Source organism: Bacteroides caecicola (genome assembly GCF_023337095.1).
GTDB lineage: Bacteria > Bacteroidota > Bacteroidia > Bacteroidales > Bacteroidaceae > Phocaeicola > Phocaeicola gallinarum.
On the sequence record NZ_JAMBLM010000002.1, the window covers coordinates 57,672 to 115,342 of the forward strand.

Below are 57,671 nucleotides of genomic sequence, written 5' to 3' on the forward strand. Positions count from 1 at the left end.
ATGGTTGTGTTTTCTTTACGGCTTACGACGGAACAGTGAACAAGCTCGATACGCTGACTCAAGCCGTTACGGGAAGCGTAGCCGTAGGTGCATATCCCGAAGCATTGACTTATGCCGACGGAAAACTTTTTGTCAACATCTCCAACTATAGCAAAGGAAACCAAGTGGCAGTGGTTGATGCGGCATCAATGACCAAACTGCAAGACATTACGGTAAAGCTAAATCCTTATACGCAGTGCATCACTGGAAACGACGGATACGTGTATGTAGTATCCAACGGAAATTATGCCGGTTCTGCATCAGTTCCCGAAGACCAATGGGTGTACCAGACCCTGCAACGCATCGACCCCAACACGTATGCGGTAGACAGCATCTGCAACGCTACATACATTGCCAACAAGGGAGACAAAATGTATATCCTTTATTCGGAATACTATCTTCCGGAAACAAAAAAATGTTTTGTTTATGACCTGAAAACAAACACCTCAACCACTTTGCCGATAGACCTTAACGACTTTACCAGTCCGGGCTTTATCGCAGTAGACCCTATCACGGAAGACATTTACATCGGCGACCAAGTATGGGGAGCTTTGAACACAGTTCATGTATACAGCAAAGACGGACAGGCAAAAACTCAGTTTGAAACCGGCATGTATACTACTAACATGCGTTTCGTAGCCGAATAAACCGAAGCGTATGAACCGAATTTTACTATCTGCCTATATAGTAACCATAGTCTTGCTTTGCTCTGCCTGCGGCGGAGGGAGCAAGACTTCTTCCGTTACAGCAGGAGGCGATACCTTGAAGCTGCGGTATGCCGAGAATCTGCGCATCGTAAATTACTCCGAATACACCGTGGCGGAAGTGCGTAACCCGTGGGACACACTGAAAACACTGCACACTTACATACTGACCGACAAGACGAAGCCTGTGCCCGAATCTGTACCGGAAGGCACTGTTGTGCGCGTGCCGCTGGAAAGGACATTGGTTTACTCGGTAGTCCACGGAAGTCTGCTTAACGAGTTGGGTGCGCTCGACAACATACGCGGCGTGTGCAACTCGGAGTATTTCAAACTGCCTGAAGTACAGGAACGTTGCCGCGAGGGTATCATCACCGACTGCGGAAACAGCATGAGTCCCGATATCGAACGCATCATCGAACTGAACCCCGACGGCATCCTGCTTTCGCCTTTCGAAAATAACGGAGGCTACGGACGAGTGGGGAAACTCAACATCCCCATCATCGAATGTGCCGATTACATGGAGACTTCGCCCTTAGGACGTGCGGAATGGATGCGCTTTTACGGAATGCTGACCGGAAAAGAGGCGAAGGCGGATTCGCTTTTCACGGCGGTAGAACGGGAGTATCTGAATGTGAAACGTCGGGCGGCGCAAGCCCAAAAGCATCCTACCGTGTTGAGCGACCTGCGCTACGGCTCGGCATGGTACATCGCGGGCGGAAACAGCACCACCGGAAAACTGTATGCCGATGCGGGTGCAAACTATATCTTCGCCGATTTACAGAACAGCGGCTCGGTTCCGCTGGCGTTTGAAGCGGTGTTCGACAAGGGAGGGGATGCCGACTACTGGTTTATCAAGTATAATCAGAAAACAGACAAAACATATCGGGAGCTGAAACAAGACTATGCCCCCTACGCTCGCTTCAAGGCTTTCAAAGAACGGCGTATCTACGGATGTAACACCGGGAGAATCCCGTATTATGAAGAATCGCCCTTCCACCCCGAAGAATTACTGAAAGATATTGTGAAAATACTGCATCCCGACTTATTGGAAGGTTACGAACCGAAATATTTTAGTAATTTAGCCGCCGATTGACAAATCGAACAATGAATAACAAGGGATACATATACGGAGGCGTACTCTGCGGAATCATTCTTATGTTGATGGCTGCCAACCTGTTGCTTGGGGCAGTAGACATCCCGGCGAGTGCCGTGGCAGACATTCTCTGCGGACGCGGGGCGGAAAAGGAAACGTGGAGTTTCATCGTGTGGGAGTCGCGCTTTCCGCAGTGTATCACCGCATTACTCTGTGGGGCGGCGCTCTCGGCGTCGGGACTGATGCTGCAAACGGTATTCAACAATCCGCTTGCCGACTCGTCTATCCTCGGCATCAGTTCGGGTGCCAGCTTGGGTGTGGCGTTAGTGATGCTCGCCGGAGGCGGAACCATTGCTACGGGGGCATTCACCCTTTCGGGATTCGTTTCGGTGATACTGGGTGCGTTTCTCGGAGCTGCGTGCATCCTCGGCATCATTCTTTTCCTGTCTACCGTGATAAAAAACAGTGTCATGCTGCTTATCGCAGGCATCATGATTGGCTATGTTTCTTCATCGCTCATCTCGCTGCTCAACTTTTTCGCCACGGCGGAAGGTGTACACTCATACACGATATGGGGACTCGGTAATTTCGGAGGCGTGTCGTTAGAGCAGTTGCCGGCTTTCTCGGCAATGGTCGTGGCGGGTCTCATCGTAGCCGTATTGCTTATCAAGCCGCTGAACGCCTTGCTGCTGGGTACTCGTTATGCAGAAAACTTGGGAGTCAACATCCGCCGCGTCCGTAACCTGCTGCTAATTGCTACGGGCTTGCTCACGGCGGTTACCACCTCGTTCTGCGGTCCGGTATCGTTTATCGGGCTTGCCGTGCCTCACATCGCCCGACTGATGTTGGGGACATCGAACCACAACTCCCTGCTGCCCGTCACCCTGCTTACCGGAAGCGCCGTTGCCCTGCTCTGTAATCTGGTTTGCATCTTGCCCGGCGAGGCGGGTATCATTCCGCTGAATGCCGTGACACCGATACTGGGAGCGCCGGTCATTATCTACGTCATTGTAAACCAACGCAAAATTCAATATTTCAACTGAGATGGAACAGCAGGCTATTGTCATCGAGGGGAAAGACCTCAGCATCGGGTATCGGAAGGGGAAGGTAACGAAGTACGTACACCGCCACTTGAATTTCGTATTGCGCCGGGGTGAGCTGACTTGCCTTTTGGGTGCCAACGGGACGGGAAAGTCGACGTTGCTGCGCACGCTGGCTGCTGCGCAACCGGCGTTGGGGGGTGAACTGAACCTGCTCGGCAGAAAGATAGGTGCATACACGGAACACGAACGCTCACGCACCATCGGAGTGGTACTGACCGACAAGACACAAGCCGGGGGACTGACCGTGTATGAACTGGTGGCACTGGGACGCCAGCCTCACACGGGATTCTTCGGACGGTTGCGGCAGACAGACAAAGACATCATCCGCCATGCCCTGCAAGCTGTGGGCATCACCGATAAGGCCAGCCAATACACAGCGGAGCTTTCCGACGGCGAGCGGCAGAAGGTAATGATAGCCAAAGCGTTGGTTCAAGAGTGTCCGCTCATCTTGCTCGACGAGCCTACCGCTTTCCTTGACGTGGTGAGCCGCATCGAAATCATGACCTTGCTTCACCGGCTTGCCGAAGAAGAGCAGAAAGCCATCCTGCTGTCTACCCACGACATCGAGCAGGCACTTGTACTTGCCGACCGCCTTTGGCTGCTCACTCCCGAAAACGGATTGGAGTGTGGCGTAACCGAGGACTTGATACTGAATAACCAGATGGATACACTCTTTGCCCGACAGAACAGCCGCATCCGTTTCGACCTGACGCATGGGGTGTTCTCTCCTACTGTCGGAGGGAAAAAATCCATTCGCTTGAATGCGGCAAACGAAGTGTTGGAACACTGGACACAAAACGCACTGAACCGTCGCAACTATTTCTGCCTGCCTGACGAAACTGCGTATGCTGCCCTGCCGCTTTTAACCGTGGTTTCTCCGCAGCGTATCGAACTGACTGTGGAGGGGCAGACCACCGTATTCCGCTCGTTCGACCAGCTCCTGCAAACGCTGTAAACCTCCCCTCACCAAATAAATTTTCTGTTTTTTTAGACGACAGAAACAAAAGCTTTTGTTACTTTTGCATAAAATGAGATTTTTATGATAAAAGTCATTCAAGTTAACGGAACAGAAAAACACCTCTACGAATTAGTCGCCCCCTTAGTCATGAACCCCAAAGTTCTTAACTATAACAATGACTACCCCTTTAAGACCGGAGAGAAATTTATCTGGTTTATCGCGCTTTCCGATGAAGAAGTCATTGGATTTATGCCCATGGAAGAAAGAGGGAAACAATGGATTATCAACAACTATTATATTAATCCCGAAGCTGAAGAAAAAGTTTTCAAAGCCCTGCTGAAAGCCATTGGCAAATTCAAGATGAAAGACAAAGAACTGACTGCCGTGGTGCAGAAACAACATAAAAACTATTTTAGCGACCAACATTTTGAAACGATAAAAGAATGGAAAATCTATATCAAAATGATATATACCAAAAAGAAAAAAGATGAACCAGAACAGCAGTAATCCCCTAAAAAAAAACGTATACGAACTGGCTCAGGAAAGATTGGATATCATCTTTAAAGAATTTGATAATGTGTATATTTCTTTCTCCGGCGGGAAAGACAGCGGAGTTTTACTTAATTTATGCATAGATTATATCCGTAAACATAATCTGAAAACCAAGCTGGGCGTGTTTCATTTGGACTACGAAATACAATATAAGATGACTATTGATTACGTAGACCGTATTTTAGAAGCCAACAAAGATATATTAGACGTATACCGTGTTTGCGTACCGTTTCGCGTGCGGACGTGTACTTCCATGTACCAGAAGTATTGGAGGCCGTGGGAAGAAAGCATGAGAAACCTGTGGGTACGACCGATGCCCAAAAACGTAATGACGGAAAAAGATTTTCCGTTCCTGAAAGAAAGAATGTGGGATTACGAATTCCAACTGAAGTTTGCTTCGTGGCTCCACAAAAAGAAAAAAGCAGTACGCACCGCCTGCTTGGTAGGCATCCGCACGCAGGAGAGTTACAACCGCTGGCGAACCATTTACGGCAGCAGCAAATCACAGCTTTACCACCATTATCAATGGAGTTACAAGATAGCCAACGATGTGTTTAATTTTTATCCGATATTCGACTGGAAAACTACGGATATATGGACGGCAAACGGACGGTTCGGATGGGATTACAACAAGTTGTATGACCTTTACTATCAGGCGGGGGTAAACATCGAGCGCCAGCGTGTGGCAAGCCCGTTCATCAGCGAGGCAATCGAAAGCCTTCACCTGTATAAATGCATCGACCCCGACACGTGGGGAAAAATGATAAGCCGCGTAAACGGGGTGAACTTTACAGGCATTTACGGAACGACATACGCCATGGGACGAAGTACCCTGAAGCTACCTCAAGGGCATACATGGGAATCGTACATGAAATTCTTGCTCTCTACCCTGCCCGAAGAAACGCGCCGCAACTACCTGAGCAAGTTGCACACCAGCATCAAGTTCTGGCGCACGAAAGGCGGATGCCTCAGCGACGAGACCATACAGAAACTCATCGACCTGAAGATTCCGATCGAAGTACGTAATACTTCGAATTACAAAACCACCAAAAGACCCGTGATGATGGAGTATCTGGACGATATCAATATTCCGGACTTCCGCGAAATTCCTACTTACAAACGCATGTGTCTTTGTATCCTGCGTAACGACCATGCCTGCAAGTATATGGGTTTTGCACTGACCAAGCAGGAAAGCAAAATGAAAGACTATATTCTGAAACAATATAAAGATATATGGACGTAAAAGAAGAAGATATAAAAAGTCCGGTATACAACGTACGCGCTGTACCGGTAGACAAAGTAGTGGCAAACGACTACAACCCCAACGTGGTGGCTCCTCCCGAAATGAAGTTGCTGGAGCTGTCTATCTGGGAAGACGGTTTTACAATGCCTTGCGTATGTTATTACGACAAAGACAACGATAAATATATCATCGTAGACGGATTTCACCGTTACACCGTACTGAAAACCTCGAAGCGCATCTACGAACGTGAAAAGGGATTACTGCCGGTAGTGGTTATCGACAAGGACTTATCGCACCGCATGGGGTCGACGATCCGGCACAACCGTGCCCGCGGTACGCACGACATCGGTTTGATGACCCACATCGTGGCTGAACTGACCCGCGCCGGCATGTCGGACGCATGGATCATGAAAAACATCGGCATGGACAAAGACGAACTGCTCCGCCTGAAGCAAGTATCCGGACTGGCTTCGCTATTCGCACACGCTGATTTCTCTATACCTGAACCCAAAGAAGAGATACCGGAGGATAACGACGACTAAAACAGAAAGGCACGCAACCATGAAGAAAATAGGATTACTGTCAGACACACATGCGTATTGGGACGAACGGTATTTGAAATATTTCAACGACTGTGATGAGATTTGGCACGCGGGCGACATCGGCTCAATAGACATCGTGGAACGCTTGCAGGCATTCCGCCCCTTGCGTGCCGTTTACGGAAACATCGACGGACAAGACATCCGCCGCCTTTTTCCTGAAACCGACCGCTTTACCGTTGAGGGTGCCGACGTGATAATGAAGCACATAGGAGGTTATCCCGGCAAATACGACCCTTCTATCCGGGGGACACTGCTGGTACATCCTCCCAAACTTTTCATAAGCGGACATTCACACATCCTGAAAGTAAAATACGACAAAACGCTGGGGATGCTCCACATTAATCCCGGAGCTGCCGGAAAATACGGATTCCACAAAGTACGCACTTTGGTACGTTTTAACATCGATGCAGGCACATTCAGTGACCTCGAAGTTATCGAATTAAGCGATTAAAACTAAAAAATTCTTGCTTCTTCCGAAAAACTTTACGAAATTTGCAGACCAAAAGAGAAATCCTACTATATGAAAACTTATTTAGTGACAGGAGCAGCAGGCTTCATTGGAGCCAATTACCTGAAATACATGTTGGCTAAATATGACAATATCAAGATAGTCGTACTCGACGCGCTGACTTATGCAGGCAATCTGGAAACAATAGCTAAAGACGTTGATAACGAACGCTGCTTTTTCATAAAAGGCAATATCTGCGACCACGACTTGGCAGACCGTCTCTTCAGCGAATACAAATTTGATTACATCGTAAACTTCGCTGCCGAGAGCCATGTAGACCGTAGCATAGAAACGCCACAATTATTTTTACAAACAAACATCTTAGGAACCCAAAACTTACTTGACGCTGCACGCCGGGCATGGGTTACAGGAAAAGATGAAAGCGGCTATCCTACGTGGAGAAAAGGCGTACGCTTTCACCAAGTGTCTACTGACGAGGTGTATGGCTCGTTAGGAGCGGAAGGCTTCTTTACTGAAGATACTCCCATTTGTCCGCACAGCCCGTACAGCGCATCGAAAGCAAGCGCTGACCTCATCGTCATGGCGTATCGCGATACGTATAAAATGCCGGTTACGATTACGCGCTGCTCTAACAACTACGGCCCGTATCACTTCCCCGAAAAATTAATACCGCTCATTATCAAAAATATTCTGGAAGGCAAACGGCTTCCGGTGTATGGAGACGGTTCTAACGTGCGCGACTGGCTGTACGTAGAAGACCACTGCAAGGCGATTGACCTCGTGGTAACAAAGGGAAAGGACGGCGAAATATATAACGTGGGCGGACACAATGAGAAGCAGAATATTGAAATCGTCAAACTGACTATCGCCACCATCCATCGGTTGATGACCGAATATCCGGAATACCGCAAGATATTGAAGAAAAAGGAGTTTAACGAAAACGGAGAAATCAACATCGACTGGATAAACGATTCGCTCATTTCGTTTGTAAAAGACCGTCTGGGGCACGACCAACGTTATGCCATCGATCCGACCAAGATTACAAACGAACTGGGTTGGTATCCTGAAACCAAGTTTGAGGACGGTATCGTGAAGACCATCGAATGGTATCTGAATAACCAAGCGTGGGTGAAGAACGTAACAAGTGGCGATTACCAGAATTACTACGAAAACATGTATAAAAACCGATAACGGCTAAGGATAAGAGCTGCCGACACTGGGTACATACACCATAAAAAGCGACCGGAATGAAGAAACAGAAATATTCATTCCGGTCGCTTTTTCATGATGCAGTACTTAAAACTGACGATGCTTATTTTCAACCATTTCCGGTATGGTCAGACAGTTAAGGAACTCTAACGGTTGAACCGGTTGGCGCTACGGGTAGAATCAGTCAATCCTACCGCATGGGATGCCCTACCCTAACCGAAGCGTTTTCGGGGATATGCTTAAAGCGCAAGACGGCGCAGGCGGATACGCAGATTAGCCAGCTCAGCATCGGCATGTGACGACGACGCATCGTGGCGCTTCACACGGATGGTGTGTTGCTTTCCGGTAAATGCCGCAGGAAGCGTAAGGTCTTGACGGTAAACCACTTGCTTTTCCGCCGGACGCAACAGATACGTCGCCTTGTCCTCAAAACGGTTATACGAGCGGAGCACGATGCGGTTATTGCCCTTTACAAGCTGAAGAACCAGCTTCTCTTTACGGAACTTGCAGCGGTAGGGATTAAGGTGTTTCATCACCAATTTGCCGTTCAAGAATACTTCAATGCCGTTTCCGGCACCTACTTCCATCACCACGCGCTGGGCACGAGTGGCATGTACGTCTTGCATGACGAAACATGACGACAGGATGTCGGCGTCAAATTCGTCTTGTTCCTTGTCTGTCGGCTCCCACTTGCCTCCCCGCACGGGCGGATTCTGCAAATCGGCAGTCAGTGTCGACGGAGAGTCAAACAGTCCGCTACCCTCCTTGCAAATGTAGCGCTGCCCCCATGTAAGTTCGGTGGCAGGAAACAGCCGCAACGCATCTACTTTTCCCTTATCGAGCGTCACTTCGTAATTCTTTCCGTCGATAGAGAGGTCGATTGTCTTACCCACCTCCTCATCGGTATAAACCAGCTCCAACTGTTTGAATACAATCTGTTCAAAATTCCAGCTGTACCCTATCGTGCTGCGGTAATTGCTGTAATAATCAAAACATGAGTAGCTGTAAGCCGGAGTAGCGTTTTGGGCGGTAAGCGACATGCTCCGCACCATACCTGCCGGCTGGGGTTCTACGTCGCGGTCAAACTCCAGACGCAATACGTGATATACCGAATCTTTGTATGCCGAAGCCGGTACGGTCAGTTCGATGTCGTCGCCGTATTGCAGGTAAGTAGCCATTTTGCCGTCGCCTTTTTTCAAGGTACATCCCGGCAAGTGGAGGTGTATTTTCCCGTCAGCCGGATACTCGCCCGTGGAGAAAAGATACAGATGATTTCCTTTCCGCGTCACGCTTCCCCACGCAAACGATTCGTTGAAAGGCGATGCTTCGGTATCGTAAAGGGCATATCCGTTACGCTCTAACCAACGTCCCATGCGCGTAAGCACCTCCACTTCAAAAGGAACCAGCGAGCCGTCGCCCCTCGGTCCGATATTCAGCAGAAAGTTTCCGCCGTGTGAAACCACGTTTATCAGACTTTTCAGTTTTTCACGCACTTTCTCTTTCACGTCTCCCCGCTTCTGCCACGAGCGGTAACTCCATGTCTCGTCAAACATCGAAGCCGCCGTCTGCCATGCGGTTTGCAGTGCCGATTCGGGATAAGCATTGTCGCCCATCACACAAAAATCGTACTGGTCGTTTCCCAAGCGTCCGCTTACCATGCAGTCGGGCTGCAATTCATGTACCAGTCGGTATAACTCACGGCTCTGTTCGGGCGTGTTCGAACCCATGTCAAACCACAGTTCAGAGATGTCTCCATAGTTGGTCAGCAGTTCGCGGAGCTGAGCCTTCGAAAACTCATGATGGGCAGGAGGTATGAAATCGGCATTATGTCCCGACATGGAAGAACCCGGAAAATGCCAGTCGATAAGCGAATAATACAAACCGAAACGAAGTCCCGCCCGACGACATGCTTCTGAAAGTTCACGAACAAAATCGCGGTGACAGGGAGTAGCATCTACGCTGTTATATCCGGTAGTCGAAGTACGAAACATACAGAACCCGTCGTGATGTTTCGAAGTAAACACGATGGAGCGCATCCCCGCCCGCTTTGCCAGTGCAGCAACAGAGTCGGCATTAAATTCCACGGGATTAAAACGCTCTGCCAGCGCCTCGTAGTCTTCCTTGTTTATCGGTGCAAATGCTTGGATTTGCTCGCTATACCCGCTCGTAACGGGCTGTCCGTTCCACACCCCTGCGGGCAACGAGTAAAGTCCGAAGTGAATAAACATCGAATACTTGCTTCCGTGCCACGTCCGAAAGGCTTCCGGCGATATCTGCGCTTGTACTGCCACAAGCAAAGACAAAGCGCATAGCGTGATAAAAAATCGTTTCATGGTGTCTGCTTTTGTTGCAAAGGTAATATAAAAAAAGTAAAGATATCGGACTAATTATAGAAATATAATGCAGAATATCGGCAGGCAGCATAAAGGTGTTCGAAAAAAAATTGTAAGTTTGCGATACATTCTAATTATAAACAACAAAACAGCACTATGAGAAAACTTATGTTTTTTGTAGCTGCCTTGCTGATATGCCACGTAGCACAAGCACAATATTTTTGCACCAGCGAGGGCAGCGAACTGCATTACGTGAATTACGATGAAGTGGGACAAAGCACTTCCAACGAAACAATCACAGTAAAAAACGTACAGCGTGAAGGAAACACTGTAAAGGCAAGTTACTACGACAAAATCGTTACCACGAAAGCCAAAAACAACACAAGCTACACGCTTTTTAACTGGAGCTACGACGGAACTGCAACGACGTGTACCGAGGACTTGATGTACGGACCTTATATTGCTTCCGATTCCGACCCTGCCAGATACAACGAAGCCGCACGGTTGGGATTGCTGGAGGACAAAAAATTCAAGGGTGACAATTCGTTTACTTTACTGAACGAAGCACAGGCGGGAACAGCGATACCCGACCGTCATTACCAGCTTATACAAAATATGCTGAAAAACGAAATAACCATATCCGGCGCATCGTATATGGGACGGGAACAGGTAAGCACCACGGCAGGAAAGTTCGACTGTGTGAAGATTTCGTATCTGAAACGTACCAAGATTGTTCTGAAATCAACCAACGTGCGTGTTACCGAGTGGTATGCCAAAGGTATCGGATTGGTGAAATCGGAAACGTACGATATGGAAGGTGCACTGAAAGCAAAAACCATGTTGGTTAAGAAGAATATCAAATAACGGAAGACAACATCCCCTTCCGACGCATTGCCGGAGAATGACAATTTAATCCATCAGAATATAAAAATAGTCCAATATAGGCGTGTAACAAGCGTATAACGCCTATTTTCGGATTATATTCGCATTGTTTAAGACTCTTATTGCACCCGAATAAGAGTCTTTTCTTTTGTTTTGCATAAAGGAAACACGAAGAACAACTCCTTAATTTTTTAACATGAAAAAGACATTTTTATTTATCGCATTCATTCTTACCTGCTGGACAGGAAATTTTGTTTACGGAAAAAATTTCACGGCAACATCGCCCGACAAACAGCTGAAGGTGGAAGTGACAGACGGAGGTGACTTGCTGACATACTCCGTATATCATAAAAACTCTCTTATAGTAAAAAACTGCGAGATAGGTTTAGTAGGACTTGACGAGCCTCTTATCGCCGGGACGGTGGCAAAAGTGGTTTCCGAAAAGTCGAAAAATGTTATTCAGGAAATAGAATCGCCTTTCTACCGCTTCAAGTCGTTTCGTACGGAATGTAACGAAATGAACTTGAAGCTGAAAGGAGATTGCGGCGTGGTGTTCAGGGTGTATAACGAGGGGGTGGCTTACCGCTTTTATACTACTGCCGGAAAGAATAAAGAAATTATCATTGCCGGCGAGACTGCCGAATTTAACTTTGCCGGAGATTATACAGCTTACCTGCCTTATACCACCAATGAAGAAAAACCGATGGCAATGGCTTTTCAGAATACTTACGAGGTAAAACCGCTGTCGGAAGCACGCAAACAGTTGGCGTTTCTGCCCGTAACGGTGGATTGCAACGGAGTGAAGGTTACGATTTTAGAGTCGGATTTGGAGGCTTATCCGGGCATGTTTGTCGAACCGACGGGCACGAACGGGCTGAAAGGGGTATTTGCTCCGTATCCGAAAAGTTATGATTATTATCCGTGGCGGAAGCAGAAGTACGTTACCGGGACAGAGAATTACATTGCCCGCGTACGGGGTACGCGCGACTATCCGTGGCGTATCTTGGCGGTGACGGAAAACGATACCGAGATGCCGGTCAACAACTTGGTGTATGCGCTGGCTTCGCCCAACCGCATCGGCGATTACAGCTGGGTGAAGCCCGGCAAGGTGGCTTGGGAGTGGTGGAACGACTGGAATCTGAAGGGTGTTCCGTTTGCTACGGGCATCAACATGGAAACGTATAAATATTATATCGACTTTGCATCGAAGCAGGGACTGGAGTACATCGTGATGGACGAAGGATGGTACGACCCGAAAAGTGGTGACATGCTGACTACCATCCCTGCCATCGACTTGCCCGAACTGGTGGCTTACGGCAAGAGCAAAGGCGTGGAAATCGTATTGTGGACGGTGTTCAACGTATTAGACGACCAGTTGGAGGCTGCCTGCAAGAAGTATTCGGAGATGGGTATCAAGGGATTCAAGGTGGACTTCCTTGACCGCGATGACCAGACTGCCGTGGAGATGGCTTACCGCATTGCCGAAAAAGCTGCCGAATATAAACTGATACTTGATTATCACGGCATCTACAAGCCTACGGGGATGAACCGCACGTATCCTAACGTGGTGAATTACGAAAGCGTATTCGGCATGGAAGAGGTGAAATGGGGCAAGGTAGAAAGAAACATGCCGCTTTACGATGTTACTTTCCCGTACATCCGCATGATGGCAGGACACGTAGATTATACGCCGGGTGCCATGCGCAACGCTACGAAACGCGACTTCCAGCCGATGTATTACACGCCCATGAGCATGGGTACACGTGCCCACCAGTTGGCTTCCTACATTGTTCACGATTCGCCTTTCACGATGCTGTGCGACGCACCTACCAATTACGCCAACGAACAGGAATGTACCGACTTCATCAGTTCACTCCCGGTAGAGGTTGACTCGACCTTCATCGCAGCGGGCAAACTGGGTGAATATATTGTTACCGTTAGAAAAAAAGATTTAAACTGGTATGTGGGAGGGTTGACCAATTGGGATGAGCGAACACTAACGGTCGCATTTTCGTTCCTCCCCGAAGGCATGACTTACCGCTGCACGCTGATAAAAGACGGCATCAATGCTTCGAAGCAGGCAGAAGATTACGTATGTCAGCAGATAAGCGTAACGCGCGACACCCGGCTGGATATTCATTTGGCTTCGGGCGGTGGGTTCGCTCTCAAGTTAGAACCTGAGTTTGTCAGCGATACGCATCCGACGGCAGTTCCGGCAGGAAAAAACATTCCGGATTTTTACAAGAAATATTTAGATGTAGACGGGCTGTACATCGTTTCATCAGACAAGGTGCGCGATGAAGCCTTACTGAAAGCATACGAGGTGGTATCACTGATGCTTGCCAAACGTCCGGACGTAAAGAAACACATGGCGGAGCGGGGCTGTCACGTCATGATATTGGGCGAAAAGGAAGAGGTATGCGACCTCCCGGAGTATGCTCACATCTGCGACACGCCCGAAAACATCGCTTTCTGGAACAAGCGTGCCCGCGGATTCGGGGGTGCACCCGAAGATACGCTGTCGGCAAGTTTCGGCGAGGAGAACGTACTGGCATTGCCGGGCGACCGTTACGAGGGCGAAAGCATCATGGTGCATGAGTTTTCTCACCTTATCCACACGGTGGGTATCGCCGAAGTAGAGCCGGACTTTAACGAACGCTTGGAAGCGTGCAGGCAGAATGCCATCCGCAAGGGGTTGTGGAAAGATACGTACTGCATCAGCAACAAGGAGGAGTATTTTGCCGAGTGTGTCCAGTCGTTTTTCAACTGCAACCGCTATGCCGAGCCGGCAGACGGGGTGCATAATGCCATGAACCGCCGCACGAAACTGAAAGCATACGACCCCGACATGTACCGGTTACTGAAAGAATATTTCTACGAACTTGATTTGCCTCTGTATAACGAGGTTTATCCTTAACTCTATTGATAAAACTTTACTATTATGAACAAACTGATATACACGCTTTTCCTGACGGGTAGTTTCCTCGCATCGCAGGCTCAGGAAATCCGATGGAACACGCCGGGAGCTGGTAATCCTTTCATCCCCGGCTATTTTGCCGACCCTACGGTGAAGAAGTTCGGCGACACGTATTATATCTATGCCACCACCGACGGCAGCGGAGCGGGATTCGGTCCTTCGCAACTGTGGTGTAGCAAGGATTTTGAGAACTGGACGCTCATGCCCATGAACTGGCCCGACAGCCATTGGATTTGGGCGCCGGACGTAATGCAGCATACCGACGGAACGTACCGCCTGTTTTACTGCCAGCCGTGCAACCTCTACGAAGGGGTGGCAGAAACGCCGCGCGGCCCGTGGAAAAACATTTTGGGCGAAAGCGAGGCAGTACTGGTTCCCGACCGTTTCGTGAAGAATGCCATCACGCTGGACGGACAGACGTTCGTCGACGACGATAGGTCGGTGTATCTTTACTGGGGTACGTGGGGCATTTACAAGGGATTCGGCTGCGGAGCCGGAAAGATGACTCCCGACCTGAAGGGATTCACCGAAACACGTCTGATTCCGAACACCGAGGTGACCGACTTTTTCGAAGCTCCTTTCGTGATGAAAAAAGACGGCGTATATTATTTTATGTATTCGTCCGACTCGTGTCACGACAGTACGTATCACGTACAGTATGCTACGGCTACTCATCCTTTAGGCCCTTACACGTATAAGGGTACGATTCTGAAAACTTCTGCCGACGGAACAATTCACGGACCGGGGCATCACAGCATACTGAAAGAGGGAAACGATTACTACATTGTATATCACCGCCACGATAACCCCCACTCTACACGCGGATTCCACCGTCAGGTATGTATCGACCGACTGACGTTTAACGCCGACGGAACGATTCAGCCCATCGAAGGAACGCACAGCGGCGTAGGGCGGTTTGCCAAGAGTGTGCTGACCTCGAAGAATCTGGCATTCGGAAAGCCCGTAAAGGCTTCTTCGTATTACGATGAGAACTTCCTTCCCGAATATGCCGTAGACGATAATAACGGAACGCTGTGGCGTCCGCTCACGATGGGTCAGGAATGGATTGAAATCGACTTGCAGCGTGAAGAAACCATCCGTACCGTTTGGACGCAATTCGAGTACGGCACGTCGTATTATCAGTATGTTATCGAAACATCGACCGACGGAAAACATTGGAGCATCTTTGCCGACCGACGTTCGAACTACTTGGCAGGCAGTCCGATGGTCGACTTTGGGGAAGTAAAGGCGCGTTACGTGCGTCTCACCACCACGGGCACACAGAAAAACGGATTTGCCGGTGCGCTGTGGAACATCAAGGTGTTCGGGGCTTATGAGACTTCTTCTCCGCAACTGTGGATGGGACTTTCGGGAGCCGACTGGAATGGTACGGAGTGGCGGAACGACGGCGGTATGTTGGGCGGTTCGTTCCAACTGAAAGCAGGACAGGTTAGCCTCCAACGCATCGACGGGCAGGAAGCTATCGTTCTGAGTCCGGGAAGCGTGTTGGAATATACGTCTCCGGTCCTGACGAAAGACCGCGAACACACTGCCAGCGTATGGAAACACGAAAACGGCAAATGGACATCGGTGAGTGCCGATGGTTACCTGACTACGGACGGAGTTCGCATCGAAGCAGGAACAGAGCCTCTGACGCTGACCAACTTCAGATATTATAACTGGAAACAGGAGGAAGCAGAAAAGCAGTATGACGCTACTACGGGATTAGTGCGTATAGAGCCTTCGGCACGCCACAAACAAGGATTGGTGGTTTCGGTCGATGCCAACGATTTTACCGCCGGCGATACCGTGATGTATATTCTCAACAAGGGAATGGAGGGAGTATTCGAATCGCAGAACGAGCCTGTCGTGGTAGAAGAGATGCAAGGCAAGAAAGCCTTCCGTTTCGACGGCAAGCAGTATTTCCGTTCCGGATTCCCGCTTCCCGCCACGCTGCGCGACAATGCGCCTTATACGCTCGAAGCATGGATACTGAATCCGGAAGTGGCAGAAAACGAATGTGTGGCAGACTTTACGAGCAGTCACGATGAATTAGAGAAAATCATGCTTATCAGCGGAACAGAACCCCGCTGCGGCATAGTGAACCACTACGGATGGTATGAAGACGTAGGATTCAAGGAGGCTGCCGCAAACGCCGGACAATGGCTGCACGTGTATGTATGTTTCGACGGACGAACGGAATGTGTCTATGTAAACGGAAAACTTATCAGCAGTAAAGACATCCAGTTATTGATAAAACCGATACAATTTGTAACTTTGGGACGAAATGCAGAAGGCGAATGGGCTTTCAGCGGTTATCTGCATTCGCTCAAGTTGTGGGATGAATACATTCCTTATAAGAAAGAACATTAATTATTATAATCCATTTAACCATGAAGAAACTAATGATTTCAGCTTTGCTCTTCTCGATAACGTTCGGAGGAGTATATGCACAAAAGAAAACCACAGCTCACGGTTATCCCATCGACCCCGTGCCTTTTACTTCGGTAAAGGTTACCGACTCGTTTTGGGGACAACGGTTGAAAGCGAGCCGCGAAACCACTATCCCGCTGGCGTTCAGCAAGTGTGAGGAGACGGGACGTTATAAAAACTTCGAAATGGCTGCTCATCCCAGCGAATCGAACAAAGTGACCGGATATTCGTTCGACGATACAGATGTATATAAAACCATCGAAGGAGCGAGCTATCTGCTCCAGACTTATCCTGACAAGAAGTTGCAGAAATACATCGACAGTGTATTGGTTATCGTAGCCGCCGCACAGGAACCGGACGGTTATCTGTATACGGCACGTACCATGAACCCGAAGCATCCGCACGAATGGGCAGGCAGCAAACGCTGGGAAAAGGTGGAGGAACTGAGCCACGAATTTTATAACCTCGGACACATGGTTGAGGGTGCCATCGCGCATTATCAGGCTACCGGAAAGCGTAATTTCCTTGATATTGCCATCCGTTATGCCGACTGTGTGTGCCGTGAAATCGGCGACGGACCGAACCAAGTGGTACGTGTTCCCGGACATCAGATTGCTGAAATGGCATTGGCTAAACTCTATCTTGTAACCGGTGATGAGAAATACTTGAAACAGGCCAAGTTCTTCCTCGACAAACGCGGATATACTTCACGCCGCGATGAGTATAGCCAAGCTCACAAACCGGTTGTCGAACAAGATGAAGCGGTAGGTCATGCCGTACGCGCCGCTTACATGTATGCCGGAATGGCAGACGTGGCTGCACTGACGGGAGATACGTCGTACGTACATGCCATCGACCGCATCTGGGATAACATCGTAGGCAAAAAGTTGTATATAACGGGCGGTATCGGAGCGACCAGCAACGGTGAAGCGTTTGGTGCCAACTACGAACTGCCTAACATGTCGGCTTACTGTGAAACGTGTGCTGCCATCGGAAACGTGTATGTAAACTACCGCCTGTTCCTGCTTCACGGCGATTCGAAGTATTACGATGTACTGGAGCGTACGCTGTATAACGGATTGATTTCGGGCGTGTCGCTCGACGGTGGCGGATTCTTCTACCCCAACCCGCTGGAGTCAATGGGCCAGCATCAGCGCCAGCCGTGGTTCGGATGCGCCTGCTGTCCGTCTAACATCTGCCGTTTCATTCCTTCACTGCCGGGATACGTGTATGCAGTTAAAGACAAAAATGTATATGTAAACCTGTTTATGGCAAACGAGGCTACGCTCGAAGTAAACGGAAAGAAGGTGTCGCTGAAACAAACCACATCGTATCCGTGGAACGGCGACATCGCTATCCAAGTAGACCGTAACGCTGCCGGACAGTTCGCCATGAAGATTCGTATTCCGGGATGGGTGCAGAATCAGGTGGTGCCAAGCGACCTTTATACGTACACCGACGGGTTGCGTCCGAAGTATTCGGTTAAGGTGAACGGCGAGGAAGTGAAAGCCGATTTGCAACAGGGTTATTTCACCATCGACCGCAAATGGAAGAAAGGCGACAAGGTAGAGGTGCATTTCGATATGGAAACCCGTACGGTGAAAGCCAATAACAAGGTGGAAGCCGACCGTGGACGCATCTCGGTAGAAAGAGGTCCGATAGTTTACTGTGCCGAATGGCCTGATAACGATTTCGATGTGTTGAGCGTACTGATGAACCGCACACCGAAATTTGAGGTAGTCAGCAAGCCCGACCTGCTTTACGGAATCAACCAAATCAAGACGCAAGCCCAGACACTGGAGTACGACGATAACGGACGCCTCGTAGCGAAAGACCATACGCTGACACTTATCCCGTATTATGCTTGGGCGCACCGGGGAGCGGGAAACATGGCAGTATGGTTGCCCAACGAGGTAAGCGCTACGCGCCCCACGGCTATTCCTACATTGGCTTCGAAGAGCAAGGTAGACGCTTCACATAAGGTATCGTCATTGTCATCCATTACCGACGGACTGGTTCCGAAAGATGAAAACGACCGTACCATTCCTTACTATCACTGGTGGCCCAAAGAAGGCACTACGGAATGGATTTCCTACGAATTCCCTGAAGAGATGACCGTTTCAAGTGCTACCGTTTACTGGTACGACGATGCTCCGTGGGGAGGATGCCGTGTTCCGAAGGCTTGGAAGATTTACTATAAAGATGCTTCGGGCAACTGGACGCCGGTAGATAATCTGAACGAGTATGGCGTACGGAAGGGTAATCCGAACACCGTTGACTTTGAACCTGTAAAAACGAAAGCGGTGAAATTAGAGGTGGTTCAACCTGAAAAGAACTCTTCCGGACTTTATGAATGGGAAGTGAAATAAATAAATGATTCGTATTATGTTGCCGATGATACAGATGAGCGAAAATACTCTTTGTATCATCGATATTCTTTAGTAAAACAGCATGAAACATATCGCATCAATCGGAATTGCCCTTCTTACCGGGGGCATGGCACTGGCGCAGGGCACGGTGGAGGATTACAACCGTGCATACGAGCTGCGCGAAAAGTACAATTCGAAACATGTATTTTACAGCAATGTGAATCCGCAGTGGATAGATGGTACAAACCTGTTCTGGTATGTGCGCAATACGCCCGAAGGAAATGAATACGTAAAGGTAGATGCCGGCAAACAGAAACGAACGGCTCTGTTCGACCAGCAGAAGCTATCGGCTGCCCTCGAAAGCAGTACGGGGAAAGACATCGACCCGATGCAACTGCCTATCCAGCGTTGCCACGTTACGCCGGGGGCGGACACCCTGCGCTTTGTGTATGAGGGCAAGCGCTGGTGTTTCGACATCCGCCGGAATCGCCTGACGGACGAGGGACAGCTCCCAGCTCCGGGACGTCAGCGTCACTGGATGGAGGTAGACGACGAGAAGGGCGGAGCGCCGGTTACATCGCCCGACGGCAAGTATGTGGCTTTCATTAAAAACGATAACATCTGCGTGCGCGAAGTGGCTACCGGAAAAGAAACGCAGTTGAGTCAAGACGGAACGCCGGGCAATTATTATTCATCGTACATTCAGTGGTCGCCCGACTCGAAGCTGGTGGCTGCTTTCCGCATCCGTCCTGCCCAAAAGCGTTACGTATATTATGTGGAATCTTCGCCCGCCGATCAGCTTCAACCGAAATTACATAAGCAAGAGTATGCAAAGCCGGGTGATGAGCTGGCATTTAAAGTGCCTTGCATCTATGGCGTGGAGAATGGCAAACGGCTGATTCCGTCGACCGATTTATTCAGTCATCAGTATGAAATCTATGCGTTGCAGTGGAACAGCGACAGCAAGGGAATTACTTTCGAATATAACGAACGCGGACATAAGGTTTACCGCGTACTCGAAGTCTCTGCCGAGGATGGCAGCGTGCGCCCGCTCATCGAAGAGAAAGAAGAGAAATATGTAAACTATCCGCGCATTTTCCGCCATTTTTTGGCAGACGGCAAACGTATCATCTGGTCGAGCGAACGGGATAATTACAACCACTTGTACATGTACGACCGTGCCACGGCTCGCCCCACGCATCAGATTACGAAGGGGGAATGGTATGTGCGCGAGGTGCAATACGTGGATGAGGAAAACCAACAGATTTACTTCTCGGCTAACGGGATGAACAAGGATGAAGACCCGTACTTGATTCATTATTACCGCATCGGGTTCGACGGCAAGGGACTGACGGCGCTCACTCCGGAGGAGGGAATGCACAAGGCTTGGTATTCATCGGACTATAAATACTTGGTGGATGTTTACTCGAAAGTAGACCAAGCGCCCGTTGCCGTGGTTCGCAGTGCTGCCGACGGGAAAATAGTCATGCCCTTAGAGAAGGCAGACATCGCACAACTGACTGCCAACGGATGGAAGGCTCCGGAGGTGTTTACAGCCAAAGGGCGTGACGGAAAAACCGACATGTGGGGCATCATTTACCGCCCGTCGAACTTCGACCCTGCAAAGAAGTATCCGGTTATCGAATATATTTATTCAGGTCCGGGCGACCAATATGTTCCGAAAACGTTTTCTTCGTATAACTGGTGGATGACGTCGCTCGCCGAACTGGGCTTTATCGTGGTTCAGGTAGACGGCATGACTACTTCGTTCCGCTCGAAAGAGTTTGAAGAGGTATGTTACAAGAACCTGAAGGATGCCGGACTGCCCGACCATATCGCATGGATAAAGGCTGCCGCCCAAAAGTATCCGTATATGGATATCGACCGCGTAGGTATCTTCGGATGCTCGGCAGGTGGACAAGAATCGACTACTGCCGTACTGCTTCATCCGGAGTTCTATAAGGCTGCTTACTCGGCTTGCGGCTGCCACGATAACCGTATGGATAAAATCTGGTGGAACGAGTTGTGGATGGGTTATCCGGTAGACGACTCGTATAAGGAATGTTCGAATGTGGAAAATGCGCACTTGCTCCAGCGTCCGCTCATGTTAGTGGTAGGCGAGATGGATGATAACGTTGACCCGGCTTCGACCATGCAGGTGGTCAACGCGCTTATCAAGGCGAACAAAGATTTTGAACTGGTGGTTATCCCCGGTGCACACCACACGATGGGTGAAGATTTCGGCGAACACAAACGTTATGATTTCTTCGTGCGGAATCTGATGGGAGTTAATCCGCCTGCATGGAGCGAGGTGAATACCGGAACCCGTTAGTGTTCCGCTTTCTCCTCTCCCACAAGGAAACGGCAAGCCCGCGTCATGCGCCGGATTTCTCCGGACAGGCATGACGCGGGCTTGTTATTTTATCGCACCCGGCAGACTATTATAATTTTACTTTCTTTGATACCGATTTCGATTCGTTGTGCAGGCGGTCGAGCGCAGTAACTACGTAACGGTATTTCGTCCGCCCGTCTTCATACGGCAGTTTATAATATGTATCGCGCGTAACGGCTACGATATGCGAAGGGTCGTTCAGGTTGACCTTCTCTTTCCGGTCGAAGCGGTAAACCACGTACTGTACGGCGCGGTCCATCTCGGTCTTTGCTTTCGGAGCCGTCCAGAACAAGATGTATCCGTCTTCCGTCCAAACGGGTTTTACCTTACGCACCTTACCGGGAGCTTTATCGTCGATAAAAGGTGAGGTGGGAGGCAAAGCCGGATATTTATGATACTTGTTTACAAGCATATCGCGGTAGCGTCCTTTATTCTCGACCACGGCTGCAGCATACCACAGGCAACTGCCGCTTATGGTGGGCAGCGAACGCTGGAGGCTGAACTTTGCGGGAATCTGGCTCTGTGAAGGATTCTGAAGGTCGGCAGCCGCAACGGTACGCCCTACGTCCTGACCGATGTACAGCGGACGGGCTGCGGCGTTTTTCGCCCACCAGCGCACCAGCGTATCGTAATCGGCAGCGGCATGTCCTATTTCCCAATATACCTGCGGAATGTTATAGTCTACCCAACCGTTGTTTACCCACAGCAGCACGTCAGCATACAGGTCATCGTAATTCTGAAGTCCGCGCGTACGGCTTCCGTTCGGGTCGCTTTTCTGATTGCGGTAGATGCCGAAAGGCGACACACCGAATTTTACCCACGGCTTTACCTCGCGCACAGCCTCGTGTAATTCTTTTATCAGGATATTCACATTATCGCGCCGCCAGTCGTCACGGTGGATAAAACCGCGTCCGTATGCCGCAAAGCTCAAATCGTCGGGAAACGACTCGCCGGGCACGGGATAGGGATAGAAATAATCGTCCATGTGGATGGCATCGATGTCGTAACGGTTCACGATGTCGCGCACTATCTTACAGATGTAGTGACGGGATTCGGGAAGTCCGGGGTCGAAATAAAGCTGACCTCCGTAGCTTACGAACCATTCGGGATGCTTCTTATAAGGATGCAGGGGCGAGAGGGCGGTAGTTCCTTTCGTCTTGGCACGATAAGGATTTATCCACGCATGAAGCTCCATCCCGCGTTTATGACACTCTTCCACCATAAACGCAAGCGGGTCCCATGCAGGCGAAGGGGCTTTACCCTGCACGCCGGTAAGGAAACGGCTCCACGGCTCGTAGGGCGAACGGTAGAGGGCATCCGCCTCGGCACGCACCTGAAATATCACGGCATTGATGCCTGCCTGACGCAGGTTATCGAGCTGGGAGATAAGCATTTTTTGCATTTTCTCCGTAGGCATCCCCTGAAACTGTCCGTTTACACACTGAATCCATGCTCCGCGAAATTCCCGCTTGGGGTATCGCTCGGAAGCACGGGAGACCGTCACACCAAGAAAAATAAAAAGTATGAATGAGAGTAATACTTTCGTTTTCATCATGAATAGGTTTAAAAATCTGTTTTTAGTTTATATATAACGGCAAAGATAGGGAAAAAACCAAAGCAGCTACCGATTTATCTGTAAAAAAGGAAATATCGGCACGACTATACCCAAAAAACAAAGCGGGTTACCACAACGATATCCGTCAGTGGTAACCCGCAACTATGGAGATTATTATTATAAATTTCAGAAACAGTTTCTAAACGCTCTAATCTTTAAGCCCATGCGGTTCGGTGTAAATCACCGTAATTTGCAGCGGGTTGTCGTCCGAACCCTTAAACAGACGTGCCGAATTGACTTCAAGGTCGTGAGACGAAATACCAATCACTTTGTTCTGAGAGTCCTTTTCTACCTGAACGGGAACGAGCAACAGTTTATCCCACCCTTCGGGACGTTCATCAGAGTTTCTCATTTCGGCAAAGATGTAGCTAATCAAACGGTTCAGCGATGAGAACGAATAAGAGTTGGTAGTGCTGTTATAAGTAGCAAGGAAAGAAGTACGGTTGTCGTACGAGTGGTTTCCTTCGAAGAACTCCTTCAAATCGTTCTTGCGCAACAGCAACAAGTATTGGGGCGTTCCCATTTCGATGCCGTTTTCACGGTTTTCGATGGTGTTACGATACTTTGTCAAGGTGAGCGACACAGAGTTCAGCGTATCCGTCTTCAAGTCGTCATACATCTGCTCCAAAGGCAGTGTAATCTCCGTCCACAGTCCGGCAGGCGTTTTCAGGTAAGTATCTTTCGTCTTGTTGGCATCCGTCACAAAGTCATCCAGCTTTTCATCGTTATTCAGGCGGGTGCTCATGAAAATTTCTTTCGTAGCCGCGAAAGCATAATACGAACTAACCGTTGAGTCTTGGTCTTGTGAACCTTTGATGGTATAATCGAAATACGTGCGCAGCCAGATGTCCTGAATGTAAAGCACGCTTCCCTCTCCGCTTGTATTGTGGACGTAGAATCCTTTCAGCACGTTGTTGATAAACGTATTGGCATCCTTAAAATATTCGCGATGGTTTACATACATATCCTGAAGATACTCGCTGAAAGTCATGTCCGTTCCCGGCACTTTGGTCTTGTCCAAATCGATAACCACGCTCGGATAATAAGTCTTTTGTCCGCTTGAGTTCGTGGCATTACGGATTGAGTCGCTTACCGACTTGTCATAAGCTGCATAATCTTTCTCGCCGATAACCTGAGTCTGCGCGTACTGATAAGGGTCGTACGTTGTGTAATAAATATCCGCATCATTACCGTCGTCGTTGATTTCCACATCGTCTTTCAGCAGGTTTATCCCCACCTTCATCGGTGCGAGCGAATCGCCGTAATAGCTCATATAATACAATTCGAGCTGGGTTGAGGTGATTTTCTGGAATGTCGACGGATAAGCAAAATCCTCCGGACAGTTTACCTGCGTGATGAAATCGGCGGTAAATTCGCCAAAATCAGGGTCGGTAATCTTACCCAGATAAGCACTGCTCGTACGTGAATAAACACCTCTCCCGTCTGATATGTCCGACACCTTCACCGTTTTGGTTTCCACGTTATACGTAGTGGCGTATGCCTTTATCTGGTCTTCATCAGCCACAAAGTCACCAATACCCGTTGTACTGTCGTCGCAGCTATATAGAGTGGCGGTAAGTCCGATTATCGCCAAGAACTTGAATTTCATGTTATATTTCTTTAGTTGAATTATTATTTTGCAGCAGCTTCCCACACTTGGTCGTAGAACGCATCGCAAGCATCGGCATACGCATCGCCAGCCTGATAATCCAGCACAGGGATGTTTAAGCTACGCGCGTAATCCATCACCTGCGGGTTTACGTTTTCGCTGTTCTGTATCACCCCGTCTGAATAAGCCACTGCCAGTTTACACAGTTCGTCATAGTTTACCGGCGTCTTTATCATATTCACGTCTTCCGGCGTAACTCCCTTCAGCAGAAGCTGCTGCGTAAAGTTGGCATCCAAGTCAGACTTGAATCCGTCGCCGTAAACCGAGAATATCACTTTCGAATCTCTGAACGAGGGTTCTTCGTTATACGCTTTCTTAATATATAAAGGAACCATCGCGCTTATCCAGCCGTGGCAATGGATGATGTCCGGACACCAGCGCAATTTCTTTACCGTCTCCAATACGCCCCGTGCGTAGAATATCGCCCGTTCGCCGTTGTCGTCGTAATCATTGCCATCCTCGTCCGTAGTCATCTGGCGATGAGAAAAATAATCGTCATTATCAATGAAATAAACTTGCCGGCGGGCTGCCTGTATGGATGCTACCTTAATAATCAGGGGATGGTCTGTGTCGTCGATAATCAGGTTCATCCCTGAGAGGCGGATAACCTCGTGAAGCTGGTTACGGCGTTCGTTAATATTTCCCCACTTAGGCATGAAGGTTCTGATTTCTCTGCCTTTATCTTGAATAGCCTGCGGCAAATCACGACCGATTACAGACAATTCGCTGTCCGGTACGTAAGGAGTAATTTCTTGTGTAATGAATAAAACTTTCTTCGCGCTCATTTTTAATTAGTTGTTGCTCTTATATATAAACTCGTGCAAAGATATAAAAAAAATGGACGCGAACCCCCATTTGCGTCTGCGAATAAATGTTTATAGTTTGTTAATATATTATGATACAGGGTTTTATGTATCACAATTTTATCGCGATAAACCCCTCGTTCCATGCGGTAAAACATACGAAAACTTCCGCATGTGTCTCACTGCGGTAGCCGTAGCGTCAGAAGCTGGCAAAAAAGAAATTTCGGCACCTGCAAGGTTATCGTAACAAAATAATACTTAACTTTGCGCCGCTTTAAAATTAAAACGGTTAAAAACCAAAAAGATAATGAAGTTAATTCAAACTATTAAGGAGTTGCGTGCCGAGTTGGACGGGCTTCGTAAAGCAGGAAAAACCATCGGACTGGTTCCTACGATGGGGGCTTTACATGCAGGTCATGCTTCGCTGGTGAAACGTGCCGTTGCAGAAAACGATGTAGTAGTGGTGAGCGATTTCGTTAATCCTACCCAGTTTAACGACCAAAACGATTTGTTGAAATATCCGCGTACGCTGGATGCCGACTGTGCCTTGCTTGAGGCGTGCGGAGCGGCTTACGTGTTTGCTCCTTCGGTGGAGGAGATTTATCCCGAGCCGGACACACGCCGGTTCAGCTACGCGCCGTTAGACACGGTGATGGAAGGCAAGTACCGCCCGGGACACTTCAACGGGGTGTGCCAGATAGTAAGCAAGCTGTTCCTTATCGTTGAACCTACACGTGCTTACTTCGGCGAAAAAGACTTCCAGCAGCTTGCCATCATCCGCGAAATGGTGCGCCGCTATCCGTTTGCGATAGAAATCGTGGGTTGCCCCATCGTGCGCGAGGCAGACGGGCTGGCGCTGAGCAGCCGTAACACGCGACTGAACGCGGAGCAGCGCCAACAGGCTTTGCAGATTTCGAAAACGCTGTTCGACAGCAAGGAATATGCCCGGACACACACACTGGAGGAAACGCGCCGCTACGTGGAAAACCGCATCGACAACGCCGAAGGGCTGCGACTGGAGTATTTCGAAGTGGTAGACGGCAACACGCTGCAAACCGTAACGCAATGGGAAGACAGTGCGTACATAGTAGGTTGCATTACCGTCTTCTGCGGTGAAGTCCGATTGATTGACAATATAAAATACAAGGAGTAAAGCGATATGATGATAGAGGTGCTGAAATCGAAAATCCACTGTGTGACTGTAACCGAGGCGAACCTGAACTATATGGGCAGCATCACCATCGACGAGGACTTGATGGACGCTGCAAACATGATTGCGGGCGAAAAAGTGCAGATTGTAGACAACAACAATGGCGAACGGTTTGAAACTTACATCATCAAGGGCGAACGTGGTTCGGGCTGCATTTGCCTCAACGGTGCGGCGGCACGCAAGGTGCAGGTGGGCGACGTGGTAATCATCATGTCATACGCGCTGATGGACTTTGAGGAGGCGAAAAGCTTCAAACCGTCAGTAATATTTCCCGACACCGAAACCAACCGGTTGCTCTGAGTAGGAGGCTGTAATATCCAAAGAAATACTCGTAGGGGCGTATGCGATACGACAAACCGACCTATTTCAAACATCCGAGCACAGGTCATGCAGCCGGAGTCATCGGCTGATTCAAACCATCGGCTTTAAAACCATGACAGAAAGCTCCGCCGAGCGTCTGCCCTTCCCTATCGGGAGCAAGACACCGGGCGGAGCTTTTTCGTCTCTCCCCGCTTCCGCCACGGACGGAAACCCGCTCTGAACAAAATCTTCTTTTCAGCATATTTCTTTACCGATACTTTCTTTTTTCGAGAATTAACCCTACTTTTGTCAGTGAAAAACTAATAACTGATAGACTAATGAAAGTAGGATTATTTATTCCCTGCTACATCAATGCCGTTTATCCGCAAGTAGGCGTTGCTTCTTATAAATTACTGAAAAGTCTGGGCGTAAACGTTGACTACCCCTTAGACCAGACCTGCTGCGGACAACCGATGGCTAACGCAGGATTTGAAGACGAATCCGTAAAACTGGCGAAACGATTCGACCATCTGTTCGAACAATACGATTACATCGTAGGCCCTTCGGCAAGCTGCGTGGTTTTCGTACGCGATAATTATGGACGCCTTTTAAGCAATGAGCAACATCGCTGCCAGAGCGAAGGAAAAATTTACGACATCTGCGAGTTTATCCATGACGTGATAAAGCCCGCGTCGCTGCCTGCATCGTTTCCACACAAGGTAAGTATACAAAACAGTTGCCACGGCGTGAGGCTGATGCACCTTTCATCGCCCAGCGAACTCAACATCCCGTATTACAACAAGCTGCGCGACTTGCTGTCGCTGGTAAAAGACATCGAAATAGTTGAACCGGAACGCCCTGACGAGTGCTGCGGCTTCGGCGGTATGTTTGCCGTAGAAGAACATGCCGTTTCGGGACAGATGGGACGCGACAAAGTAAACCGCCACATTGCCACGGGAGCCGAATACATAGCGGGTGCCGACAGCTCGTGCCTCATGCACCAGAGTGGCATCATCGCACGCGAAAATCTCCCGATAAAGACCATACACGTTGTTGAAATATTAGCTTCAGGACTATGAGTACGAAACATTCAAAAGCAGCCGAAGAGTTCCAAGCCAACAAGGGCTTGGCGGCATGGCACGACGAAACGCTGTGGATGGTGCGTGCCAAACGTGACAAGATGAGCAAGCAGCTTCCTGAATGGGAGCACCTGCGAGACATGGCTTGTGCCATCAAGATGTACAGCAACAGTCACCTTGACCAACTGCTCACCGAGTTTGAGAAAAATGCGCAGGCAAACGGGGCGCATGTCTACTGGGCTAAAGATGCGACGGAGTATTGTTCCATCGTGTATAACATCCTGAAGGGGCATAACGTGAAGCATTTCATCAAGAGCAAATCGATGCTGGCGGAGGAGTGCGGACTGAATGAGTTTCTGGAAGAAAAGGGCGTAGAGGTAGTGGAAAGCGACCTCGGCGAACGTATTCTCCAACTGATGCACAAGAAGCCGAGCCACATCGTCATGCCTGCCATTCATATAAAGAAAGAAGAGATAGGCGAACTGTTTGTGCGCGAAATGAATACCGAACCGGGAAACAATGACCAGACGTATCTGACGCACGCCGCACGCAAGAACCTGCGCCACAAGTTTATCGAGGCGGAGGCTGCCATGACGGGGGCCAACTTTGCCGTGGCATCGACGGGTGAGTGTGTGGTATGTACGAACGAGGGCAACGCCGACATGGGTACTTCGCAACCGAAGCTCCAGATTACGGCGTTCGGAATGGAAAAGATTGTGCCCGACCGCGATTCGCTGGGCGTATTCACCCGTCTGCTGGCTCGTTCCGGCACGGGGCAACCCATTACCACTTACACGTCGCACTACCGCAAGCCGCGTCCGGGAGGAGAGTTGCACATCATCATCGTTGACAATGGACGCAGCCGCATCCTTGCCGAACAAGATCATATCAAAACGCTGAACTGCCTGCGTTGCGGGGCGTGTATGAACACCTGTCCGGTGTATCGCCGCAGCGGGGGATACTCGTACACGTACTTTATCCCCGGCCCTATCGGTATTAACTTGGGGATGCTGAAAGCTCCTTTGCATTATTACGACAATGTTTCGGCTTGTTCGCTCTGCCACTCTTGCCAGAACGTATGTCCGGCTAAAGTGGACTTGGCAGACCAAATCTACCGCTGGAGGCAGAAGTTAGACTCATTAGGCGTGGCAAGTTCGGCGAAGAAAAACATGTCGGGCGGCATGAAGTTCCTGATGGAGCGTCCGGAGTTGTTCAACTTCGCTCTGAAAAACGCGCCGATAGTAAACGCCATGCCTCGCTGGATGCTGTATAACAGCTTGAACGACTGGGGAAAGGAACACGAAATGCCCCGCTTTGCCAAAGAGAGCTTTAACGATATGTGGAAGAAAAACAAAGTGAAGTAAACCATGAGCAGCAGAGAAGATATATTACAGAGCATCCGCCGGAACACGCGGGTGCGCTATGAGAAGCCTGACTATGCGCCGTTAGAGGAAGAAGCTACGCGGTATCCCGACTTGGAGGCTCGCTTCAAGGAAATCATGACGCAGGTGGGCGGACAGGCTGTCACGCTGAAAAAAGGAGATGACATCAACCAAGTAATCAAGAGTTTATATCCTGAAGCACGGCGCATCGCATCGACCGTCGACGAGGTAACGACCTCTGATGGGAAGAAGCTGGCTATCACCTGCGCCACTTTCCATCCGGACGACGTGGAGACTCCGGGCGAGCTGGACGGAACCGACCTTGCCATCATCGACGGACGCATCGGTGTGGGCGAAAACGGTGCGGTATGGATTCAGCAGGACGTAGAGCAGCGTGCCATTTATTTCATATCCGAAGCGTTGGTGATTCTGCTCGACCGCCGCAACCTCGTAAGCAACATGCACGAGGCTTACAAGCGCATCGACACAGGCGAATACGGTTACGGGGTATTTATCTCAGGTCCGTCGAAAACTGCCGACATCGAACAGGCATTGGTGATGGGAGCGCACGGAGCGCGCAGCGTCACAGTGATTTTGGTGTAAGGAGGCAGGATACATACAGATACAAAATTCCCTTGCAGATGCGTTGAACTGCAAGGGAATTTTATTATACCAATGAAATAATGTAAAAGTAAACCACGGCAGCGGGAATCGCCATGAGGGAACTGTCAAAGCGGTCGAGCATTCCGCCGTGTCCGGGAAGTATATTACCGGAGTCTTTGATGCCCAGCGTGCGTTTCAGCAACGATTCGGTCAAATCTCCCCATGTACCGAAAACCACGATAACCAATCCTAAACCTACCCATACGCCGAGACTCAGGAAGGGGAAGAAATGTGCCATCACGAATGCGGCTATCACGCAGAACACTGCTCCGCCTATCGAGCCTTCCCATGATTTCTTTGGCGAAATACGCTCGAACAGACGGTGTTTACCAAACAACACGCCCGTACAGTAAGCACCCGTATCGTTCACCCAGTTGAAGATGAAGATAGACAGCGGAAGTATCGGATTATACTCCGATGCGCTACCGGTTACGTTGGTATGAAAAGCCAGCACGTTAAGCAGCGCAAACGGCAGGGCGATGTACATCTGGCTCATCATGGTGTACGCCCAGTTATGCAGCGGATTCTTACGCTTCAGATAAAGCTCGCTCACCAGCAGGTAAATGACGAGAAACAAGTAGGGTATCAACACCGACGAATCGCCGGGCGCCACGCCGAGGTAAGCGAATCCAAAAAACAAAAACACGCCTGCCAGCATACAGATAGGTTTGTTGATTATCACCTCGCCGCTTTTGCCGACAATGCTTCCGAATTCCCAGATTGTCAGTGCAGAGATAAGGGCGAACAGGATGGTAAACGGAATGGGACCTCCCAAGATACATCCTACCAGCACCGCAACGAAAACTATTCCCGTTATTGTTCTTTGGATGAAATTATTTTTCACTTTCGTCTGTATTTATGGTTACTTTTTCATGTCGTTTTCACCGCCTTCTTGCGTATTCTCAGGCGCTTCTTCTTTCGTGTCTCCATCCGACGGCTGCGAAGGTTCGGGCAATGCCTCCGGCTTCGAGTCTGCTGCCTCTAACGCCATGATTTCTTCCGAACGAGACGCCCACGGACGTTTACCGAATATACGTTCTACGTCTTCGGCAAAAATGACTTCTTTTTCTATCAGCAACTGTGCCAACTGGTTATGTCCCTCCTGATGTTCTCTCAGCAAGGCTTTCGCACGGGCATATTGCTCGTTTATCAGCATCTGCACCTCTTGGTCTATCACCTCGGCAGTATGTTCGCTATACGGCCTGTTGAAAGCGTATTCGTCGTTATTATAATAACACAAGTTGGGCAGGCGGTCGCTCATGCCGGCGTAGGCTATCATGCCGTATGCCTGCTTGGTAACACGCTCCAAGTCGTTCATGGCACCGGTAGAGATGTGTCCGATGAATACCTCTTCGGCAGCACGTCCTCCCAGTGTGGCACACATTTCGTCCAACATCTGTTCTTTGGTGGTAATCTGGCGTTCTTCGGGCAGATACCATGCTGCGCCGAGCGCACGGCCGCGCGGAACGATGGTTACCTTAATCAGCGGATTGGCATGTTCCAAGAACCAAGATATCGTAGCGTGACCGGCTTCGTGGAGTGCTATCGCACGCTTTTCGTCGGCTGTCATCACTTTGGTTTTCTTCTCTAACCCGCCCACGATACGGTCGACCGCAGCCAGAAAATCTTCTTTTCCTACGGCACTTTTCTGATGACGTGCCGCAATTAGGGCAGCCTCGTTACATACGTTGGCTATATCTGCACCGCTGAATCCCGGTGTCTGCCGTGCCAGCAGGTCAACATCAACGGTACTATCCAACTTCAGCGGACGGAGATGTACGCCAAACACCTCTTTGCGTTCGTTCAAGTCGGGCAAATCAACATAAATCTGACGGTCGAAACGTCCGGCGCGCAGCAATGCCTTGTCCAAGATGTCGACACGGTTGGTAGCCGCCAGAATAATCACCCCGCTGTTCGAGCCGAAACCGTCCATTTCGGTAAGAAGCTGGTTCAGCGTGTTTTCGCGTTCGTCGTTACCACCCATGCTGGGGTTCTTTCCACGCGCACGCCCCACGGCATCTATCTCGTCGATAAAGATGATACAGGGCGACTTTTCTTTCGCCTGACGGAAGAGGTCACGGACGCGCGAAGCTCCCACACCTACGAACATTTCTACGAAGTCGGAACCCGAAATCGAGAAGAAAGGCACATCCGCCTCGCCTGCCACCGCCTTCGCCAGCAAGGTTTTACCCGTTCCCGGAGGGCCGATAAGCAACGCTCCCTTAGGGATTTTTCCACCCAGTTCGGTATATTTCTGAGGCTGTTTCAAGAAGTCGACGATTTCCTGTACCTCCTGCTTGGCGGCAGCCTGACCAGCCACGTCTTTAAACGTAATCCGGTTAGCTCCTTTTTCAAAGAGCTGTGCTTTGCTCCGTCCTACGTTAAACACATTTCCGGGCGAGCCTGCACCTCCTCCTCCACCCATGCGGCGCATGAGGAAGAACCACAGCCCGATGAAAAACACAATCGGCATGATGTTCCAGAAGATGGCACCGAGGTAATCACCCTTCTTGTCATAGTTAATATCGCCCGTAAAGTTGCCTTTGGCGGTCTGTTCGTCCAAAAACTTGTCTAATGTTTCTATCGAGCCTACCTGTACTTTTACGGCAGGGCTGCGTCCCACCTTCGAGGCATCTTTCTGAAACACATCGACGATATGTTCCGGCTTGATATACATTTCCACCGTATTGTTATCGTAAGCAACGATTTTGCTTGCATACCCCTTGCTCACCATTTCCTTAAACTCAGTATAAGAAACCTCTTTGCTCATACTGCCTCCGTCGCTGGAGAAATAAAGGAATGCGAAAACCAGCGCTATCACCACATACAGCCACGTCAAGTTAGGGCGCGGCACGTTGATTTTCGGTTTGTTCGGGTTGTTATCAGAGTTGTTAGGAGTTTGATTCATAGTTTGTTCTTCAAAATAAAATTAATCAATATCAGGGATTGACGTGAGTTTCGCATCCGCCCACAAATGTTCCAAATTATAAAATTCGCGCATTTCGGGCAAGAATACATGAACCATCACGTCGCTGTAATCCATCGCTACCCACTGGGCGTTCCGTGTTCCTTCTACTGCAGAAACCTTGTCTCCCGTTTCTTTTCTCACGTATTCCTTCACCGAATCGGTAATGGCAAGAACCTGAGCAGGAGAATTCCCTTGACATATTACAAAATATTTACAAATCGTATCTTCAATGCCGGTTAAGTCTGCTATGATTATTTTTTTCCCTTTCTTTTCCTGAATGCCTTCCGTTATTTTTTTTACCAGTGTATTCGTTTCGTTCATTCTTCTTAAATCTTAAATAAAATTGAAATCGTTAGTGGGGCAAAGATACTTGCTTTTCTGCATTTCACGAAAGAAAGCCGATGTTTTCTCGCTCTTTTTGTATTTTTTAGATGCTTTTATTAGAAAAATACTGCCTTTGCAAAGTTTTTAAACGGTTTTTTCGCATAAAAAAGCCGAAAAACCTTTGTTTGTTCCAAAAAAGTTGTACCTTTGCACCGTCATTTCAAAAAGATGACACGCTGACATGATTTTGGGCTATGGTGTAATGGTAACACAACAGATTCTGGTCCTGTTTTTCTTGGTTCGAGTCCGAGTAGCCCAACTTCATTTATGGCGACAGAAGTTTTCACGGAGAAAATACTGCCGACCGTTAGTTTGGGCTATGGTGTAATGGTAACACAACAGATTCTGGTCCTGTTTTTCTTGGTTCGAGTCCGAGTAGCCCAACTTCTTTATTTCCCCTATGTTTTTTATTTGTTATTGGTGCGAGCAGGAGCGTATACTCCCCCTTGCCCCCATAACTGTATCTGTACGTTAATAGTCTTGACCAGTATTGTATTTACAATTTCTATTTCTTATACTTCATCAGCATAATAACCGGATTAGATTCCTCATCCAGCGTAGAGGCAATTTCTTTCAGCTCACCTTTCAGCCCGTTATCCGTATATGCCTCCACAAGCCCGTCTGCCGCCAAAGCCTGATAGGTAGCAACCTCCCCATTCCCGACATTGCTCGTCAAGTCCACCTCCTGCTTCCCGGTATAGTCGGCGTTGATAACCACTGGTTTAAATAAGGCATCTTCTTGCTTGTCATACATCAGATCCGCAACAGGGAATCCCCGTCCACTCGCAACATCGAACTTCTTTTCCATTGTCCGGATAAAACAATAACGCTCTGTTACGGGGCCCATGGTAATCAGCACCTCAGGTTCGCCCGAAGATTGCTTCACAAGAAAAGGAGTCAACCGGTTATTTTCAGGCTGATAACTGTACACCGTATCGGAAGAGGTTTCTACAAGAAGCCAGCTATCCCGACACGGAATCAGCAAGCGCACTGATGCCACGGCTACAACATCCCCTTGCTGCACATAAGGAGCGTTTACTGTCTTGAAAGGTATGGGAATCCCCCGCGTAATACTGCCGTCTTGCTTCGATATGACCGCGTGATAAAATTCCTTATCCTTCTCTTCCCCGTCTTTATAATATACAGACATATCATAACAAATAAGATTGTCTTTGTCGTAATTGAATACATCCATATAAGTAGCACCTCCTACGGGTTTGAAACTCCGTTTGAAATTGCCGGACAAATCATACACCAATATCTTTTGCGAAGAGTTGACAAACATTTCCTCGTTATCCTCGTCCAGAACAGCACTGACAATGAAAGGGTATTCTTCACCCCCTTGTCCTTTTCTGTTTATCTTTCTTATCCCTTTGCCCGTTGCCCTGTCGAAAACATAAATATCCCCATCGTTGGCGTAGTTTTTCACCAAGATGTACTTATCGCCTATTGCCATTACAGCACCTTGAGTCACAAATTCATCGTTCGTTTCCAGCGGGATATATTCCACGTCCATAAACTCCTGAAGGGTCACTTCCTTTTCCGGATAATCAGCTTTCACATCCACGGTAAGGAGCGTATCGGTCTTATCGGCCTGTTTGCATCCCGTCGTTCCCAGTCCCAATAAAAGAAATGGGCAAAGCACCGAAATAATTGCTTTTTTCATAAGACATAATGGTTTTAATTAATAATAGATTCCACTCCTTATTTATAGCAGAACTCGTAGAGGGACATTTCCGTCCCTGCTTATAAAACCGCAACCGCCTTACGTATATTATCCAAAATTGCAGATAATCTGCTGTCACGGCGTGCCACCTGCATATTATAAGCAGACTGCATGTTTATCCACAGACAGGCAGGAGTTCCTGTAGCCGCCTCAATTTTCAGTGCGTATTCGGTCGTTATAGGACGTTTACCGTTTATCACTTCGTTAAGGACAGAGTAAGAAACACCGATGATATCGGCAAACTTTCTTTGCGACATCCCACGCGCCTCCAATTCGTCTCTAAGAATTTCACCGGGATGTATAGGCACTGACGGTTGCAATTCGTGCGGAGCATAAATTTTTCTTGCTGTTTCCATAATCTCAGTTATTTATAGTGATTACTAATATCTAACAAACGGCACACGGTTACTATTTGCTCTCCCATAATATCTCGAACAGTAAATTCAAGACGGTATTTACGATTTATCCGAACAGATGAAATACCTTTTTTATCACCTTGCAAAACCTCATAATTCAAAGAATTGTAACGAAACAAATCATTAACAGTGTTTGCCGACAACAATACAAAAACCACCTTTTGATAACCTTTTATTACCTCTGGCTGATAGCGGTATTTCTTATCATTCGTCTTTCCTTCCGTATAAAGCTCTCGCAAATAGTCCTTATCAAATTCTATATACATACTCAGTCCGTTATACATGCAAAGGTAGTTTTTTTTCAGATATTCGCAAATAATCGAACATTCAAAAAAAATACCTGCATTAAAAACACAAAGAAACGCTACGGCTTGCGTCCTGCAATCCTACCGCTTAAGCCATCCGATTCTATTCGTAGGACTCGTCCGTCTAAGCGGTAGAATTTTTCCGGTCGGGAGGATGGGTTGGAAACAGATTGGAAAATAGGGTTGAAAGAGAGGCGGGCACCGGGTGCGAAGCGCGCGTTTATCTTAAATTTAACAACCTAACATTTAAAACATGTTATAAAACACAGTTTTAGGGCGGAAATATTTGCAACGTTGGCGGAAGTGCGTATCTTTGCACTGTGTTTTTCATAGTATTAGATTTAAGGTTAACAAAGGTTGGAGTACAGCGGTACTCCTTTTTTTATGCCCATACGTTTGGAATCCTAACCGTCCGGTAAGAAATTCACGCCCCACCATAACAAATGAAAGGCTGCTTCAAATCATCTTTGAAACAGCCTTCCACCGATAAAAATCCATGCCACATCTGCACCGGATTTCTTTTGTTCCAGTGATTCCGCTGCGATTCGAACGCAGGACCCACGCCTTAGAAGGGCGTTGCTCTATCCAGCTGAGCTACGGAACCATCCCTGTAATTTGTAAAGCTTTCAGTGATTCCGCTGCGATTCGAACGCAGGACCCACGCCTTAGAAGGGCGTTGCTCTATCCAGCTGAGCTACGGAACCATCCTCAATTTGCGGTGCAAAGGTAGACTTTTCTTTTGAATCTTACAAATTTATCACCCGTTTTTTCGATAATCGGCTGTATTCACCGAATTTGTATTATCTTTAAAGCCCAATTTTCACATAAAAAGAACAACGTATGAAAACTATGAAAATGCTTGCCGCACTTTGCGGCTGCTGCCTGATGATGACTGCACAGGCACAACAGGCTATGTATGACTTGGTATGGGAGGACAACTTCAGCGGGCGGACCTTCGACGAACAGTGCTGGAGCAAGATTCCACGGGGAGGAGCGGACTGGAACCGGCACATGTCGGATGCCGACTTCCTCTACGAAGTAAAAGACGGGAATTTAGTGCTGCACGGCACGGTCAACAACGGCAAGGTGCCGCAAGACACGGCTCGCTTCATCACGGGCGGACTCTTTACCAAAGGGAAGGTAAACATCGGGTACGGGAAAGTGGAAGTCTGTGCCAAATTAGGACGCGCACAGGGGGCTTGGCCTGCCATCTGGATGCTGCCCGAAACGGGAAAATGGCCTAATGGCGGAGAGATTGACATCATGGAGCACCTCAACCACGACAGCATCGCTTACCAGACCGTACATTCGTATTACACGCACATATTAAAGGAGAAGAACAACCCGCCGCACGGAGGTACCGGAACGATAGACCGCGACGGTTATAATACCTATGGTGTGGAAATTCTGCCCGACAGCCTCGTGTTTTCCATCAACGGACAAAGAACATTCGTTTACCCGCGCATCGAGACAGACAAAGAGGGGCAGTATCCTTTCGGCACGCCCTATTACCTGCTGATAGACATGCAGATAGAGGGTTCATGGGTAGGAAAGGCAAACCCCGAAGAACTTCCGGTGGAGATGATGGTAGACTGGGTGAAGATCTATAAGCTCAGGGAAGAATAACGGAAGCCTCCGGAGGTCTCTCGTCAGGAGTACCGCCGGGGAAAACGGAGCAGGATGCTGAGCAGCGCCACCACGCCCAGCAGCATGGGGTAATACAGGTAACCGATGATGCTGAGAGGCGACAGTCCGGTAAGTCCGGCAGCTATCAGCATCTGTGCGCCGTAAGGGATAACGCCCTGCACCACACACGAGAAGATGTCGAGGATGCTGGCGCTCTTGCGTTTGTCGATGCGGTACTGCTCGGCAATATTGCTTGCCAGCGGGCCTACGGTAATGATGGCTATCGTGTTATTTGCCGTACATACGTTTGCCAAGCTCACCAGCGCAGCGATGCTCAGCTCGGCTCCACGCTTTCCGCGGATGTGTTTCGTCAGCACGTTCAAAATGTAATCCACCCCGCCGTTGAAGCGAATCAGCTCCAGCAGTCCGCCCGCCATCAGGGTGATGATAATCAGTTCGCCCATGCCGATAATCCCCTCTCCCATCGAGCCGAACCACCCAAACACATCGAAACTGCCGTAACACATCCCCACGATGCCGGTCGACACGATGCCCAGCAGCAACACCAGCGTAACGTTGACACCCGCTATCGCCGTAGCCAGCACGATGAGGTAAGGAATCACTTTGCCCCACGCTATCTCTTGCACTTCGTATGCCGACTCGATACCCGACCCGCACACAATGTAGTAGACGAACACGATGAGGGCGGCAGGCAGGGCGATGAGCAGGTTGACACGAAACTTGTCGCGCATCACGCATCCCTGCGTGCGGGTGGCGGCGATGGTGGTATCGGATATAAACGACAGATTATCGCCAAAGAACGCCCCTCCTATCACCAACGCGGTAACGAGGGGAAGCATCCCGGGGTCGGTTTTTTCGGCGATGCCTGCCGCCACAGGCACCAGCGTAACGATGGTTCCCACCGACGTACCGATAGAGAGCGAGATGAAGCACGAAGCGAGGAACACTCCGGCAAGCAGCAGATTATCGGGCAGGAGGTAAAGAGCGAGGTTGACCGTAGCATCAATGGCTCCCATCGTTTCTGCCGACTTAGCGAATGCTCCCGCAAGGATGAATATCCAAATCATGAGCATGATGTTCTTGTTAGCCGCTCCCGTAGAGTATTGCAGGATGCGGTCGTTCAGGCTCAGTCCCTTCGTAATGGCAACGGCATAGACCGACGCTACCAAGAAGGCGATGGTGATAGGCACTTTATAGAAATCGTCGATAATGAGCGAAGTAACCAAATAGAGGCACAGAAACACCACAAGCGGACTGAGCGCCCATGCGCTGGGCTTGTTGACGATGGGGGTCAATTTATTCGGGTTCATAAATAGTTTAGTGATTGGAAATGCAAAATTAGGGAAAATCCGCGAGATAACCGCAAGGAATATACAGATTTGCGTAATATCATTTGATGATTAATCTGTTAGGAGATGTCAAGCCTAAAAAGTAACATTGAATATATTGGAGAATGGGAAGCATTATATAATCCTAAATTCAATTATACCGTATTCGGTACAATTAGAAGAACACAAAAGATTGAAAAGAGACTAAAAAATCTTTCACAGCAAATTGTAACAGGAGAACCGTTTTTATTTATTACCCGATGAAAGTATAGATTTAATAGCCTCCACGCGTCCGTCATATTCTTTATTATTCTACATTAAGTTATTTACAAAATATTGTAGTGCTTTTATTCAATCCATTTTGTAATACAGATTTCATATCTTCTTGGTCAATTACAAAACAACGGCATGTCTTTGCACGAGCCGTATCAATAGTTTCATATTGTGGCATTTGCAAATATTTGTACAAACGACATATTTTCCCCACACCATTATAACTATCAACATAATTCTTACATAAGATACAATTAGGTATCTTAAATTTTTGAAAGCCAATATATCTAACTTGTTCATATATACCAAATGAGACAGAGGTATGAACGCAGATTTCAAGCAAAGACGAAGCCTTAGATTTTGCCAATCTTTTACAATTACATTCCTCTTGGAAACATCGCATTTTTCCTGACTTATACAAAATGTACCTGAGAAAGCTTATATTATTACTTATATGACTATTTTTATAATCCTTATTCTTGAACCCATAAAATTTAATATTTGAGAAACTCCGTTCCATGTTTCCATAATAGCTGCCATAATAGCTATCGGATTCAACTATACCATTCTCAGCCAATCGTAAAATATCATCTTCTGACTCTATACATATTTCTATAATCTTATTACCACTATGTAACTTTTCCAAATCACTTGCATGGGTTACAAAAAACTCCAAATAAATAGGACTTCTTTTAGGATTTGTTGAAGAAAATATTTTCAAATCAGAACGACGATTTACATTATCGTATGACACCTCTTGCTCGCAAGAATCATAAAACAGCTTTATGTTAAATCGCTGTTTTTTACTTTCGCAACATTCACTATACCTTAGAAATTTACATTCTTCGAAGTTCGTACAAAATGACTTATACTCAAATTCTATCCAAAACTCAGATTTTGATAAAAATGCTTCTCGTATCTTTTCTTTTGCAAGAACATGAAGCATTGATTCAAACGCATAATCACACTCCGTCCCCGATTGGTGTGCGAAATGGTGCATTCGTTTTGTACCTTGATTTTTAGCTATTAAAGGTTCTTTACAGGCAGGACAAAAACAACCACATTTATTTCCCACAGGCACATTATCAACATCAATAAGTTGCCCTGTTCCATTTAAAGCATAAATAAGACGGTATGCGAGATGTCTTTGCATATTACTATATATAAATCAAGTAGGCTTATATTTTATTGCTTATCTCCAAATACCTTTCTCAGCTTTTTACTAATTGCACTAAGGGCAACATTCTGCCCTTTAGATATAATAACTCGTACTCCTTCACTTTTTAGGACTACAACCATATTGTTCGTTTCATAATCATAAAAAGTAATTGTTATCGATGTAAGACCACTCCATGTATCGGTTGAAACATGAATATTCGGAGATAACACAGGTTCTCCAATCGCTATTTTTGCAAGCCCTTCTTGTGCCGAAACTACTTTTAATCTTGTATCAGCTATTTCATTTTGAACAGCCATTACAATGTCATCAAGTTCTCTATCTCCTGTCGATTCACTTCCAAAAACAACATATGAATATTTTGACACATCAATATCATGAGAAACAACAACTTTACTGGTTGTGCAGGCTTGTAATATGATTACAAAGGTAGTTAAAAACAATAGATTCAGCGTTTTCATATCTTATAGTCTTAGATTGGTTTAAACTTATAAAGCACAAGAATTCAGCACATTTATATTCAAATTATCAGTTATTTATACAAAACAAGAAAGGCGATTATACTTTGTTTGCGGTATACTAATTAACCATGTTAAAAATATTTTCAAACCTATTTGCATATTCCATTTAACCAATACTTCGTATATCCAATATTTCTTTTATTCAATTTGTCTCTGCATTTTCTTGTTTGACTATTACAAATATATAAAATTTTATTTGTAAATTCTCGAATTAAGTAGTCTTTTTTCTGAAAGAATTATCGGATAACTAAAACAAAATAGACCACAGCGATATAAACGATTACTATCTCATTACCCAAAAATAAAATGACTCGAAATAACTACTATCCCAACGAAATACATAAATATGGAAAGTAGATAAGATTTTGTACGAACGTGTGCAAAATTTTCAAAACCTTAAATTCCCAATAAAATTTTATCAGATAATCACGTTAGGTTTCCGATAGTCGCTTTCTCTATGCTTCTCCCTCTCCCAACATCCCCACCCCAAAACAAAAAAAACCACTACCGCTAACATCCCCCAACCCATGCGGATGCACTTACCAACTCTACCCGCAGGATTCATCAACTTTACCGTTAGCGTTTTTCAAGTCCCGGACAGCCCCGCTGCTAAATCGAGCAAAACCTTCGCCTTCTGCCAATGCGTGAGTAAAGGATATTAACACAGTGAATCTATATGCCCTTTGGTCCGGAGCGAGAAGCTACTCGAAGTGTATTTTTATTTTCTACTGATAATCAACTTTTTAGTAAAAGATGTTTTAGGAGTGGGACACGTTAACACTTTTTACGCGCCACTTAATATCTTACATATCAATCAAATAGATAGAACAGCGTGACACAAATAAGCCACCAACCGTGACACCTCTCTATATATTATATAAAGAAAGAAATAATAAGCAAGATAAGTTTTACGGAGAAAACTTCCACAATACATTTGTTTGGATGAAAAAATATTGACAAGCCAACTATCGGGTTTACGTCAGATAGTCCAGCTCCTTTTTCATGCTTACCAGTTCCTCGCGGATTCGCTTCAGCCGTTCCACGATTTCGGCATTATTCATCGCCGCATCCTTGTTTTGCTTCAAGCGCTGTTTGGCACCCGCAAGCGTCATGCCTTTCTCTTTTACCAAGTGATAGACCAGCCGCACGTTTTCGATGTCTTCTTTGCGGTACTGGCGGATGTTCCCGCCTGCCTTGCGGGGCGCGATGAAGGGAAACTCTTTTTCCCAATAGCGGAGGAGCGACTCGGCTACACCGAACATCTTCGCCACTTCGCCGATGGAGTAGTATAATTTCAGTTCTTTTTCCGGACGTAATGCCATAATGCTGCAATGTTTTTGTTTCAGGGTTAAAGATTAATCGTACACTTTGCCGTGATTTGCCGCCATTTCCACCATGCGGTCGTACTCGTCGGCGGTGAGGTCCATGAAGTAGTAGTTCACGGGATTTACCACCTGTCCCTTTACGTGAACTTCGTAATGGAGGTGCGGCCCGGTGCTTTTTCCGGTGCTCCCCACCTCGCCGATGGTTTCTCCGCGCTTCACCTGCTGCCCTACCTTCACGCTGATTTTGTTCAGATGAGCATATCGGGTGGTATAACCAAACCCGTGGTCTATCACGATACATTTGCCATACAGTCCGTCCCATCCCGCCTGCACCACTTTCCCGTTTCCGGTTACGTAGACGGGCGTACCCACGTTTGCCGAGAAGTCCATCCCGGAGTGGAACTTCAGCGTCTTGTATATCGGGTCGATGCGCATCCCGTAGCCCGACGCCGTTTGCTTCAGGTTCTTGTTCGCCACGGGCTGAATGGCGGGGATGCAGGTCAGCATCTCGTCGTGCTGCTTACAGAGGTCGACCACCTCGTCGAACGATTTCGACTGCACGTAAATCTGCCTTGCCAGCAAGTCCATCTTCTGCGTGGTGTTTACCACCAGCTCGGCATTCGCCATGTCCGTCAGCTCCTCGTAACGGTTTGTTTCGCCGTAGCTCGCCGTCCGCAGCCCGTCGGCCACGGGGTCTGCCTGCATGATAAACCGGTAAAGGTTATCGTCGCGCTGCTGCAAGCGTTTCATTACTTCGAGCGCCTCGTTCAGCCGGTGTGAGAGGATGTTATACTGTGCCTGAAGGCGTGCGTTCTCGGTGCGGAGGTCTTTCTCGGAGGGCGACCCGAAGATGAACAGCAGCAACAGGAAACTGCCTGCCCCCAGACCGATACCGAGCATCAGGCGGCGCACATAGCTCAGCATCCGCTGTCGGATGGTGGGGTATATACGGTCGTAAGTACGGGTTTTAGGGTTGTAGATATAATAAACTTTACGCATTCAAATCTGATTTTGAAAAAAATAAGAGACCAAACTCCAAGTTTTTGCGTCAAACATACGGACAAAAATAATAAAACCGATTATCTTTGCAAACCGATTTTGAGAATATTAACTACAAGTACTTTATAGACGATATGTTAACAGCTAATGAAATCCGCGACTCGTTTGTTAAGTTTTTCGAGTCGAAAGGACATCAGATTGTGCCTTCGGCACCGATGGTCATCAAGGATGACCCTACGCTGATGTTTACCAATGCAGGCATGAACCAGTTTAAAGACATCATACTGGGCAACCATCCGGCGAAATACAAGCGTGTTACCGACTCGCAGAAGTGTCTTCGCGTAAGCGGAAAACACAACGACTTGGAGGAAGTGGGACACGATACTTACCATCATACGATGTTCGAGATGTTAGGCAACTGGTCATTCGGCGACTATTTCAAGAAAGAAGCCATCAGTTGGGCATGGGAGTTCTTGGTAGACGTGCTGAAGATAGACCCTGCCAACCTCTATGCCACCGTGTTCGAAGGCAGTCCTGCCGAAGGGCTGGAGCGTGACAACGAGGCGGCTTCGTACTGGGAACAGTTCATGCCCGCCGACCACATCATCAACGGAAACAAGCATGACAACTTCTGGGAGATGGGCGACACGGGTCCGTGCGGTCCTTGCTCGGAAATCCATATCGACCTGCGTCCGGAAGAAGAGCGCGCCAAAGTGCCGGGTCGTGAGCTGGTGAACCATGACCATCCGCAGGTTATCGAAATCTGGAACCTCGTGTTCATGCAGTATAACCGCAAGGCGGACGGAAGCCTCGAACCCCTGCCGGCTAAGGTTATCGACACGGGTATGGGATTCGAACGTCTGTGCATGGCTATGCAGGGCAAACGCTCGAACTATGACACCGACGTGTTCCAGCCCATCATCAAGGTAATCGGCGACTTGGCGGGAACTACTTACGGCAAGGACGAAAAAACGGACGTGGCAATGCGTGTAGTGGCAGACCACGTGCGTACCATCGCTTTCTCTATCACCGACGGCCAGCTCCCCTCGAATGCCAAAGCGGGCTACGTAATCCGCCGCATCCTGCGCCGCGCCGTGCGTTACGCTTACACGTTCTTGGGTCAGAAGCAGGCGTTCATCTACAAGTTAGTGCCTGTGTTGGTAGAAAACATGGGCGGGGCTTATCCCGAACTGAAAGCGCAGCAAACGCTCATCGAAAAGGTTATCAAGGAGGAAGAAGAAACCTTCTTGCGCACGCTGGAGACGGGTATCCGCCTGCTTGACAAGATGATGGCAGACGCGAAAGCAGCCGGAAAGACGGAAATCAGCGGCGTGGATGCCTTTACGCTGTATGACACGTTCGGCTTCCCCTTCGACCTCACCGAACTGATTCTCCGCGAAAACGGACTGACTGCCGATGTGAAGGGCTTCGAGGTGGAAATGAAGAAACAGAAAGAGCGCGCACGTAACGCTGCCGCCGTTGAAACGGGCGACTGGGTGACGCTGAAAGAGGGCGAAACCACGTTCGTGGGCTACGACTATACGGAGTATGAAACCTCCATCCTGCGCTACCGTCAGGTGAAGCAGAAGAACCAGACGCTGTATCAAATCGTGCTGAGCGAAACACCGTTCTACGCCGAAAGCGGAGGTCAGGTAGGCGATACGGGGGTGCTGGTCAACGAATTTGAAAGCATCGACATCATCGACACGAAGAAAGAAAACAACCTGCCGATACACATTGCCAAGAAACTGCCCGAACACCTCGATGCACCGATGATGGCTTGTGTGGATACGGAGAAGCGTGCCGCGTGTGCAGCCAACCACTCTTGTACCCACCTGCTTGACGAGGCTTTGCGTCAGGTACTGGGTACGCACGTAGAACAGAAAGGTTCGCTCGTTACACCGGACAGCCTGCGCTTCGACTTCTCTCACTTCCAGAAAGTAACGCCGGAACAGCTCCGCGAGGTGGAACACTTGGTGAACGCCAAAATCCGTGAAGACATCCCGCTGACGGAATACCGCAACCTGCCCATCGAAAAGGCTCGCGAGTTAGGAGCCATCGCCCTCTTCGGCGAAAAATACGGCGACGAAGTGCGCGTGGTTCAGTTTGGTTCGTCTATCGAGTTCTGCGGCGGTACACACGTATCGGCAACCGGAAAAATCGGTATGGTGAAGATTCTGTCGGAAAGTTCGGTAGCAGCCGGGGTTCGACGCATCGAAGCCATCACCGGAGCAAAGGTGGAAGAGATGTTCGATGCCGTACAGGATACCATCGCCGACCTGAAGGCGCTGTTTAACAACGCTCCCGACCTGAAAGCTGCCATCGCCAAGTACATCGACGAAAACGCCGGACTGAAGAAGCAGATGGAAGCATTCATGAAGGAAAAAGAAGCTGCGGTGAAAGCTAAGCTGATAGAGTCGGCAAAAGAAATCCACGGCGTGAAGGTTATCAAAGCCGTACTGCCCATGCCGGCAGACGCGGTGAAGAACATCGCTTTCCAACTGAAAGGTCAGATAACGGAAAACCTGTTTGTGGTAATCGGCAGCGTGCACGATGACAAACCGCTGCTTACGGTAACCATGAGCGACGACCAAGTGAAGGCAGGACTGAACGCCGGACAATTAGTGCGCGAGGCTGCAAAACTGATTCAGGGCGGCGGAGGCGGACAGCCTCACTTTGCTACGGCGGGAGGCAAGAACCCCGACGGACTGAGCGCAGCGGTAGACAAGGTGGTGGAGCTTGCAGGGTTCTAAAAGAAAAAAACGCAGGAAAAAGATTTGGATATTCCAAACTTTTGACCCACCTTTGCAGCGACCTGACAGATAAATGCGTTTTGTAATCCTCATCGGAGGGCAAAATAAAATGCCGGATAAGATGACTGGGTAAAACCAATCAACTTATCCGGCTTTTTTCATGTAAACATAAACACAAATTTGAGTATGAAAGAACTGGATTTGACACAGGGAAGCGTTCCGAAGGTGCTGCTGCGGTTCGCGATGCCTTTTCTTATCGCCAACGTGCTTCAGGCGCTGTATGGCGGTGCAGACTTATTCGTGGTGGGACAGTATGACGATGCTGCCAGCGTAGCGGGCGTCGCCATCGGCAGCCAAGTGATGCAGACCATTACGGGTATCATCCTCGGGCTGACCACGGGGACTACCATCCTGATAGCGATGGGAACGGGGGCGAAAGACGACCGGAAGGTGGCTGCCACCATCGGCACGTCGGTTTATTTCTTCACGGTGACGGGGATTATACTTACCCTTGTGATGGTATTGTTCCACCGTCCCATCGCCGCACTGATGCACACGCCGGAGGAAGCGATGGCAGACACGCTTCATTACATCCTGATTTGCTCGGCGGGGATTCCGTTCATCATGGGCTATAACGTGGTATGCGGTATCCTGCGCGGACTGGGCGACTCGAAGTCGCCGCTCTACTTCGTGGGTCTGGCGTGTATAATCAATATCGGTGCCGACTTCCTCCTCGTGGGCGGATTCGGGATGCGTGCAGCAGGAGCCGCCATCGCCACGGTGCTCTCGCAGGGCATCAGTTTCCTTACCGCGCTGTGGTTTCTTCACCGCCGGGGATTCCATTTCGAGTTTACCCGCCGCGACATCCGTTTCCACAAAGACCTCTCACGGCGCATCGTTACGCTCGGCGCACCCATCGCCCTTCAAGATGCGCTTATCAACGTATCGTTTCTGATAATCACCGTCATCGTCAACCAGATGGGTGTCATCGCTTCGGCTTCGCTGGGCGTGGTAGAGAAAATCATCATCTTCGCCATGCTTCCGCCCACGGCTATGGCTGCGGCAGTGGCCACCATGACAGCTCAAAACTACGGTGCGGGACTGATTCAGCGCATGAGCCGCTGCCTGTATTCCGGCATCGGCATCTCACTGGTATTCGGCGTGTCGGTATGCGTGTACTCACAGTTCCTGCCCGAAACGCTGACAGGCATTTTCACGAACGACCCCGCCGTGATAGAAATGGCAGCCGGATACCTGCGCGGATACAGCATCGACTGCGTGATGGTGAGCTTCGTGTTCTGCATCAACTCTTACTTCAGCGGGCAGGGCAACTCGTGGTTCCCCATGATACACAGCATGATTGCCACCTTCCTGTTCCGTATCCCCCTCTCCTACCTGTGCGGACAGCTCGACCCTACCGACTTGGTACTGATGGGATACGCCCCGCCGCTCTCCACTTTGGTGTCGCTGCTGATCTGTTTCTGGTACTTGAAACGGAACAAACGGAAACTGCAAAACCGGATGCTCACCCAAGCATAAAAAAACGTTTTGCGCCCATAAACAAGCCAAGAATGTATTTTTTCGCAAAATATTCGGCAAATATTTTTGTGTTTCCAAGCAATCCATTATATTTGTGTACAATTTTAGTGTAGTAATGACGGAAGAAGACAAGAAGCTATTAAACACTTTCGAAGGAAAACTGCGGCATTTACTCTTGCTTTACGAAGAAGTAAAAAAAGAAAATGCCTCGCTTCGGGAACTTCTTGCAGAAAAAGACAACGAAATTCTGCGCATGGAAAATAGCCGGAAAGAATTGGAAGAAAAGTACACTAACTTGAAAATGGCGCGCATAATCAGTATCAACGACAGTGAACTCCGCGATACGAAACAACGGTTGGCGCGCTTGGTGCGTGAAGTCGATAAATGTATCGCCATGTTGAACGAATAGCAAAAAACGATACGGATATGGACGATAAACAGAATATAAGTTTGTGGGTAGGCAATCAACTGTTTGAACTAATCGTCCCACTTGAGGACGAAAAGTTATACCGCGATGCTGCCAAACTAATAAAAGATAAACTAAACAGATACCGCCGGGAATACCCGAGCTTTACTACCGACCGGATTTGGGCTATGTCGATGCTTGAACTGTCGTTTCAGTACGTGATGGTGAAAGACCGCAACGATACGCAGCCTTTTATTGACAAAATAAAAGAACTGACAACCGACATCGACCAGTGCATCGGGACAGGGGAATAGGTAGCTGTTTAGCAAATAGAAACACGAAGAGACTCACGCACAGACCTCAGAGCCGGAATATCGGCATACGAGGTTTGTGCGTTTTTATTTATATATTATTAAAACAGTAACGAGATGACAGTTATATTAGTGGTTGTGGCCTTTCTCGTAGGAGGGGCTCTTTCATATTGTTTTTTCAAGTATGGCTTGAAATCAAAATATGATTCGATTATTAAAGAGGCGGAGAACGAAGCGGAAGTAATCAAGAAAAACAAACTTTTGGAGGTGAAGGAGAAATTCCTGAACAAGAAAGCTGACTTGGAGAAGGAAGTGGCTGCACGAAACCAAAAGATTCAGCAGGCGGAAAACAAACTGAAACAACGCGAAATGATGTTGAACCAGAAAAATGAGGAGTTACAGCGCAAACGGAATGAAACGGAAGCTATCCGCGAAAATCTTGAAGCGCAGATGACTATCATCGAAAAGAAAAAGGAGGAACTGGACGAACTTCAGTCGCAGGAACGCACGAAGCTGGAAACGCTTTCGGGATTATCGGCCGAAGAAGCCAAAGAGCGTTTGGTGGAATCGCTGAAAGAGGAGGCTAAAACGCAGGCGCAGTCGTACATCAACGACATCATGGACGATGCCAAACTGACTGCCAACCGCGAGGCGAAACGCATCGTGATTCAGTCTATCCAGCGTGTAGCCGCTGAAACAGCCATCGAAAACTCGGTGACGGTATTCCACATCGAATCGGACGAAATCAAAGGACGCATCATCGGACGCGAAGGACGTAACATCCGCGCATTGGAGGCTGCTACGGGAGTGGAAATCGTAGTAGACGATACGCCCGAAGCAATCGTTCTCTCGGCATTCGACCCGGTTCGCCGCGAAATCGCCCGCTTGGCGCTTCACCAATTAGTTACCGACGGACGTATCCACCCGGCACGCATCGAGGAGGTGGTTGCCAAAGTACGCAAGCAGGTGGAAGACGAAATCATCGAAACCGGAAAGCGCACTACCATCGACTTGGGTATCCACGGATTGCATCCTGAACTTATCCGTATCATCGGTAAAATGAAATATCGCTCATCGTACGGACAGAATCTGTTGCAGCACGCACGCGAAACCGCCAACTTGTGTGCGGTCATGGCATCTGAACTGGGACTGAATCCGAAGAAAGCCAAACGTGCGGGATTACTCCACGATATTGGTAAAGTGCCCGACGAAGAACCGGAATTGCCACACGCACTGCTGGGTATGAAGCTCGCCGAGAAGTACAAGGAAAAACCGGATATCTGCAACGCTATCGGTGCTCACCACGATGAAATAGAAATGACCAGCCTGCTGGCTCCTATCGTTCAGGTGTGTGATGCCATCTCAGGAGCACGTCCGGGCGCACGCCGCGAAATCGTAGAAGCGTACATCAAGCGTTTGAACGACCTTGAACAGTTGGCTATGTCGTATCCAGGGGTTACCAAGACGTATGCTATTCAGGCAGGCCGCGAACTCCGCGTAATCGTAGGTGCAGATAAGATTGACGACAAGCAAACAGAAAACTTGTCTGCCGAAATCGCTAAGAAGATTCAAGACGAAATGACTTATCCGGGACAGGTTAAGATTACGGTAATCCGCGAAACACGCGCCGTAAGTTTTGCCAAGTAACTCAGTCCTGCTGATTTCCAATACAGAAAGAGAGGAAGAACAGACGAATGTTTCCGATACGGATGGCGCTGTTCTCCCTCTCTTTTTATGTGTATACCCTTTGAAGCGGATGCCCGAAGCGGGTATTATCTTACGATTTGTCCGTCTACCAAGTGAATCGTACGGTCGGTTTGTGCAGCCAAGCCCTCATCGTGGGTCACGATAACGAACGTCTGTCCCAACTTGTCACGCAGGTCGAAGAACAGGCGGTGAAGTTCTTCTTTGTTCTGAGTGTCGAGGCTCCCCGAAGGTTCGTCGGCCAGAACCACCGACGGGTGGTTTATCAGCGCACGCGCCACCGCCACCCTTTGTTTCTCACCGCCCGACAATTCGGCAGGTTTGTGGGCAGCCCGCTCAGAAAGTCCGAGCATGTCCAGCATCTCTTGCGCCTGCTTGCGAGCCGTACCCGCCGACACGCCTTGAATCAATGCGGGAATCGTGACATTTTCAAGTGCGGTAAACTCCGGCAGCAACTGATGAAACTGAAAAACGAAACCGATTTCTTTGTTTCGGAATGCCGAAAGTTTTTTCTCGCCCAAGCGGTTGACCTCTACCCCGTTCAGCCGGATACTTCCGCTGTCGGGCTTATCAAGCGTACCCATTATCTGAAGCAGGGTGGTTTTTCCCGCTCCGCTGGGACCAACGATGCTCACTACTTCGCCCCGCTCAATGGTGAGGTCTATCCCCCGCAACACTTGGAGCGAACCGAAACTCTTGGTTATACCCTGTAATTCTATCATCTGTTTTATAGCTTTCTGATTACGTATTCTGCCAAATAACACCCGAATACGGCAGGCATGTAGCTTACTGTTCCGGCTGTAGACTTTTTGTTGCGCTCGTCGTCGACAAGTATTACGGCGTTGGCATCTGCCTGTTCGGTGCTGAACACCACGGGCAACTTCCGCTTCATCCCCATCTTCTGCAGACGTTTCCTCACCGCCTTGCTCAGTCCGCAATGGTAAGTGTCCCACAGGTCGGCAAAGCATACCTGCGTGATGTCTTTTTTCGCCCCTGCCCCCATGCTGCTCACTATCTTCATTCCACGCTGCAAAGCATGGTAGATAAGGTAACATTTCGGGGCTACGGTATCAATGGCATCGACTATGAAGTCGGGTTTCGCACTGTCTAACAGTTCCGGTATCGCCTCATCTTTCAGGTAAACCGGAAGCACGGTAAGCTCCAGTTCGGGATTGATGTCACGGAAACGCTCGGCAAGTACCTCGGCTTTCAACCGTCCCAGCACCGAATGGGTTGCCGGAAGCTGACGGTTGATGTTACTGGGCTGTACCGTATCGGCATCTACGATGGTCATGCGCCCCACTCCTGCCCGGCAAATCATCTCGGCAGCGTATGCTCCCACACCTCCCAGTCCTACCACCAGCACATGTGCCCGGCGCAGGCGTTCGGTTTTATCCGTGCCCAGCAACAATTCGGTACGCTGCTGCCACGCTCTTTTATCGTCACTCATGAATCTTTCTTAAACCATTTATAAAACCAGTTGCCCACCCGGTCATAATACTGTGTTTCCGCCCATCCGCGCGGGTCGGCAAAGCTCAACGCCTCGCTCGGATCGCCTTTCTGGTCGGGGTAAAGCAACATGATACTATTATTATTAAAGTATTTGGAAATCTGCATCGGAAGACGTTCGAAAGCCGAATCGTAAGAGATGGAACCACGACGCGAGCTGACGACAACCAACAGATGGTCATAGTTCACCTGTCCGGTGATAATCAGCAAGTCATCCCAATCCTCCAATTCCTGATACTGCGTCAATACGTCTTTATGTTTCTTCTGGATGTACCCTTTGATGTAGCCCAGCGTCTGCGGGTGGGCAAAGAAGTGTAACCGGCACCCCAGCTGACTGCTCATGCGGCAGAGGTGGACTATCCATTTTACGAACCCATGTTCGAATTCGGCTTTGGGCGGAACCGCCACGATGATACGGCGAAGCGTGTTCACCGGAATAAGAAAGCGAACAATCATCACCTGCAAGTAAGTACCTTTCAGCAGATTCTCGGTCAGATTTCCGAAAAAGGAGTCGACGATACTTGCTTTATGATGCAGCCCGATGATGATGCTCGTAGCTTCGTTTTCTTTCGCCGTGTGTAAGATACCCGTGGTAATATTCAAGTCGAAGCGGCTCACCGTTTTCAGCATGACATTTGCCGAGGCAGCAATTTGCGCCGCCCGCTCCAAGCTGCGCCTTCCCTTCATCTCCTGCTTCACCGAGTCGTTATTATCGTTTATCACGTTAAGAGCCACAAGGTTATTTATCTGCTTTTCATCGCGCACCACCATCGCCAGCCCCATCAGGCGGTCTAACGTTTCGGGGTTTGCCACCGGGATAAGGAAACGTTCCTTTTCCTGTCCTTTTTCCTCATTCAGCTCGGCATCACTCATCGCCACGCGCTTCGCCGCATGTTCGGTTATAAACGAGCTGACTACACACGTTACCAATATGAGAAGAATGGTTCCGTTCAGTACATCTTCGTTCAGCAACCGCTCGCCGTTGGGCTGGATAATGTTATATCCCACCATCACCGCTGCCAGCGTAGCCGCCGCCTGCGCATTGCTTAAACCGAACATCAGTTCACGCTCTAAAGCCTTCATTCCGTAGATTTTCTGTGTAACCCATGAGGCAATCCACTTGCCCAGCAGCGCCACCACAATCATCACACCCGCCACCTTTATCGAGTCGATATGCCCGAACAGCACGTTGACGTTAATCAGCATCCCCACACCTATCAGGAAATAAGGGATAAACAGCGCATTGCCCACAAACTCCAGATGACTCATGAGCGGAGACACGTGAGGAATAAGGCGGTTCAGCACCAGTCCGGCGAGGAACGCTCCCAAGATGCCCTCCATACCGATAAGTTCCATCAGTCCCGCACCTAAGAACACCATTGCCAGCACAAAGATGAACTGCACCACATTATCGGTGTAACGGCGGAAAAACCAGCGTCCGATGCGCGGAAATGTGTACATTATCACCACACTGAGTACCACTACCTTGACCACCAGCCATACCCAGAACATCTCCGAAATACCTTTTTCGTTGAACATGCCTGCTATGACCGCCAGCACCAGCAGCGTCAGCGTATCCGTTACCGCCGTACCTCCCACGGCAATGCTCACCGCCCTGTTCCGGTTAATGCCGTACCGAATCACTATCGGATAGGCTATCAGCGTATGCGAGGCATACATACTTGCCAGCAATACCGAAGTAATCAGCCCGTAGTCAAGCAGATGAAGATTCGTCCAGATACCGATGCCCAACGGAAAAATAAAGGCAAGCAAGCCCAGTACCGTCGCTTTCATACGGATGCTCTTAAAGTCCTCCATGTTCATCTCAAGTCCGGCAAGAAACATGATATAATACAATCCCACTTTGCCGAAAAGTTCGAAACTGCTGTCGCGTGCAAGAATATTAAACCCATGCTCTCCCACAACCAGCCCGGCCAAAATCATGCCGATGATGTGCGGTATGCGCAAACGCTCTAACAGGATAGGAGCAAACAGAATTATCACCAAAACCAGAAAGAAAATCCACGTGGGGTCAGTTATCGGAAATGCAATATCAAAATTTATCCATTCGAACCATTCCTTCATAAAATGCGTATAGTTTAATCCGTTTTTAGGAACAAAAATACGAAAAATCTTCAATACCTCCCGATTATTATTTCAAAATGTTTTATTTTTGCAGCAGAAACCTTGACGAAGGAGACACAAAGACACGAAACGACAAACGTGATGCGTTGGCGTACTCCTCGCGGTAGAACAAACAAACGATAACCATTATTTTTAAAGACAACGAAAATGAAAGTAGCAATTGTTGGTGCGAGCGGAGCCGTAGGACAAGAGTTCCTGCGCGTGCTCGATGAGAGAAACTTCCCGATAGACGAGTTGGTATTGTTCGGTTCTTCACGCAGCGCCGGACGAAAATACACTTTCCGAGGAAAAGAAATCGAAGTAAAACTCTTGCAGCACAACGATGACTTTAAAGGTGTAGACATTGCTTTCACTTCTGCCGGAGCCGGAACTTCGAAAGAGTTTGCCGATACCATTACCAAATACGGGGCTGTGATGATTGATAACTCAAGCGCATTCCGTATGGATGCAGATATTCCGCTGGTGGTTCCCGAAGTGAATGCCGAAGATGCGCTGAACCGTCCGCGCGGCATCATTGCCAACCCCAACTGTACGACGATTCAGATGGTTGTGGCGCTGAAAGCTATCGAAAACCTGACTCACATCAAGCGCGTGCATGTATCGACTTATCAGGCAGCCAGCGGAGCAGGTGCGGCAGCTATGGATGAGCTTTACGAACAATACCGCCAAGTATTGGCCGGCGAACCGGTAACGGTAGAAAAATTTGCATACCAGTTGGCGTTTAACCTGATTCCGCAAATCGACGTGTTTACCGATAACGGATATACGAAAGAGGAAATGAAGATGTATAACGAAACACGTAAAATCATGCACTCCGATGTAAAAGTGAGCGCAACGTGTGTACGTGTGCCTGCACTTCGTTCTCACTCTGAAAGCATCTGGATTGAAACCGAACGTCCCGTGTCGGTAGAAGAAGCACGCGAGGCGTTTGCTCACGGCGAAGGACTGGTGCTGATGGATAATCCGGAAAAGAAAGAATACCCGATGCCGCTTTTCCTTGCCGGCAAAGATCCGGTATATGTGGGACGTATACGCAAGGACCTTGCCAATGAAAACGGACTGACATTCTGGATTGTGGGCGACCAAATCAAGAAGGGTGCGGCGCTCAATGCGGTACAGATTGCCGAATATTTGATTAAAGTGAACAACATCCGATAATTTTTATAAACAGCGCGCCCCTGCTTCCGGCAACCGTCGTGAAAGCAGGGGTGTCGTTTTTTTGCCACCCGTCCGGAGGGTATTCAACTCCTTATTTTTTCTTTGTATACTTCTGTGCGTTCAAGCACCTCGCGAACGAAATTGTAGGTTTCCGTCCCACGGAAATACCCGTTCTTACATACGGGGTCTTGATAAAACTCTTCGTTACTTTTCAGCAAGATGTAATGTGCCACGTTATGCTCCCACACGTAAGGGTCTCTCCCGTATTTCCGTGCCAGCGCGATGGCATCGGTCACGTGTCCCGCTCCGGCATTGTAGGCGGCAAGCACAAACTTCACTTGCTCTGCCGGGTCGTCTACTTTCTTAAAAATCTGCTGTAATGCCGCTATCAACTTCACTCCCGCACGTATGCTTTCTTCCGGATCGTTCTCCTTGCCGGCGGGCACTCCCATAGCACGCGAAGTTGCCGGCATCAGTTGCATCAGTCCTTTTGCCCCTGCCCACGAGGTCACGTTGGGGTCGAAATTCGATTCGGTATAGGCAAGAGACGCCAGCAACCGCCAGTCCCAGCCTATCTGCTTGGCGTATTTACGGAACAAATCATCGTACACCGAAATTTTCCCGTCCGCCACCGAGAGGATGGCACCGTGGGAAACGTGTTTGTTCAGCTCGAAATAACGCTGCGCACTGGCACGGAACTCGGCTGAGTTGATGTTTTCCTTGTGCCACTTGTCGGCAGCCTCGGCAAGCCGTGGCGATGTTTTCCGCACCGCCCACGATGAACGCTGGTCGAAACTAATCTTCAGTCGGATGTCAAGATTGGGATAATAGGTTTTATTGATACGCGCCACCTCGTTGGTTGCCACCGTATAGTCGATTACCCCTTCCGCCACCTGCGTAATCAGCCCTTCCGCCGAAACGCTGTCGGCAGGCATGACATGTAAGCGGATTCCCCCACCCAGCTCTTTATTCAGATTCGCAAGCCGAACCCGGTATACACCGGGATTGACGTACACGTCGCGGTCTACGAGCTGAGTCACGTCGGTCAGCACATTTTTCCCCCTCCGTTGCACGATGACCTGATGCGTAATATTTTCTTCGCCGCAATAAATCAGTTTATCCTTCCTCCGGTTGGTTACGGCAAGATTATACGCTATCAAGTCGCCTTTTCCCGCCAGCAGGCTGTCTACCAGTGCATTTTCATCTTTCACAATCTTCACATTGAGCTTCACTCCGAGCGAACGCGCAAACTGTTGCGCCAGCTCGTACTGGAATCCCATCGGCTCTCCCCGGTAATTGAAGTACGAAGTAGAACCGCTGACAGTGAGTACGGTCAATTCTCCGCGCTCGATGATTTGCGGCAAGTCTACCGCCTCTTCCTTACTCTTTCCGCAAGCGGCAAGTAACAGGCACAACACCACGCATACATACGCAAACGGAACGGTTTTCATCGCCCTACTATTTTTTCGATATACATCTTCAATATCTCAATCGCCTTGCGGTTATGCCCTCCCTGCGGAACAATCAGGTCGGCTATCCGCTTGGCAGGTTCGATAAACTCCAAGTGCATGGGCTTCAACACCTTTTCGTAGCGTTCCATCACCGCCTCGGCAGTTCGCCCGCGTTCTATCACGTCGCGCTGTATAACCCGTATCAACCGGTCGTCAGGGTCGGCATCCACAAAAATACGCAAGTCCATCAAGTCGCAAAGCTGCTTGTCGCTCAGTGCCAGAATCCCTTCGATAATAACTACCTTGCGCGGTTCGATGTGGATGGTTTCGGGCTGGCGCGTACACGTCAAAAACGAGTACACCGGCTGTTCGATAGCCTCACCGCGGCGCAGCATGGAGATATGCTCAGACAGCAAATCCCAGTCGAACGCATTCGGATGGTCGAAATTAATACTCTGCCGTTCCTCCACAGGCACGTGGCTGCTATCTTTATAATAAGAATCTAACGGAAGAACTGCCACTTCGCCCTCGGGCAGACTTGCAACGATTTCTCTCACCACAGTTGTTTTCCCGGAGCCTGTACCTCCTGCAATTCCGATAATAATCATGGTTCGTTTCAATAATTAGTTATATATTTGCAATATACAAAATTACGATAATTCATAAAATAAACAACTATGGTCAAACACATTGTTTTATTCAAACTGAAAGAAAGCCTGACAAGCGCGGAAAAAGCCGACGTAATGAACCGTTTCAAGGCAGCTATCGAAGCCTTGCCTCAAAAAATTGATTTTATACGCGATATACGGGTGGGACTGAACATCAACCCCGATGAGCAGTGGGACATCTGCTTAGACAGTACGTTCGACTCGCTGGACGACGTGAAGGCTTACGCCGTGCATCCCGACCACGTGGCGGCTGCCGGCATACTGAAGGACGCGAAGGACGGTCGCGCCTGCGTGGATTACGAAATGTAAACGGGAGAGGCTGCCATGAAAAAAATTATCAACCCGTGGAAAGGGATAAAGGGGTATTTCTGTTTCGGGTGTGCTCCGGAGAATGAAGCCGGCGTAAAAATGGAGTTTTACGAAGACGGCGACGAGGTGGTGAGCTTCTGGCATCCCGAACCTAAATATCAGGGATGGAAAGACACGCTTCACGGAGGAATTCAGGCGGTGTTGCTCGACGAAATCTGTGCGTGGGCCATCGCGCTTAAACTTCAGACGACGGGGGTTACCTCGAAGATGGAAACGCGCTACCTGAAACCTGTGATGACTACCGATGAGTACCTCGTCTTGCGGGCGAGCGTGAAAGAACAACGCCGTAACCTTGTCACCGTTACCGCAAGCATCAGCAATCGGGCGGGTGAGGTTTGCACACAAGCCGTATGTACGTATTTCACTTTCTCGAAAGAAAAGGCACGCGAGGAGATGTACTTCAACGGATGTTTCACCGAAGACGAGGACACCGACCCGGTAAAGTAACCGAAAACATCCCTCAACGGATGATTTGAAAGAAAATCAAAACTTTTTCTGATAATTATTTGG

Annotated in this window: 48 protein-coding genes and 4 tRNA genes (1 of these 52 only partly in view); 30 read left to right on the forward strand and 22 right to left on the reverse strand. The window is 48.7% G+C overall.

All coding sequences use genetic code 11. The features are described from left to right. The 9 genes from M3085_RS01960 to rfbB form a co-directional block, all read left to right on the forward strand. Positions 1-686, forward strand: partial view of a YncE family protein gene (locus tag M3085_RS01960; RefSeq protein WP_249052178.1) — the 3' portion only. It extends 412 nt beyond the left edge of the window; the window shows 686 of its 1,098 coding nt (coding positions 413-1,098); its start codon lies beyond the left edge, outside the window; its stop codon occupies positions 684-686. A gap of 10 nt (positions 687-696) precedes the next feature. Beyond that, positions 697-1,836 carry an ABC transporter substrate-binding protein gene (locus tag M3085_RS01965; protein WP_249052179.1) on the forward strand — a complete coding sequence of 380 codons (1,140 nt, stop codon included), beginning with the start codon at positions 697-699 and terminating at the stop codon, positions 1,834-1,836. Between the two features lie 11 nt (positions 1,837-1,847). Continuing rightward, positions 1,848-2,879, forward strand: coding sequence for an iron ABC transporter permease (locus M3085_RS01970; RefSeq protein ID WP_204498539.1), 1,032 nt, complete (start codon positions 1,848-1,850; stop codon positions 2,877-2,879). Position 2,880: 1 nt separating this feature from the next. Continuing rightward, entirely contained in the window at positions 2,881-3,894 is a 1,014-nt protein-coding gene (locus tag M3085_RS01975) for an ABC transporter ATP-binding protein (protein WP_249052180.1), read from the forward strand. 84 nt (positions 3,895-3,978) lie between these two features. Beyond that, positions 3,979-4,404 carry a hypothetical protein gene (locus M3085_RS01980; protein WP_191710456.1) on the forward strand — a complete coding sequence of 142 codons (426 nt, stop codon included), beginning with the start codon at positions 3,979-3,981 and terminating at the stop codon, positions 4,402-4,404. Continuing rightward, positions 4,385-5,692: a DUF3440 domain-containing protein gene (locus M3085_RS01985; protein ID WP_249052181.1), complete on the forward strand. Its 1,308-nt coding sequence runs from the start codon at positions 4,385-4,387 to the stop codon at positions 5,690-5,692. Before M3085_RS01980 ends, M3085_RS01985 begins: the two co-directional genes overlap by 20 nt. Then, positions 5,683-6,234 (forward strand): IbrB-like domain-containing protein, encoded by a 552-nt coding sequence (locus M3085_RS01990; protein WP_191710454.1) that lies wholly within the window; start codon positions 5,683-5,685, stop codon positions 6,232-6,234. Before M3085_RS01985 ends, M3085_RS01990 begins: the two co-directional genes overlap by 10 nt. A 19-nt stretch (positions 6,235-6,253) precedes the next feature. Continuing rightward, complete coding sequence (locus M3085_RS01995) at positions 6,254-6,745, forward strand: metallophosphoesterase family protein (RefSeq protein ID WP_191710453.1); 492 nt, start codon at positions 6,254-6,256, stop codon at positions 6,743-6,745. Between the two features lie 69 nt (positions 6,746-6,814). Then, positions 6,815-7,954 carry a dTDP-glucose 4,6-dehydratase gene (rfbB, locus tag M3085_RS02000; protein WP_191710452.1) on the forward strand — a complete coding sequence of 380 codons (1,140 nt, stop codon included), beginning with the start codon at positions 6,815-6,817 and terminating at the stop codon, positions 7,952-7,954. A 257-nt stretch (positions 7,955-8,211) separates the two neighbouring features. On the opposite strand, the gene M3085_RS02005 is transcribed toward rfbB, so the two are convergent. Then, positions 8,212-10,305, reverse strand: coding sequence for an alpha-L-fucosidase (locus M3085_RS02005; RefSeq protein ID WP_249052182.1), 2,094 nt, complete (start codon positions 10,303-10,305; stop codon positions 8,212-8,214). A gap of 156 nt (positions 10,306-10,461) precedes the next feature. On the opposite strand from M3085_RS02005, the gene M3085_RS02010 reads away from it, so the two are divergent. From M3085_RS02010 to M3085_RS02030, 5 genes are all read left to right on the forward strand, one after another. Continuing rightward, complete coding sequence (locus M3085_RS02010) at positions 10,462-11,169, forward strand: hypothetical protein (RefSeq protein WP_191710450.1); 708 nt, start codon at positions 10,462-10,464, stop codon at positions 11,167-11,169. Positions 11,170-11,383: 214 nt separating this feature from the next. Beyond that, positions 11,384-14,104: a glycoside hydrolase family 97 catalytic domain-containing protein gene (locus M3085_RS02015; RefSeq protein ID WP_249052183.1), complete on the forward strand. Its 2,721-nt coding sequence runs from the start codon at positions 11,384-11,386 to the stop codon at positions 14,102-14,104. Positions 14,105-14,128: 24 nt separating this feature from the next. After that, a complete protein-coding gene (locus M3085_RS02020; protein WP_249052184.1) occupies positions 14,129-16,537 on the forward strand; it encodes a family 43 glycosylhydrolase in 2,409 nt (802 codons plus the stop codon). Positions 16,538-16,557: 20 nt separating this feature from the next. Beyond that, positions 16,558-18,966 (forward strand): glycoside hydrolase family 127 protein, encoded by a 2,409-nt coding sequence (locus M3085_RS02025; RefSeq protein ID WP_249052185.1) that lies wholly within the window; start codon positions 16,558-16,560, stop codon positions 18,964-18,966. Positions 18,967-19,048: 82 nt separating this feature from the next. Further along, positions 19,049-21,298 (forward strand): S9 family peptidase, encoded by a 2,250-nt coding sequence (locus tag M3085_RS02030; RefSeq protein WP_249052186.1) that lies wholly within the window; start codon positions 19,049-19,051, stop codon positions 21,296-21,298. A gap of 109 nt (positions 21,299-21,407) precedes the next feature. Here the strand turns inward: M3085_RS02030 and M3085_RS02035 are convergent, their stop codons facing one another. From M3085_RS02035 to M3085_RS02045, 3 genes are all read right to left on the reverse strand, one after another. Then, complete coding sequence (locus M3085_RS02035) at positions 21,408-22,910, reverse strand: glycoside hydrolase family 10 protein (RefSeq protein WP_178257111.1); 1,503 nt, start codon at positions 22,908-22,910, stop codon at positions 21,408-21,410. Between the two features lie 211 nt (positions 22,911-23,121). After that, positions 23,122-24,582 (reverse strand): DUF4270 domain-containing protein, encoded by a 1,461-nt coding sequence (locus tag M3085_RS02040; protein ID WP_178257103.1) that lies wholly within the window; start codon positions 24,580-24,582, stop codon positions 23,122-23,124. 23 nt (positions 24,583-24,605) lie between these two features. Next, a complete protein-coding gene (locus M3085_RS02045; RefSeq protein ID WP_178257104.1) occupies positions 24,606-25,427 on the reverse strand; it encodes a glycogen/starch synthase in 822 nt (273 codons plus the stop codon). Between the two features lie 325 nt (positions 25,428-25,752). Between M3085_RS02045 and panC the strand changes: the two genes are divergently transcribed. The 5 genes from panC to M3085_RS02070 all read left to right on the forward strand — a co-directional run bounded on the left by panC (position 25,753) and on the right by M3085_RS02070 (position 30,019). Further along, positions 25,753-26,598 carry a pantoate--beta-alanine ligase gene (gene panC / locus M3085_RS02050; protein WP_191710445.1) on the forward strand — a complete coding sequence of 282 codons (846 nt, stop codon included), beginning with the start codon at positions 25,753-25,755 and terminating at the stop codon, positions 26,596-26,598. A gap of 6 nt (positions 26,599-26,604) precedes the next feature. Next, complete coding sequence (gene panD / locus M3085_RS02055; RefSeq protein WP_191710444.1) at positions 26,605-26,955, forward strand: aspartate 1-decarboxylase; 351 nt, start codon at positions 26,605-26,607, stop codon at positions 26,953-26,955. Positions 26,956-27,293: 338 nt separating this feature from the next. Then, positions 27,294-28,034 carry a (Fe-S)-binding protein gene (locus M3085_RS02060; protein WP_178257107.1) on the forward strand — a complete coding sequence of 247 codons (741 nt, stop codon included), beginning with the start codon at positions 27,294-27,296 and terminating at the stop codon, positions 28,032-28,034. Then, entirely contained in the window at positions 28,031-29,398 is a 1,368-nt protein-coding gene (locus M3085_RS02065; protein ID WP_249052187.1) for a lactate utilization protein B, read from the forward strand. The genes M3085_RS02060 and M3085_RS02065 overlap by 4 nt, the downstream gene beginning before the upstream one ends. A gap of 3 nt (positions 29,399-29,401) precedes the next feature. Beyond that, positions 29,402-30,019 carry a lactate utilization protein C gene (locus tag M3085_RS02070; protein WP_178257109.1) on the forward strand — a complete coding sequence of 206 codons (618 nt, stop codon included), beginning with the start codon at positions 29,402-29,404 and terminating at the stop codon, positions 30,017-30,019. Between the two features lie 64 nt (positions 30,020-30,083). On the opposite strand, the gene M3085_RS02075 is transcribed toward M3085_RS02070, so the two are convergent. From M3085_RS02075 to rsfS, 3 genes are read right to left on the reverse strand one after another with little or no spacing between them, the layout of a single operon-like run. Further along, on the reverse strand, positions 30,084-30,923 hold the full coding sequence (locus tag M3085_RS02075) for a phosphatidate cytidylyltransferase (RefSeq protein WP_178257110.1): 840 nt from the start codon (positions 30,921-30,923) through the stop codon (positions 30,084-30,086). Positions 30,924-30,941: 18 nt separating this feature from the next. Further along, positions 30,942-32,987, reverse strand: coding sequence for an ATP-dependent zinc metalloprotease FtsH (ftsH, locus tag M3085_RS02080; protein WP_249052188.1), 2,046 nt, complete (start codon positions 32,985-32,987; stop codon positions 30,942-30,944). A 21-nt stretch (positions 32,988-33,008) separates the two neighbouring features. Next, entirely contained in the window at positions 33,009-33,368 is a 360-nt protein-coding gene (gene rsfS / locus M3085_RS02085) for a ribosome silencing factor (protein WP_191710441.1), read from the reverse strand. A 251-nt stretch (positions 33,369-33,619) separates the two neighbouring features. On the opposite strand from rsfS, the gene M3085_RS02090 reads away from it, so the two are divergent. Beyond that, positions 33,620-33,690, forward strand: a tRNA-Gln gene (locus M3085_RS02090). A gap of 54 nt (positions 33,691-33,744) precedes the next feature. Next, positions 33,745-33,815: transfer RNA gene (locus tag M3085_RS02095), tRNA-Gln, on the forward strand. Positions 33,816-33,936: 121 nt separating this feature from the next. Here the strand turns inward: M3085_RS02095 and M3085_RS02100 are convergent. The 5 genes from M3085_RS02100 to M3085_RS02120 all read right to left on the reverse strand — a co-directional run bounded on the left by M3085_RS02100 (position 33,937) and on the right by M3085_RS02120 (position 36,582). Beyond that, positions 33,937-35,097, reverse strand: a complete 1,161-nt coding sequence (locus M3085_RS02100; RefSeq protein WP_249052189.1) for a 6-bladed beta-propeller — start codon at positions 35,095-35,097, stop codon at positions 33,937-33,939. Between the two features lie 80 nt (positions 35,098-35,177). Beyond that, complete coding sequence (locus M3085_RS02105; protein ID WP_204501079.1) at positions 35,178-35,513, reverse strand: HigA family addiction module antitoxin; 336 nt, start codon at positions 35,511-35,513, stop codon at positions 35,178-35,180. A gap of 8 nt (positions 35,514-35,521) precedes the next feature. Continuing rightward, entirely contained in the window at positions 35,522-35,839 is a 318-nt protein-coding gene (locus M3085_RS02110; protein ID WP_204501077.1) for a type II toxin-antitoxin system RelE/ParE family toxin, read from the reverse strand. Between the two features lie 569 nt (positions 35,840-36,408). Continuing rightward, positions 36,409-36,482, reverse strand: a tRNA-Arg gene (locus M3085_RS02115). Positions 36,483-36,508: 26 nt separating this feature from the next. Continuing rightward, positions 36,509-36,582, reverse strand: a tRNA-Arg gene (locus M3085_RS02120). A gap of 136 nt (positions 36,583-36,718) precedes the next feature. Between M3085_RS02120 and M3085_RS02125 the strand changes: the two genes are divergently transcribed. Continuing rightward, positions 36,719-37,504, forward strand: a complete 786-nt coding sequence (locus M3085_RS02125; RefSeq protein ID WP_410554045.1) for a glycoside hydrolase family 16 protein — start codon at positions 36,719-36,721, stop codon at positions 37,502-37,504. Positions 37,505-37,527: 23 nt separating this feature from the next. Here the strand turns inward: M3085_RS02125 and M3085_RS02130 are convergent, their stop codons facing one another. The 5 genes from M3085_RS02130 to M3085_RS02150 all read right to left on the reverse strand — a co-directional run bounded on the left by M3085_RS02130 (position 37,528) and on the right by M3085_RS02150 (position 43,148). After that, positions 37,528-38,835, reverse strand: coding sequence for a Na+/H+ antiporter NhaC family protein (locus M3085_RS02130; RefSeq protein WP_249052190.1), 1,308 nt, complete (start codon positions 38,833-38,835; stop codon positions 37,528-37,530). 340 nt (positions 38,836-39,175) lie between these two features. After that, positions 39,176-40,279: a competence protein CoiA family protein gene (locus M3085_RS02135; protein ID WP_249052191.1), complete on the reverse strand. Its 1,104-nt coding sequence runs from the start codon at positions 40,277-40,279 to the stop codon at positions 39,176-39,178. Between the two features lie 32 nt (positions 40,280-40,311). Then, positions 40,312-40,764: a hypothetical protein gene (locus tag M3085_RS02140; RefSeq protein WP_249052192.1), complete on the reverse strand. Its 453-nt coding sequence runs from the start codon at positions 40,762-40,764 to the stop codon at positions 40,312-40,314. Positions 40,765-41,798: 1,034 nt separating this feature from the next. After that, positions 41,799-42,146 (reverse strand): MerR family transcriptional regulator, encoded by a 348-nt coding sequence (locus M3085_RS02145; RefSeq protein WP_178255831.1) that lies wholly within the window; start codon positions 42,144-42,146, stop codon positions 41,799-41,801. A gap of 33 nt (positions 42,147-42,179) precedes the next feature. Continuing rightward, positions 42,180-43,148, reverse strand: coding sequence for a M23 family metallopeptidase (locus tag M3085_RS02150; RefSeq protein WP_178255832.1), 969 nt, complete (start codon positions 43,146-43,148; stop codon positions 42,180-42,182). Between the two features lie 134 nt (positions 43,149-43,282). On the opposite strand from M3085_RS02150, the gene alaS reads away from it, so the two are divergent. From alaS to rny, 5 genes are all read left to right on the forward strand, one after another. Beyond that, the gene (alaS, locus tag M3085_RS02155) at positions 43,283-45,901 is read left to right on the forward strand and encodes an alanine--tRNA ligase (protein WP_178255833.1); all 2,619 of its coding nucleotides are present in this window, start codon (positions 43,283-43,285) and stop codon (positions 45,899-45,901) included. 186 nt (positions 45,902-46,087) lie between these two features. Beyond that, on the forward strand, positions 46,088-47,440 hold the full coding sequence (locus M3085_RS02160; protein WP_249052193.1) for an MATE family efflux transporter: 1,353 nt from the start codon (positions 46,088-46,090) through the stop codon (positions 47,438-47,440). Positions 47,441-47,555: 115 nt separating this feature from the next. Further along, a complete protein-coding gene (locus tag M3085_RS02165; protein ID WP_178255850.1) occupies positions 47,556-47,849 on the forward strand; it encodes a hypothetical protein in 294 nt (97 codons plus the stop codon). Between the two features lie 17 nt (positions 47,850-47,866). Continuing rightward, positions 47,867-48,160 carry a cell division protein ZapA gene (locus tag M3085_RS02170; RefSeq protein ID WP_249052194.1) on the forward strand — a complete coding sequence of 98 codons (294 nt, stop codon included), beginning with the start codon at positions 47,867-47,869 and terminating at the stop codon, positions 48,158-48,160. A 114-nt stretch (positions 48,161-48,274) separates the two neighbouring features. Continuing rightward, complete coding sequence (gene rny, locus M3085_RS02175) at positions 48,275-49,804, forward strand: ribonuclease Y (RefSeq protein WP_249052195.1); 1,530 nt, start codon at positions 48,275-48,277, stop codon at positions 49,802-49,804. A gap of 125 nt (positions 49,805-49,929) precedes the next feature. Here rny and M3085_RS02180 read toward each other — a convergent pair whose 3' ends face one another. From M3085_RS02180 to M3085_RS02190, 3 genes are read right to left on the reverse strand one after another with little or no spacing between them, the layout of a single operon-like run. Next, on the reverse strand, positions 49,930-50,583 hold the full coding sequence (locus M3085_RS02180; RefSeq protein WP_178255837.1) for an ABC transporter ATP-binding protein: 654 nt from the start codon (positions 50,581-50,583) through the stop codon (positions 49,930-49,932). Between the two features lie 5 nt (positions 50,584-50,588). Beyond that, entirely contained in the window at positions 50,589-51,311 is a 723-nt protein-coding gene (locus M3085_RS02185; protein WP_249052196.1) for a ThiF family adenylyltransferase, read from the reverse strand. Continuing rightward, the gene (locus M3085_RS02190; protein WP_191710429.1) at positions 51,308-53,455 is read right to left on the reverse strand and encodes a cation:proton antiporter; all 2,148 of its coding nucleotides are present in this window, start codon (positions 53,453-53,455) and stop codon (positions 51,308-51,310) included. The genes M3085_RS02185 and M3085_RS02190 overlap by 4 nt, the downstream gene beginning before the upstream one ends. 207 nt (positions 53,456-53,662) lie before the next feature. On the opposite strand from M3085_RS02190, the gene M3085_RS02195 reads away from it, so the two are divergent. Then, positions 53,663-54,673, forward strand: a complete 1,011-nt coding sequence (locus M3085_RS02195; protein WP_178255840.1) for an aspartate-semialdehyde dehydrogenase — start codon at positions 53,663-53,665, stop codon at positions 54,671-54,673. A gap of 83 nt (positions 54,674-54,756) precedes the next feature. Here M3085_RS02195 and M3085_RS02200 read toward each other — a convergent pair whose 3' ends face one another. Both M3085_RS02200 and udk read right to left on the reverse strand, forming a co-directional pair. After that, a complete protein-coding gene (locus M3085_RS02200) occupies positions 54,757-56,124 on the reverse strand; it encodes a transglycosylase SLT domain-containing protein (RefSeq protein WP_178255841.1) in 1,368 nt (455 codons plus the stop codon). Then, complete coding sequence (udk, locus tag M3085_RS02205) at positions 56,121-56,732, reverse strand: uridine kinase (protein ID WP_178255842.1); 612 nt, start codon at positions 56,730-56,732, stop codon at positions 56,121-56,123. Before udk ends, M3085_RS02200 begins: the two co-directional genes overlap by 4 nt. Before the next feature lie 69 nt (positions 56,733-56,801). Between udk and M3085_RS02210 the strand changes: the two genes are divergently transcribed. Then, positions 56,802-57,101 carry a Dabb family protein gene (locus M3085_RS02210; RefSeq protein ID WP_204501056.1) on the forward strand — a complete coding sequence of 100 codons (300 nt, stop codon included), beginning with the start codon at positions 56,802-56,804 and terminating at the stop codon, positions 57,099-57,101. Positions 57,102-57,116: 15 nt separating this feature from the next. Beyond that, positions 57,117-57,608, forward strand: a complete 492-nt coding sequence (locus M3085_RS02215) for a PaaI family thioesterase (protein ID WP_204501055.1) — start codon at positions 57,117-57,119, stop codon at positions 57,606-57,608. Positions 57,609-57,671 lie beyond the last annotated feature (63 nt).

What these genes read in the sequence shown, in the direction of transcription:
- M3085_RS02150 (WP_178255832.1), bottom strand. Translation starts at nt 43,148, where the DNA reads ATGCGTAAAGTTTATTATATCTACAACCCTAAAACCCGTACTTACGAC.
- M3085_RS02040 (WP_178257103.1), bottom strand. Translation starts at nt 24,582, where the DNA reads ATGAAATTCAAGTTCTTGGCGATAATCGGACTTACCGCCACTCTATAT.
- M3085_RS02185 (WP_249052196.1), bottom strand. Translation starts at nt 51,311, where the DNA reads ATGAGTGACGATAAAAGAGCGTGGCAGCAGCGTACCGAATTGTTGCTG.
- M3085_RS02065 (WP_249052187.1), top strand. Translation starts at nt 28,031, where the DNA reads ATGAGTACGAAACATTCAAAAGCAGCCGAAGAGTTCCAAGCCAACAAG.
- M3085_RS02195 (WP_178255840.1), top strand. Translation starts at nt 53,663, where the DNA reads ATGAAAGTAGCAATTGTTGGTGCGAGCGGAGCCGTAGGACAAGAGTTC.
- M3085_RS02070 (WP_178257109.1), top strand. Translation starts at nt 29,402, where the DNA reads ATGAGCAGCAGAGAAGATATATTACAGAGCATCCGCCGGAACACGCGG.
- M3085_RS02145 (WP_178255831.1), bottom strand. Translation starts at nt 42,146, where the DNA reads ATGGCATTACGTCCGGAAAAAGAACTGAAATTATACTACTCCATCGGC.
- panC (WP_191710445.1), top strand. Translation starts at nt 25,753, where the DNA reads ATGAAGTTAATTCAAACTATTAAGGAGTTGCGTGCCGAGTTGGACGGG.
- M3085_RS01995 (WP_191710453.1), top strand. Translation starts at nt 6,254, where the DNA reads ATGAAGAAAATAGGATTACTGTCAGACACACATGCGTATTGGGACGAA.
- M3085_RS02135 (WP_249052191.1), bottom strand. Translation starts at nt 40,279, where the DNA reads ATGCAAAGACATCTCGCATACCGTCTTATTTATGCTTTAAATGGAACA.
- M3085_RS02170 (WP_249052194.1), top strand. Translation starts at nt 47,867, where the DNA reads ATGGACGATAAACAGAATATAAGTTTGTGGGTAGGCAATCAACTGTTT.
- M3085_RS02030 (WP_249052186.1), top strand. Translation starts at nt 19,049, where the DNA reads ATGAAACATATCGCATCAATCGGAATTGCCCTTCTTACCGGGGGCATG.
- panD (WP_191710444.1), top strand. Translation starts at nt 26,605, where the DNA reads ATGATGATAGAGGTGCTGAAATCGAAAATCCACTGTGTGACTGTAACC.
- M3085_RS02200 (WP_178255841.1), bottom strand. Translation starts at nt 56,124, where the DNA reads ATGAAAACCGTTCCGTTTGCGTATGTATGCGTGGTGTTGTGCCTGTTA.
- M3085_RS02100 (WP_249052189.1), bottom strand. Translation starts at nt 35,097, where the DNA reads ATGAAAAAAGCAATTATTTCGGTGCTTTGCCCATTTCTTTTATTGGGA.
- M3085_RS02125 (WP_410554045.1), top strand. Translation starts at nt 36,719, where the DNA reads ATGAAAACTATGAAAATGCTTGCCGCACTTTGCGGCTGCTGCCTGATG.
- M3085_RS02105 (WP_204501079.1), bottom strand. Translation starts at nt 35,513, where the DNA reads ATGGAAACAGCAAGAAAAATTTATGCTCCGCACGAATTGCAACCGTCA.
- rny (WP_249052195.1), top strand. Translation starts at nt 48,275, where the DNA reads ATGACAGTTATATTAGTGGTTGTGGCCTTTCTCGTAGGAGGGGCTCTT.
- M3085_RS02160 (WP_249052193.1), top strand. Translation starts at nt 46,088, where the DNA reads ATGAAAGAACTGGATTTGACACAGGGAAGCGTTCCGAAGGTGCTGCTG.
- M3085_RS02165 (WP_178255850.1), top strand. Translation starts at nt 47,556, where the DNA reads ATGACGGAAGAAGACAAGAAGCTATTAAACACTTTCGAAGGAAAACTG.
- M3085_RS02140 (WP_249052192.1), bottom strand. Translation starts at nt 40,764, where the DNA reads ATGAAAACGCTGAATCTATTGTTTTTAACTACCTTTGTAATCATATTA.
- M3085_RS02035 (WP_178257111.1), bottom strand. Translation starts at nt 22,910, where the DNA reads ATGAAAACGAAAGTATTACTCTCATTCATACTTTTTATTTTTCTTGGT.
- M3085_RS02015 (WP_249052183.1), top strand. Translation starts at nt 11,384, where the DNA reads ATGAAAAAGACATTTTTATTTATCGCATTCATTCTTACCTGCTGGACA.
- M3085_RS02190 (WP_191710429.1), bottom strand. Translation starts at nt 53,455, where the DNA reads ATGAAGGAATGGTTCGAATGGATAAATTTTGATATTGCATTTCCGATA.
- M3085_RS02045 (WP_178257104.1), bottom strand. Translation starts at nt 25,427, where the DNA reads ATGAGCGCGAAGAAAGTTTTATTCATTACACAAGAAATTACTCCTTAC.
- M3085_RS02020 (WP_249052184.1), top strand. Translation starts at nt 14,129, where the DNA reads ATGAACAAACTGATATACACGCTTTTCCTGACGGGTAGTTTCCTCGCA.
- M3085_RS02180 (WP_178255837.1), bottom strand. Translation starts at nt 50,583, where the DNA reads ATGATAGAATTACAGGGTATAACCAAGAGTTTCGGTTCGCTCCAAGTG.
- udk (WP_178255842.1), bottom strand. Translation starts at nt 56,732, where the DNA reads ATGATTATTATCGGAATTGCAGGAGGTACAGGCTCCGGGAAAACAACT.
- M3085_RS02130 (WP_249052190.1), bottom strand. Translation starts at nt 38,835, where the DNA reads ATGAACCCGAATAAATTGACCCCCATCGTCAACAAGCCCAGCGCATGG.
- M3085_RS01965 (WP_249052179.1), top strand. Translation starts at nt 697, where the DNA reads ATGAACCGAATTTTACTATCTGCCTATATAGTAACCATAGTCTTGCTT.
- M3085_RS01980 (WP_191710456.1), top strand. Translation starts at nt 3,979, where the DNA reads ATGATAAAAGTCATTCAAGTTAACGGAACAGAAAAACACCTCTACGAA.
- rsfS (WP_191710441.1), bottom strand. Translation starts at nt 33,368, where the DNA reads ATGAACGAAACGAATACACTGGTAAAAAAAATAACGGAAGGCATTCAG.
- ftsH (WP_249052188.1), bottom strand. Translation starts at nt 32,987, where the DNA reads ATGAATCAAACTCCTAACAACTCTGATAACAACCCGAACAAACCGAAA.
- M3085_RS02210 (WP_204501056.1), top strand. Translation starts at nt 56,802, where the DNA reads ATGGTCAAACACATTGTTTTATTCAAACTGAAAGAAAGCCTGACAAGC.
- M3085_RS02010 (WP_191710450.1), top strand. Translation starts at nt 10,462, where the DNA reads ATGAGAAAACTTATGTTTTTTGTAGCTGCCTTGCTGATATGCCACGTA.
- rfbB (WP_191710452.1), top strand. Translation starts at nt 6,815, where the DNA reads ATGAAAACTTATTTAGTGACAGGAGCAGCAGGCTTCATTGGAGCCAAT.
- alaS (WP_178255833.1), top strand. Translation starts at nt 43,283, where the DNA reads ATGTTAACAGCTAATGAAATCCGCGACTCGTTTGTTAAGTTTTTCGAG.
- M3085_RS01975 (WP_249052180.1), top strand. Translation starts at nt 2,881, where the DNA reads ATGGAACAGCAGGCTATTGTCATCGAGGGGAAAGACCTCAGCATCGGG.
- M3085_RS02110 (WP_204501077.1), bottom strand. Translation starts at nt 35,839, where the DNA reads ATGTATATAGAATTTGATAAGGACTATTTGCGAGAGCTTTATACGGAA.
- M3085_RS02060 (WP_178257107.1), top strand. Translation starts at nt 27,294, where the DNA reads ATGAAAGTAGGATTATTTATTCCCTGCTACATCAATGCCGTTTATCCG.
- M3085_RS02025 (WP_249052185.1), top strand. Translation starts at nt 16,558, where the DNA reads ATGAAGAAACTAATGATTTCAGCTTTGCTCTTCTCGATAACGTTCGGA.
- M3085_RS02005 (WP_249052182.1), bottom strand. Translation starts at nt 10,305, where the DNA reads ATGAAACGATTTTTTATCACGCTATGCGCTTTGTCTTTGCTTGTGGCA.
- M3085_RS01970 (WP_204498539.1), top strand. Translation starts at nt 1,848, where the DNA reads ATGAATAACAAGGGATACATATACGGAGGCGTACTCTGCGGAATCATT.
- M3085_RS01985 (WP_249052181.1), top strand. Translation starts at nt 4,385, where the DNA reads ATGAACCAGAACAGCAGTAATCCCCTAAAAAAAAACGTATACGAACTG.
- M3085_RS02215 (WP_204501055.1), top strand. Translation starts at nt 57,117, where the DNA reads ATGAAAAAAATTATCAACCCGTGGAAAGGGATAAAGGGGTATTTCTGT.
- M3085_RS01990 (WP_191710454.1), top strand. Translation starts at nt 5,683, where the DNA reads ATGGACGTAAAAGAAGAAGATATAAAAAGTCCGGTATACAACGTACGC.